Genomic DNA, 55,612 nt, shown 5'->3' on the forward strand with positions numbered 1-55,612 from the left:
TTTGCATGCAAACCGTTTCGTCTTCGTCCGATTCTTCGCCGCTTGCCGACCCGCCGCGCACGTCCGTGCGCTTCGCCAGCCAGGTCGGCTTCATCTACCGCCAATGGCGCAAGGTGCTGAATCGGCGCCTCAAGGCCCACGGCCTCACCGACGCCAGCTGGGCGCCGCTGCTCGCCCTGTCCAAGGCCGGCCGGCCGATGCGGCAGAAGGAACTGGCCGATCACCTGTTCCTCGATACCTCGTCGATGGTCCGCATCCTCAATCAGTTGCGCGAAGCGGCGCTGGTCGACTGGGCGGCCGATCCCGAGGATCGCCGCGCCAAGTTGATTTCGCTGACGGCACGTGGGTGGGAACAGGTCAGGGAGATCGAAGGCGCGTCCCGCAGCCTCGAAGCCGAGGCCTTGCGCGGCATCGCCGCGGAGGACGTCGCCACGACCCGCGCAGTGCTTGCTCGCATCGCCGAGCGCATCGGGGAGATCGAACTCGGCGCACAGTGCGAACGCAGCGGGGAGGGCGCTGGCAAAGCGGGCGACAGCGGCTGAAACGGCCGCCGCGTCCGCTTTCCCTGGCTTCCCTTTCCCGCCTCCGAGGAGCTTCGGCTCAAATGCGCCTTCCTTCCCCTCCTTCGTTCGAGACGCTTGCCGAACGCTACGGCGAGCGCTACAAGTGGATGCTGCTGATCGTGGTTGGCATCGGCACCGTGGCCGGCGTGCTCTCCACTTCCAGCTTCAACGTCGCGATCAACGCGCTTGCACAGGACTTCGGCCTCGGCCAGGAGCGCGTGCAGTGGGCGATGACCGGTTTCATGGCGGCGATGACGCTGTCGATGCTGCCCGCACCCTGGCTACTCGACCGCATCGGCTTCCGCAAGCTCTTCATGTCCGCGCTGATCCTGCTGGTGCTGAGCAGCATCGCCGGCAGCCTGGCCACCAGCTTCCCGACGGTGGTCGCCGCGCGGGTGCTGCAGGGCTGCGCCACCGGCGTGCTCCAGCCCTTGAGCGCGCTGGTGATCCTGCGGTTGTTCCCGCCTCATCTGCAGGGCCAGGCCTCCGGCCTGCTGATGCTGGGGCTCGGGCTCACGCCTGCGGTGGCGCCGGCCTTCGGCGGCGTGCTGATCGACCGTTTCGGCTGGGAGTCGATCTTCTACCTGAACCTGCCCTTCGGCCTGCTGGCGCTGCTGGCCGGTATCTTCCTGCTGCCTTCGCCGCGCGAGATCAGGCGGCATCCGTTCGACTGGCTGGGCGCGGGCCTGCTGTCGGGCGCCACGCTGGCGATGGTCGAAGGCATCGCCAGCCTGCAGCACAGCGGCCTCGTCTCGGTGTGGACGCTGGGCAGCTTCCTGCTCGCCGCGGTGCTCGTCGTTGGCTTCGTGCTGCATGCCCGGCGCGCCCGGCAGCCGATCATCAGCTTGGACATCTTCCGTTCGCGCACTTTTTCGATGGGCACGCTGGTGTCCTTCACCTACGGCTTCGGCCTGTTCGGCTCGACCTACCTGATCCCGGTGTTCCTGCAGCATGCGCTGGGCTACACTGCGACGGCGGCCGGCAGCGTGCTGATTCCGGGCGGCATCGCGCTGATCCTGTCGACGCCGGTCGCCGGCCGGATGGTCGACAAGTTCTCGCCGCAGCAGGTGACGATCTGGGGGCTGGTGCTGTTCGGCCTGTCCTTCTTCATCTTCTTCGCTCTCGGCGGCAAGGTTGATTACACCGAGCTGATCGTCGCCACCGTGCTCGGCCGCATCGGCCTGGGCCTGATCCTGCCGGCACTCAACCTCGCGACGGTCCGCGACCTGGCGGCGCATCAGCATGCGCAATCCTCGGTCGTGGTCAGCTACGCCCGCCAGTTGGGTGGCGTGTTCGGCGTGGCGGTCATCGCGGTGTTTACCGAATGGCGGGTGCAGGCGCTGGCCGCTTTGCCCGACGGCCTGCCGCTCGCCTACGCCCAGGGCTTCCTGTTCATCGGCCTGACGATGCTGGCTGCCGTCTGCGCGGCCTGGCGGATGAAGGGCCAGCCTGCCGCGCAGGCCTGATCACGGCATGTGCCCGCGCTGCGGCCCGGCTCCCAGCTTCATCGCCCACAGCCACCATGCTGCGCCCAGCAGCGCCAGCAGGCCGCCGGCCAGGCCGACATGCTGCAGCCTGGCATGCGAACTCACCTGGCTGCCGATCAGTGCGCCCGCACCGATGCCGACGTTGAACAGGCCCGAGAACATCGCCATCGCCACCATCGCCGCACCCCAGACCGAAACCAGCACATACAGCACCTAGCCGTCGCCGACGGAGGTGGTCAGCAGCATGCCCGGCAGCGACACCAGCGTCACCAGCTAGGCATAGATGGTCAGCATCAGACCGACGTGCTCGACCGGCATGCCGAAGCTGCCGCCGATGTCGCTGAGCAGCCCTGCCGGCACGAATTCGCTGGTATTGAACACGAATGCGCCCAGCGCCAGCGCGGTCACGCTGAGCCAGCGCTGGCGGTCGGTCAAGGCGGACGACGAAGGAGAAGCGGCAACGGCGTCCGCCGGGGCGGGCGGACGCGGGGAAGCGGGTGCAGGGGGCATGATGCGGGGGGGGGGCTCAGGCCTCGCCGTCGGAATCCGCCTTGTCCAGCATGCGGCGGTGCGTCGCCTCGTCGTCCATCAGCTCGAACCACATCGCGTTGAGCACGGCGAAGGCGGCTGCCAGCGGCAGGCCGAGGAGCCAGGAAAAGTACCACATGGTTTGTCCTCCGCTGGGGGTCAGTACGAATGCCCTTCGCCGGTGGCGATGGCGACCGGGTCCACCTTGCCGCGCAGGATGCGATACACCCAGGACGTGTAGGCCAGGATCAGGGGCATGAAGATCAGCACGCACACCAGCATGATGAACAGCGTCATGTGGCTGGACGACGAGTCCCACACTGCCAGGCTCACGCGCGGGTCCAGCGACGAGGGCAGGATGATCGGGAACATCGCGGCGCCGACCGTGAGGATGATGCAGGCGATGGCCGCCCCGCTGGACAGCAGCGCCAGCCACTCCCTGCGGCCGCGCATGCCCAGCAGGCTGAGCAGCGGCAGCAGCACGCCGAGCGCGGGCAGCAGCCACAGCACGGGCCGGGCGCCGAAGTTGGCCAGCCACGCGCCCGCCGTCACGGCGACCGTCTTGGCCGCCGGGTTGGACGGCCCGGCAGGGTCGATGGCGCTGGTGATCGCGTAGCCCGGCACGCCGCCGAGCGCGATCCAGACGCCGGCCAGCACGAACAGCACGCTCGTCAGCACCGCGGCGATGCCGCCCCAGCGCGCGGCGCGCGCCGACACTTCGCCTTCGGTCTTGAACACCAGCCAGGCGGCGCCGTGCATCAGCAGCATGAACAGGGACACCAGGCCGCACAGCAGCGCGAAGGGCGTCAGCAGGCCGAAGAAGCTGCCTTCGTACCAGATGCGCATGTCGTCGCCGAGGCGGAAGGGCACGCCCAGCAGCACGTTGCCCACCGCCACGCCGAACAGCAGCGCCGGTGCCAGCCCGGTCAGGCACAGCACCCAGTCCCAGGCGTTGCGCCAGCCGGGTTCCTCGCGCTTGCTGCGGAATTTGAAGGCGACCGGACGCAGGATCAGCGCGGCGAGAATGGCGAACATCGCCAGGTAGAAGCCCGAGAACGACACCGCATACAGTTGCGGCCAGGCGGCGAAAATCGCGCCGCCGCCCAGGATCAGCCACACCTGGTTGCCTTCCCAGATCGGGCCGACGGTGTTGATGACGACACGGCGCTCGACGTCGGTCCTGGCCGTGGCCCGCAGCAGCCCCATGGCGCCCAGGTCGAAGCCGTCCATCACCGCGAAGCCGACCAGCAGGATGCCCAGCAGCAGCCACCAGATGACGCGCAGCACCTCGTAGGAAATGAGTTCATGCAGGATCATGGCGAATCCCTCCTCGCTCAGCGCGTGCGCGCCAGCTTGTCGATCATCGGCTGGTAGAAGCTCAGATGCGGTTCGCTGACATGCGGCGGCCCCTTGCGGATGGCCTTGAGCATCAGCTTCATCTCGATGACGAACAGCACGGTGTAGATCAGGACGAAGCCGGCGATCGTCAGCAGCAGCGTGCCGGCGCCCAGGTTGGAGACGGCCATCGCGGTCGGCAGCACGCCTTCGATGACCCAGGGCTGGCGGCCCACTTCGGCGACGATCCAGCCGCACTCCACGGCGATCCAGGGCAGCGGAATCGACCATACGGCGACTTTCAGCAGCCACGGATGGGCATCGAGCCGGTGGCGCGCCGACAGGACGAAGAAGGTGGCCGTCAGCAGGACGAAGAACACCCCCAGGCCGACCATGATGCGGAAGGTCCAGAACAGCGGGCCCACCGGCGGCACGCTGTCCATCGCCGCCTGGCGGATCTGCTCATCGGTGGCATGACGCGGATCATCCACGTAGCGCATCAGCAGCAGGGCATAGCCCATGCGTGCGCCCTTGTCCTCGAAGCGCTGGCGTGCCTCGGCGGGGATCTCTGCATCCGTCTTCGCGGCACGAATGGCCTGCAGCGCATCGTAGGCATCGATGCCGTCGCGGATGTAGCCTTCGGCGTCATCCACGAGCTGGTTGATGCCCGGAATCTCCTGTGTCAGCGAGCGCGTGCCGATCAGGCCCATGACCCAGGGGATGTGTACCGCGTAATGGGTTTCGCGCGCCTCGCGGTCGGGGAAGCCGAAGGCGGTGAACGAAGCCGGCGGCGGCTCGGTCTCCCACATCGCCTCGATCGCGGCCAGCTTCATCTTCTGGTGCTCCGAGGACTGGTAGCCGCTCTCGTCGCCGAGCACCACCACCGACAGCGAGGCGGCGAGGCCGAAGGAGGCCGCCACCGTCATCGAGCGCTTGGCCAGCGGCACGTGGCGTCCCTTGAGCAGATACCAGGCCGACACGCCCAGCACGAACAGCGATGCCGTCACGTAGCCGGCCGACACCGTGTGCACGAACTTGGCCTGGGCCACCGGGTTGGTCAGCACGGCGAAGAAGTCGGTCACTTCCATGCGCATGGTCTGCGGATTGAAGGCCGCGCCGACCGGGTTCTGCATCCAGCCGTTGGCGATCAGGATCCATAGCGCCGAGAAGTTCGAGCCCAGCGCCACCAGCCAGGTGGCGCTCAGGTGCTGCACCTTGGTCATGCGGTCCCAGCCGAAGAAGAACAGGCCGACGAAGGTCGCTTCGAGGAAGAAGGCCATCAGGCCCTCGATCGCCAGCGGCGCACCGAAGATGTCGCCGACGTAGTGGCTGTAGTAGCTCCAGTTCATGCCGAACTGGAACTCCATCACCACGCCGGTCGCCACGCCCATGGCGAAGTTGATGCCGAACAGGATGCCCCAGAACTTGGTCATGTCGCGCCAGATGGTCCGGCCGGTCATCACGTACACGGTTTCCATGATCGCGATGAGAACGGCCAGGCCCAGCGTCAGCGGCACGAACAGGAAGTGGTACAGCGCCGTGATGGCGAACTGCAGCCGCGAGAGATCGACGATGTCGAGGTCCATGAAACCTCCTTTGCTGCGGTACTTCAAAGGGGCAATGCAGCGCCTTGGCGCGGGGTGGAACCCCGGCGTCAATCCGCTGCATCGGGTCTGAGCCGGGCCAGGGCCAACTCATATTCGCGGGTGCCGCGTTGCGCCTGCCGGGCAACGCGTCCGTCCGCGAGCCAGATAATCCGGTCGGCCAGCCGTGCCTCGCGCTGCCAGTGCGTGGCCAGCAATAGGGTACGCCCTTGAGCGGCTTGTGCAAGCCGCTGCATGACATCGGCAGCGGTGACGGCGTCGAGACCTTCGGTGGCTTCGTCCAGCAGCCAGCATCGGGACGGATGCAGAAACAGCCGCGCCAGCGCCAGGCGGCGCGCCTGGCCGCCCGACAGGCCCAGGCCGCCTTCGCCCAGCAAGGTGTCCAGCCCCTGCGGCAGGGCCTTGATGTCCCGGGCCAGTCCGGCGGCTTCGAGTGCGTTCCACAATGCGGCGTCTCCGGCATCCGGCGAAGCCAGGCGCAGGTTGTCGTGCAGGCTGTCGCGGAACAGCTCGGTGCGCTGCGTCATCCAGCAGCACGGCAGGGCGGCAGCCCGTCCCGAGGCGGCGGGCAGTTCGCCCGCGATCACTGACAGCAGGCTGCTCTTGCCGGCGCCGCTGCTGCCGATCAGGGCAATGCGCTCGCCCTCGCGGACGTGCAGATCCAGCGGCCCGAGGATTTCCGGCCAGCCCGGATGAGCCACCCGCAGCTGGTCCAGCTGCACAGCCAGGCCGCCAGCGGGCTTTGCCCGCTCGGCCGACGGTGGCCCGTCATCAGCCGCCACCGCGGCGCCGAGGCGGCGGACTGCGAGCCAGCTGCGGCCGGCTTCGGCCGCACCCCGGCGGAGGGCGGCGAACGGCTCCATCGCCGACAGCGCCAGCAGGATGCCCAAGGCCGCGACGGCGACGCCGATCCGTTGCCCTTCCACCAGCCAACCCATTGCCGGCAAGGCGGCGCTCAAGGTCAGGGCGCTCGCCAGGCCATAAGCCTGTGCCGCACACGCCTCGGCGCGGTACAGCCGGTCGTCGGCTTGCGCGGCGCGCGCATCGCAGGCCTGCACCGCCGCGACCTGCGCAGGCAGGCGGCCCGTCATCAGCAGTTCCGCCTGCCCTGCGACGAGGTCCACGCTTTTCAGGCGCAGGGTTTCCAGCGCCATCGCACGGCGGATCGCGGTCTTGCGGGTCCGCAGGCCGTGCCACAGCGCGATGCCCCAACCGGCCAGCAGCAGCCAGGCCAGCGTCAGCAGGCCCAGCCACCCGTGCATGATGCCGAAGGCCAGCGCCGCCAGCAGCGCCGCGCCGAGCGCCGCGATGCCCGGCACCAGCAGACGCAGGTACAGGTTGTCCAGCGCATCGACGTCGGCCGTCAGGCGCTGCAGCAGGCGGGCGGGGCGCAACAGCAGCAGGCGTGCAGCCTGGGGGCGGGACCAGTGGCGGAACAGCTTTTCGCGCAATGCCGCGAGCACGGCCAGCGTCGCGTCGTGCGTGACCAGGCGCTCCGCATAGCGTGCGCCGCTGCGGCCCAGTGCCAGCAGGCGGATGCCGGCCGAAGGCATGAAGACGTCGAACATCAGCGCCGTGGCCGGCACCAGGCCCGCCAGCGCGGTGGCTGCGATGAACCAGCCCGACAGCCCCAGCAGCGCCATGCCCATCAGCACGGTCAAGGCCGCCAGCAGCGCGCCGCCCAGCCATAGCCGGCGCCCGGCCATCACAGCCAGGGTGTGTAGCAGGGGTTTCATGCTGCGGCGCAGGGACGGCTTGCGACCCTTCATGCCGCCTCTCCGTCCGCCGAGGGCGGGAGCGGCCGCCATGGCAGCCGGATCACCCGGTCCATGCGCTGCGCCAGCTGCGCATCATGGGTGGCGACGATCAGCGTGCGGCCGCGGGCGATGCGCAGCAGGCTGTCGATGATCTGCCCTGCGGTCACCGGGTCCAGGTGGGCGGTCGGCTCGTCGACCAGCAGCAGTCCGGCGTCCCGGTTCACCGCCAGGCGCGCCAGCGCCAGCCGCAGCACCTCGCCGCCCGACAAGCCGCTGCCGCCTTCGCCCAGGCTCGAGGCCGCGCGCGCCTGCAGCACGGCGCCCAGCGCCGCCTGCTCGGCGGCGGTCCGGACGTCGTCGGCACCGAGGTGCACACGCCCCAGCGATACGTTGTGCGGCATCGAGCCGGCAAAGACATGGGCGTGCTGCCCCATCCATGCCATGCGGGCGCGCATCGCTGCGGCCGTTTCGGCATTCAAGGGCTGGCCGTCGATGCGTATCTCGCCTCTGGCGACCGGTGCCAGGCCGGCGATCTGTGCCAGCAGCACCGACTTGCCGCTGCCGCTGGGGCTCCACAGCGCCACGTGCTCGCCTGGCTCGACGTGCAGGTTCAGCGCTTCGAGCCGCGTGTCGCTGCCGGGCGCCTGGACTTCGAGAGCCACGATGTCGACCGCTGCTGCTGTGCTTGGAGCAGGGGGCATCCGCTCGGCCTCGATGCTGCCGACGATGGATGTCGCCTGGCGGCGCAGGTCTTCCAGCGCTTCGAGCGCTGCTTCGCCGGCGGCGCGGTCGTGCCAGACGGCGGACAGTTCGCGCAGGGGTTCGAAGAATGCGGGTGCCAGCAGCAGCACGAACAAGGCCTCGCCCAGGCTCAGCTTCTGCCCCCAGGCGCCGAAGGGCAGGGTGCCGAGCAGGTGGAAGCCCACATAGACCGCCACCATCGCCACCCCCAGCGCGGAAAACAGCTCCAGCACGGCCGAGGACAGGAAGGCGATGCGCAGCACGCGCATGGTGCGCTGGCGCAGGGCTTCGGCATGCGCTCGCAGCCGCCGGGCCGAGCTTTCCACCGCGCCCAGTGCCCGCAAGGTGCTCAAGCCCCGCAGGCGATCGAGCAGGAAGGCGTTCATGCCGCCCATTTCCGCCAGTTGCTCCTCGCTGGCGGCGCGGGCGCGCCAGCCGACGATGGCCATGAACAGCGGAATCAGCGGCGCGGCGAGGATCAGGATCAGCGCGGCCAGCCAGCTCTGGCTGGCGACGACGGCCGCAATCGCCAGCGGCACGACGCGCACACGCCACATCGCGCACTGGTAGCGCGCCAGCCACGGCACCACGGCTTCGGCCTGTTCGGCAAGGACGCTGGCTGCCTGGCCCGATGATGGCCGTGCCTTGTCCAGCGGCGACGAATGGGCCAGGGCCTGCAGCGCCCGGGCACGCAACTGGCTCAACACGGTGCGTGCGGCGCGATGGGCCCGCAGCACGCCGGTACCGTCGCACCAGGCGCGCAGCATGCCCAACGCCAGCACGCCTGCGGTGGCTGCCAGCAGCTGCCGCATCGGCTGTCCGTCCGCCATCTGCTGCAGCGCCCAGGCGAGCAGGCCGGCCTGGGGCAGCCACAGCAGCGCAGCGGCCAGTTGCAGCATCGCGCCGCTGCGGGAAGAAGTGGCCATGTCCGGACCTGGGGGCGAATCCATGGGCTGTGCCGCCGGGGTGCGTGCGAGATGCTGCCCGAATCCGAGGGCGCGCGCGGGACATTCCGCGTTCCGGAGTCGGCCATCGTCGCCTTTCGATCGGCCGGCTGCTCCCTGATGCGCTTGGCTACGCAACAACGCTTTACCTCCCCGGGTTTTGACGATCTCGCCGGCATGGTATATGACGTGAATGAATCGCGACGCTGGAGGGGCGGCCGCTGGCCCGCTTTACGGCGGGGCGAATCGCCACGCGCCCGGTATTCACGGGCATCGCCACCGAAGCCGCTGCTGCGGCCCAGGGTGTGTTCAGTTGTAATTTTCGAGGAGCAATCATGAGCAGACTTCGCATCGGCGTGATCGTCGGCAGTGCCAGCCGGACCTCCATCAACCGCAAGCTGGCCCAGGCCCTGGTGAAGCTGGCGCAGGATCGGGCGGATTTCGAGTTCATCGACCTCGACCATCTGCCGATGTACAACCGTGATGACGACGCAGACTATCCGGCCGTCTTCCAGGCCCTGAAGGACAAGGTGCGCACCCAGGACGGCATCCTGTTCGTGACGCCCGAGCAGAATCGTTCGATCCCCGCGCTGCTGAAGAATGCGCTCGATGCGGCCAGCCGGCCCTACGGCAGCAGTGCCTGGGCGGGCATCCCGGCCGCAGTCATCGGCACCGCGGGCGGCGGGCCGGCCACTTCCATGGCCCAGCAGCACCTGCGCAACATCCTGGCCTACCTCGACATGCCGACGATGGGGCAGCCCGAGGGTTTCATCCGCTGGCATGACGAATTGATCGATGCCGAAGGCAATGTGGGTGCCGCCAGCCACGACTTCCTGAAGGGCTACATGGACCGGTTCGTCGCCTGGGTCGAGCGTTTGCGCAAGGCCTGATCCACCGCCCTGTGCAGCATCGGCATAAGGCGGGGGTGGTGGCTGCCTGTTGACCTTCCAAGCGTGGCAAGCCTCATGCTGCCGGACGTGACATTTCCCAAGGAGCTTCCGATGCGATTCCATATCGAAAACATGACCTGCGGCGGCTGCGCCCGCGGTGTGACCAAGGCGATCCAGTCGGTCGACACCGACGCGAAGGTAACGGCCGATCCGCCCAACCGCCTGGTCGAAGTCGAATCGTCCGCGCCTCAGGCGCAGATCGAGGCGGCGCTGCAGGAAGCAGGTTTCCCGCCGAAGGCGGCCTGAGGCTGGTTTTTCAGCCGGGGGCTGAGCCGCGAAAACCTTCGTAGGATGGGTAGAGCGCAAGCGAAACCCATCGGTTGCGACTTGTCGGGGATGATGGGTTTCGCTGCGCTCTACCCATCCTACTTGGCTGTAGAGCTGTAGGGTGGGTCGGGCCGTGCGGGTAGGGGCCGTAGGCGAAACCCACCGCGTCAAAGCGGCTCCATGGCCGATGGGTTTCGGCTCATGCGGCCCGGCCCTTCCCGCAAGCCGGGCTGGCTGCTTTTTCCACCTCGTCCTGCTCCAGATTCGCCAGAATCGGGCAGTCGGGCCGGTCGTCGCCCGCGCAGCAGGCCACCAGCGTCTGCAAGGTGTCGGCCATCTGCCGCAGTTCGTCGATGCGCCGCTGCAGGTCGGCGATGTGCTGTTGCGCGACCCGCTTGACGTCGGCGCTCTTGCGCGAGCGGTCGCGCCACAGCCCGAGCAGGTCGTGGATCTCCGCGACCGCAAAGCCCAGGTCGCGGGCGCGGCGGATGAAGCGCAGCATATGCACGCCGGACTCGGTGTAGGCGCGATAACCCGAGTCGGTGCGCGCCGCCGGCGGTATCAGCCCGACCGACTCGTAGTAGCGGATCATCTTGGCCGAGACGCCCGAGGCCCTGGCCGCTTCACCGATGTTCATCGTCCTTCCTCCTCATGCCCGGGCGTCGGCCGCCAGCGGCGGCTGGAAGCGCCGCAGCCGCAGCGCATTGCCCAGCACGAACACGCTGGACATCGCCATTGCGCCGGCGGCGAAGATCGGCGACAGCAGCACGCCGTACGCGGGGTAGAGCGCACCCGCAGCCAGCGGGATCAGCGCGGTGTTGTAGGCGAAGGCCCAGAACAGGTTCTGGTGGATGTTGCCGATCGTGGCTTTCGACAGCGCGATCGCGTTCGGCACGCCCTGCAGGTTGCCGGACATCAGCACCACGTCGGCCGCTTCCATCGCCACGTCGGTGCCGGTGCCGATGGCCAGGCCGACGTCGGCTTCGGCCAGCGCCGGCGCGTCGTTGATGCCGTCGCCGACGAAAGCCAGCACGCCATGGGCGGCCTTGAGCCGCTGGATCGCCTGGACCTTGCCTTCGGGCAGCACTTCGGCCACCACTTCGTCGATGCCCAGCTGCGCAGCGATGGCGCGCGCCGTGCGTGCGTTGTCGCCGGTGATCATGGCGACCTTCAGGCCCAGCGCGTGCAGCGCCGTGATGGCCGCGGGCGTGCTCGGCTTGATCGGGTCGGCGACGGCGAGGATCGCGGCCAGGCGGCCGTCGATGGCGGCGTACAGCGGCGACTTGCCTTCGCTGCCCAGCCGTTCGGCGCTGACGGCGAATGTATCCACGTCCAGGCCCAGCGAGCGCATGTAGCGGTCTGCGCCGACTTCCACGCGCTGGCCGCCGGCCGTCGCCCGCACGCCCATGCCGGTGACGGACTCGAACGCGTCCAGCGCGGGCAGGGTGATGCCTTCCTGCTCGGCCGCTTCGACGATGGCGCGGGCGATCGGATGCTCGGAGCGCGATTCCACGGCCGCGACCCGCGCCAGTACCCCGGCACGCTCGAAGCCTTCGGCCACTTCCAGGTCGGTCAGTGCCGGACGGCCTTCGGTCAGCGTGCCGGTCTTGTCCACCGCCACCACCCTGGCATCCTTCAGCAACTGCAGCGCTTCGCCCTTGCGGAACAGCACGCCCATCTCCGCGCCGCGGCCGGTGCCGACCATGATCGAGGTCGGCGTCGCCAGGCCCATCGCGCAGGGGCAGGCGATGATCAGCACCGCCACCGCATTGACCAGCGCGAAAGTCAGCGCCGGCGACGGGCCGAAGGCCAGCCAGATCAGGAAGGTGGCCAGCGCGGCGGCCATCACCGCCGGCACGAACCACAGCGTCACCTTGTCCACCACCGCCTGGATCGGCAGCTTGGAGCCCTGGGCCTGCTCGACCAGGCGGATGATCTGCGCCAGCACGGTCTGGCTGCCGACCGCGGTGGCGCGCAGGCTCAGCGCGCCTTTCTGGTTGACCGTGCCGCCGACCGCTGCGCTGCCCGCGGACTTCCAGACCGGAATCGGCTCGCCGGTGATCATGGATTCGTCGACGTAGCTCTGTCCTTCGATGACTTCGCCATCCACCGGCACCCGTTCGCCGGGGCGGACCTCGACGACGTCGCCCAAGGCCACCTCGCCGATCGGAATGTCGACCGTGCGACCGTCGCGCACCATGTGCGCCACCTTGGCCTGCAGGCCGACCAGGCGCTGGATGGCCTGCGAGGTGCGGCCCTTGGCGCGCGCTTCCAGGAAGCGCCCGAGCAGGATCAGCGCCACGATCACCGCTGCCGCCTCGTAGTAGACGTTGACCGTGCCGGCCGGCAGCGCGCCGGGCAGGAAAGTGGCGACCACCGAATACGCATAGGCCGCGCTGGTGCCGACCGCGACCAGCGAGTTCATGTCCGGCGCCAGGCGGAACAGTGCCGGAAAGCCCTTGGCATAGAAGCGCCGGCCGGGGAAGAGCAGCACCAGCGTCGTCAGCACGAACTGGATGATCCAGCTCGTCTGGGTGCCCAGCGTGTGCGACACCCAGTGGTGCATCGCCGGGATCATGTGCGAGCCCATCTCGAGGATGAACACCGGCAGGGCCAGCACTGCGGCGATGCCCAGGTCGCGTTGCAGTTCGGCGCGCTCGGCATCCTTCTTCGCCAGGGCTTCGTCGTCGCCGGCCTGTGCCGCGGCCTCGATGGCGCGGGCGTCGTAGCCGGCCCTGTCCACCGCCGCGATCAACGCATCGACGCCGGCCACGCCGCGCACGGTGGCGCGCTCGGTGGCGAGGTTCACATTGACTTCGGCGACGCCGGGCACGGCCTGCAGCACTTTCTCGACGCGGCCGACGCAGGATGCGCAGGTCATGCCCTCGATCGCCAGCTCGGTGGTGCTGGCCGGCACGTCATAACCGGTCTTCTCGACCGCGGCGATCAGCGTCATGCGATCCACCGGCGCAGCCAGGCGGATGTCCGCCCGTTCGGTGGCCAGATTCACCGAAACCTGCGCGACGCCCTCGACCTTGGCCAGCGCCGCCTCGACGCGGCCGACGCAGCTGGCGCAGGTCATCCCTTCGATCGGCAGGCTGACCGCCGCCGTGACTGGCCGGGCCTGCGCTTTCGCGGATGCGTTCATGATTCCTTTCCTCGCATTGATGCCTTGACAGCATACAGGCTAGACCTTGCCATCATGGGAAGGTCAAACCGCAATGATGCCTGTTCTGAAAATGGCAGCCATCAGCCGGGCAGAGTGGATCGGGTCGCGCAGGTGGAGCGAAGCGAAACCCGATGCTCCCGTGAATGGCACGATCGGCGGGGGCTCCAGCCTGCCAGAAGTGAGCGCTTCGGCTCAGCCAGCAGCACCGTGGAAAGGCCAGAACACCGGGATGAAGATCACCCCCAGCACCCAGAAGATCAGGTTCAGCGGCAGGCCGACCTTGACGAAGTCGCTGAAGCGGTAGCCCCCGGCGCCATAGACCATGGTGTTGGTCTGGTAGCCCACCGGCGTGGCGAAGCTGGTCGATGCCGCGAAGGTCACCGCGATCAGGAAGGGCGTGGCGTCGACGTCCATCATCCGCGCGGTGGACATGCCGATCGGCGTGAGCAGCACCGCCGCCGCGGCATTGCTCATGAATTCGGTCAACAGCAGCGCCATCAGGTACAGCACCGCCAGCACCATCAGCGGCCCCGAGTCGCGCACCAGGCCGATGGTGTTTTCCACCAGGAAGGCGGCGGCGCCGGTTTCGCTCATCGCCACGCCCAGCGGCAGCAGGCCGGCCATCAGGATGATGATGCGCCAGTCGACGGCGTCGTAGACATCATCCGCATCCAGGCAGCCGGCCAAGGTCATCGCCACCGCGCCCATCAGCGAGGTGACCGCGATCGGCGCCCAGCCCAGTGCCGACACGCCGATCACCAGCGCCATCACCGCCAGCGCGAAAGGTGCGCGCCAGCCGCCCGGCTGCTGCGCCTCACGCTCGGACAGCACGATGACGTTCTTGTCCTTGCGCAGCGCCGGCATTTCCGCCTCGGGCGTCAGCATCAGCAGGATGTCGCCCACGCGCAGGCGCACCTCACTCAGCTTGTCGCGCAAGACCTGGCCGCGGCGATGGATGCCCAGCACCGTCGCGTCGTGCTGCCAGCGGGGTGCCAGCGTCGCCAGGGTGCTGCCGATCGCGCGCGAGCGGGGCGCGACCATCACTTCGGTCAGCACCTGGGCCACTGCCGCGAAATCCTGCCGGCCGAGCTTGAACTGCGAATTCACTTCGAGGCCCGCCTTCTTGCGCAACTCGTCCAATTGCGACCAGTCGCCGCGCGCCAGCAGCACGTCGCCTTCCTGCAGCGTCTGCGCCCGGGGCGACCAGACCTTTTCGTCGCCGCGCAGCAGTTCCAGCACGAAAACGCCGAACCCCTCGCCCAGCTTGGCTTCGCCGACCGAGATGCCGATCAGCGACGAGTCGGGCATCACCCGCAGTTCGGTGATGTATTTGCCCAACTGATAGTGCTCGACCAGCTCCGCGCCCCGCGTATCCGGCAGCAGCCAGCGCCCGAGCGTCAGCAGGTAGAAGCAGCCCGCTGCCATGCAGATCAGGCCGAGCGAACTGAACTCGAACATGCCGAAGCCGGGATGGCCCATGTCCCTCGCCATGGCGTTGACCAGCAGGTTGGTGGAGGTGCCCACCAGGGTGCAGACTCCCGCCATCTGCGACACATAGGACAAGGGGATCAGCGCCTTCGAGGCCGACATGCCGACGCTGGCCGTCGCCGCCATCACGATCGGCATGAACACCGCGACCACCGCGGTGTTGTTGACGAAGGGGGCGATCACCGCCAGCACCGCGAACAGGATGATCAGGAATTGCAGCGGGGACCCGGCACGCCCGAGCAGGCTGCCGATGCCGGACAGCGCGCCGCTGTTCTGCAGCCCGGCGGCCAGCACGAACATCGCGGCTACCGTCACCGTGGCCGGATTGCTGAAGCCGCCGAGCGCCTGGCCCGGGGCGACCAGGCCGGTCAGCGCCAGGCTACCGAGCACCAGCAGGGCGACCGTGTCCATGCGCAGCTTTTCCGTCGCGAACAGCACAATGGCGGTCAGCGCGATGAAGAGGACCGTCACGATTTCGATCGTCATGCCGGGTACTCCCTGGGCAGGGTGGCGGCCGGGTTAATCCAGGCTGTGGGCAAAAGATTAGCGGATCGTTGTGGCGGATGGAGCCAGGCGATGCAAGCGATAACAGGAGAAGCCTGGGCAGCAACCCCCGGATCTGGATTTTTTCCGATGAAATACCTGCTCGACACCCATGCCGTCATTGCCATTATGAAAAGCCATGACGGCATGTTGGCCCGTTTGCAGCAGCATCTGCCAGGCGACTTCGCCATGCCTTCCATCGTTGCCCATGAGCTTTGCTACGACGCCAGGCTCAGGGGCGCCCGGCAGCGGCCCGGCCTGGAGTGTCTGCTTTACAATTCCACGCCTTTTCTTTACATTTATCGGTGCCGTACTTTACAAATGAAGGGGTGCCATGGACATCGTCGATACTCTCATCCTGCGCATCATCGACAGCGGCGAGCCGCACGTTGCGAGTACGGCGGCGGCGGAGTTGGGCGTATCGCGGCAGACCATTGCCACCCGCCTCAAGCGCCTGGCCGGTGATGGCATCATCCAGGCCAAGGGAACCGGGCGCGGCCGACGCTATGCCTTGCTGCCGATTCTGTCCGTGCGCAAGACGCATGGCCTGGAAGGGCTGGACGAGCATCGGCTCTGGGTGGCGGACGTGGCGCCGCTCGTTGCCGATCTGCCGCCCAATGTCGTCGATATCTGGCGCTATGGCATCACCGAGATGGTCAATAACGCAATCGACCATTCCGAAGGCGGGCAAGTGACCGTCGCCATCGAACGTGATGCGCTGCGTACCACGATGCACGTTGCTGACGACGGCGAAGGCATTTTCCATCGTATCCAGCGTCTGCTGGGCCTGTACGATCCGCGTGAATCCATCCTGGAACTGGCGAAAGGCAAACTGACGACCGATCCTGCACGCCATAGCGGTGAAGGCGTGTTCTTTTCGTCGCGGATGTTCGATCGCTTTTCCATCGTGTCGCGCAATCTGGTCTTTTCGCACGAAGCGGCAAGTGCCGACTGGTTGATCGGCGGCGACAGCGAGGTGGCCGGCACGCAGGTAAAGATGGTGCTGGCCAATGACAGCCCGCACACGGTGAAGGCCGTGTTCGATGAATTTGCGATGCCCGAGGAATTCACCTTTGCCAAAACCGTCGTTCCCGTCCGGTTGGCGCAGCACGAAGGCGAAAAGCTGGTGTCACGCTCCCAGGCCAAGCGGCTGACGCAGCGCTTCGAGCGTTTCCAGACGGTGGTGCTCGACTTTACGGGCGTTGAAGAAATCGGCCAGGCATTCGCGGATGAAGTGTTCCGTGTTTTCCAGGCCTCGCATCCGACGCTCGAAATGACACCGGTCAACATGAGCGAGGATGTTCGCAGGATGGTGGCGCGGGTGCGGGCGGGGTAGCGTGGCGAGGAGGCAGCGCGTTGGCGGCATTGAGCCAGATGCTGCTGCCGTCGGTCAGGACGATTTCGCGGACTTCGGTGGTGCCGCTGCGGTAGCCGGCCACCCAGGCCTGGGCAATGCCGGGCAGGGTGGTGCGCCAGCCGAGCCGACCCAGGCGCTCATGCGCGATCTGCAGCAGTGATGCAGCGCCCGAACCTACAGGTGGAAATCGCCCGCGGCTTCTGGCTGATAAAGCACTTTCCTGATCCGGATATGGCAGGTTCGATCCGGAATCCGCCAGTCGAAGGCATCGCCCTCCTTGTAGCCCAGGATCGCGGTGCCGATGCCGGAGCAAACCGACAATTTCTCGGCGCTGTCGTCCGCATCCTCCGGGTAAACCAGCGCGACTTCCACCTTCTCGTCGTCCACCTCCAGCAAGGCCCTGGAGTTCATCGTGATGACATCTTCCGCCACTTGCCGCGGATCGACGACGATGGCGCGCTCGATCTCGTGCTCCAGCTCGAAAATGTCCGATTCCATACTGAGCTCGACCAGACTCTTGAGCCGGGCCCTGTCGACTTCGGTGATGTAGATGTCGCTGGCGAGAGCCGCAGGGCTTTCACGCAAGAGCCGGAGATAGCGCGCCGAATTCATGGCGAAAGACTTCATCGTGGGCGTCTCGCTTTCCAGCAGGAAGCCATTGCGCAGGAAAGCTTTCAGCGACCGCGCGTTGTCCGGGTGGATTTTGGCGATGAGCTTCTCCGCCCGCATGTCGAAGAAGGCGAGCTTCATGCCTTCGCGGATCACGCTGGTGCCGAGCTTGCGGCCCCAGTCGTCGCGGTTGCCAATGACCAGGACCATTTCGCAGTCCGGGCCCTTCTTGACGAGACGGACGAAGCCCACTGGCACGTCATGCCGGTCATAGGCCATGAAGAACCGGCCGCCCTGGTTGAACAGATGGGTCAGGATCGGCAACTGGACCCGGCCGATGACCTGCTCGATGAACCGGGAGACATGGCGCGAATCGCTCAGGTAGCGGGTAACGCCCTCGTCCTCCAGCCAGTCCATCAGCGTCAGCGCGTTTGCCCGAGTGATCTCGGGACAAAGAAAAATAAAAGGCTCGTTCATCTTCACCCCCATTGGGTTTCAAGAATGAAAGCCTTCCATGGCCTCGGCCATGACGGTTCTTTCGACAGCGCACTCGTCAAGAATTGACGTCGATCTTGGTCCGGAATGGAGAGGAATTACCCAAGAAATTGATCGCCCAGTGGCCGTCCCTGGCGTGGAGCGGGTGAAGGGAACATCACGCCGCACTCAAATCGTTGATTGATAACGGATTTATTCCGTTGGCGCTACGGAATAAGGCCAGATTATGTACCTGTAGCGAGCCCCCGGCAACTCGGCGTGACCGTTGCTGCCGCATTGGCTCACCCAGAGCCGTCAGACACTGCCCAGTGCCAGATGCACAACAGCCCCCAGCCTATCTATAGGCTCATCCAGCCACCTCACGTCTCACGCGGGGGCAACGCCGTCCGGCAGGAAGCCACCATGTTCATCGTCATGCAGGCTGAGGTACTCAAGTCGCCATTGATCCACACGCCGAAGGTCGGCGAGGGTCATGTGTGTATCTGGGACTGGCTCGCAGGCGTCGAGGGCGATTTCCGTTGCCGCATCGGGAGGGCCGTACGCTTCGATGAAAAGCGCTCGCAATTGTTGCACTACGCTCTCGGCGGACTCACGCGCACCTGGCCCACCTTCGATGGCGTCATAGGCCACCGATATGGACAACGCATAGGGCTCACCATCAGAAGCCTCGATGCCCCGCTGCTCGCCCAGATCGAAGAACAATCCCACCAGATGTCTGGCTTCCGGAGCGAGGATGCGGGCGATCCGGCTCTTGACGTCCCTCTTGCCGACACGCTTCGCAAGCCGGTTCTCGAAGGCGTTGGGGAACGCGGGCCGGCCATAGCGTGCCGCCAGCCATTGCTTCAGGGTGCGCTTCGATTCATCCGAAAGCGACGCTTCAAGAAACCGGGACGCGCCCCGGCCAAACTCGACTCTCGGGATGGACCTTTTCTCCGCATGCCGCAACTCCAGCACCATCGATCCTCCATCCGCCTTGTCATACGCAAGATGCAGCCGCCGGGGGTTCTTGGCATGGGACAGTTGCGGATCCTCACGGGCATCGCCGATCAAGTCCGCCACGATGACCTCAATACAGGGTTCGTGCGGGTGAGGAATGTCACAGTCGTGGGAGATCACGACAGCGAAGCGGCCATCCTCCAGTGACTCGACCAATCCCAGTTGCAGCGATCCATCGCTGGTCAGCAAATCTCCCTGCCGCCATGACGTCTCCCGGTCCAGCATCGCGCGATCCCCGAATCACTGCTCGGGATAGCCAGGAATGGAAGCAGCGGAACGCCAATCATCCGTTGGCGCGGCCTTGCTCTTGGCCAGTCCCGACCTTTCGTATGCCGCATCCATGGCCTGAGCCTCTGAAATCAGGGTTTGGACATGCTCCATGACAGTCTGGTTTGCAGCGATGAGATCCAGGAGAGACCTGCCGTCAAACGCCTTCATCTTCAGCATCATTGGCGCCCGTTTGACGCCTGCTTCGCGAAAGGCGTCGGCCACTTGGCTGAGTGCCTGTATCCGAGCGAAGTTGTCCGCTTCTGGCGTCGACTCCCCCCCCAGCCATTTGTAGATCGCTTGCCGGGAAACACCAAAGGTCCCGGCGAGATCAGCGATTGCTGGATTGAGCACCTCACGGATGTTGGCCAGATGCTCCGAAGCGCTTCGCAGATCGGGACGAACTGCCTCCTCGCCATCCACCTCGATTTCGACGTGAATGGGAGTCCGCGCCTCCACCAGCCTGCGCCATTCCCCCGCCCGGGTCACATCGAACACGCTGCCAGTACCGCCAACCAACTGCGTGATCCCCATCAGGGCGAAGGCAGCCGTGGCCGCGACTCGAACGGGTACGATCGACGGCGAAGTCCTGATTGTCGGGAATGTCTCGGTGTACATGTGGGGGTCTCCAGCGTTACGCCCATGCCCGGCGCGCGTGATCCGTGGTGGTCGCCTTGAACACGGACTTGATTGGGACATGCAGCGAGCGCAGTTGTTCTTCGAGCTTGCCGAGATCGATAGGCATGCGACCTTCGCAGAAATGGTCGGTATCGAGCACACCATGCTCACGTGGCGTGGACATGGCGAAACGCGGATTCAGTGCCAGCCCGTTCGGCAGCATATCGGGAGGGAAACCAAGCTGCGCCGTTGCTCTGTATACCCTTGCAACCAAGGTTCCGACGGGAACGAGTGGACCAACATCGGTTGAAAACACGGACTCACTCATTGCGTGTCGGCGAACCGCGTCGAATCCCACCCCATGGACGCCACCGACAAGGTACTGTTCAACGGACTCTCCGTCTGATGGCACCACCGCATCCAGGTAGCGCAACCCAAGCCGCCCCACGTGGTCAAGGCTGACCGCATCATGCACGGCATCCAACCCACGCAGTAATTCCGGAATGAATGTCTTGTGGGTGTCGTAATGCGTCGTATGAAACGTGATTGTCGAAGGGGACAGGATGAAGCCCGCAGATCGATCACTCCTGGTCAGGAGCCAGGATACCGTTTGCTGGATCTTTGGTTCGGCTTGTTGTGCTTGGCCTGGCCCGGACACGACCAAGTGAGTGACCTGCTGCGGCTCGAACAAGGGATACCCTTCACGACGCAGTCGATCTTGTATTTGGTCGACATACTTGACCATGGCCGCCACCGGATTGAAATGCGCCTGTGCCAGCGCGTAGTACACCGGCGCATTGGACATTCGTTCGCTCACAGGCCGCTCCATCTTCTCGGTTGACACTTCAGTTGCCAGTTTACACCATGGTTGACACCCATGCCAGGGAGCATTGCCCAATGCGGCTGGATCAGGGGGGCGCAGGCTCAGGCTAAGGATACGGCGCCGTCAAAAGCCTTCCAGTACGTCGACACCCCCGTCCGCGTCACCATCGCCGGCTCCCGACGTTCGCCCCGCCGGCTGCCCTTGCCTGCGGGAAGGGCTGCGCACCCGCTGTGGCAACAATTCCCGCACCAGTTCCATGCCAAGGGCGTCCTTCTCCAGGGTCATCGCCCGTGACAGGTCATCGAGCCGGCCCAGCACGTGCAGCGCGCGCAGGAAGGTGTGCAGCGCGGTGCCGGGGTAGCCATCTTCCATGCGCCTGACGGTGCTCAGGGACGTGCCGATGCGCTGAGCAAGGTCTTCCTGGCTCAGGCGGCGCATGCGCCGCGCCGCCGAGATGTCCTGCCCCAGGCGGTGCAGCGCACGCGCGACGGGCTGCGGCATCGCCACCTGCGCACCAGAGCGTTTTTGCTCGGAAGAGGACATCTTTTAGAAGCTCAAATATGAGCTTATTAATCAAATAATCGTCCATATTTGAATGAATAATCGATGCTTGGTCAACCAAGGACAGGATCGGAAGACCATGCAACAAGCCTTTGCCGTCCATTGCGGTTCTTGACGCAGTTCTGGTCACGGCTGCGTCAACGAGCACTGCTTGATCGCTGGATGCCGCCATGGGTTCATCGGTGGTCGGCGAAATCTGACACTTGTGATACGCCCGGTTCTTTCCTGGCCTGGCGGGTCATTGCTCATGAAGCCATGACGTGCGCTGGCTACATGAAGCGAGCCGATGTCTCTCCTGTCAGGCGAAGCGTTTCCGTCCACAGCGCTTCGGCCAGGTCCGGATCTGCGGCGTAGGGGCGGACGCCGAACCGCCCCTCGGCTTCGACCGGAGCGATGTCGCTGTCCTCGCAATACACCCCGCCGATCCCTTCCAGTTCCGGCGCCGTGGCGCACCAGACCATGGTGGCCGCGCCCTGGGGGAAGTTCTTCTTGTCGTTGGCCGGGTCGATCAGGGGCGTGCCATCCGGGTTCAACGCCCCGTAGGCTTCCAGTTCCTCGGGGCTTATGTGCCGGGCCAGGTTCCCGAGGATCGAGCCTGGATGCACCGAGTAGGCACGGATGCCGTGTTGCCTGCCTCGCGCATCCAGCGCCACCGCGAACAGGGCGTTGGCGGTCTTCGATTGGGCATAGGCCGCGATCTTGTCGTAGGGCCGCCGGGTGAAATCCAGATCGGTCAGGTCGAATCCGGGCAACAAATGCCCACGGGAGGACAGCACCACCACCCGTGCCGTGCCGGCCGCCTTGAGCACCGGCCAGAGTGCGGCCGTCAGGCGGAAATGTCCCAGGTGGTTGGTGGCGAACTGTCCTTCGCGCCCTTCGGCATCGCGGAACAACGGCGTCGCCATGATGCCGGCGCTGAGAACCAGCAGGTGCAGCGATCGGCCGCTGGCGAGGAAGCCCTCGGCGAAGGCACGGATCGAGGCGGGGTCGGTCAGTTCCATCCCGGCCACTTCGACCCGGGCGAGCCCGGCCAGCGCCCGGCGCGCGGCGTCCACGTTGCGCGCCGGAACGATGACACGGGCACCGAGGCCCGAGAACACACGAGCGGACTCCAGCCCAAGGCCGGACGCACCGCCAGTGACCACCACGGTCTTGCCGGATAGGTCGATGCCGCGGGCGACTTCTTCGGCGGTAGTGAAGGGTGTGAAAGGGGTGCCGAGCGGCTTTTGCATCGGGTTCATCGTTCATCTCCTGATCTTGACGGAGAGATGATGGCCCGCGCCGGCAGGATCATCTATGCTAGAAATTCTCATTTTCTGTTCAGATCATCCTATGCTGCCAGACGAGCCACTTTCGCAATTGCTGGCGCTGGCCGGGGTACAGGCGGCCGTCTCGACCGGACTCCAGGCGCGGGGGCTGTGGGCGCTGCGGGTCGCTTCGCTTCCGACGCTCAAATGCAACGTGATCCGCCGGGGCGAGTGCGGGCTGGAGGTGGCCGGGCAGCGCTGGGCGCTGAAGACCGGCGACTGCTTTCTGGTCGCGCCAGGCAGACCGTTCACACTCGGCACCGATCTCGACCGGCTGGCGCAACCGGCGCAGGACGTCTTCGCCGGTTGCGAGAACACCCTGATCGCGCAACTCGATGCCGGACCCGGGCCGGAATTCCTTTGCCTCGGCGGGCGCATGGATTTGCCACCGGCCGCCGCGCTGCTGATCGATGCCCTGCAAGCGGTGACGGTGATCCCCGGCAGCAGCCCGGTGGCGCTGCGGATCGGCTGGCTGCTCGACCGGCTGGAGGAAGAGTGCCGCGCGGAGGCGCCGGGATCGGCGGCCATGGCGACTCACATCATGCAGATCGTATTCATCGAGTTGATCCGGGCCTTGCCGGCAACCGCTGCCCGCGGGTGGCTGGCAGCACTGGCCGATCCGCGTATCGGGCCGGCACTTCGCGCCATTCATCGCGAGCCAGGCAGAGCCTGGCGGCTGCAAGAACTGGCCGAGGTCAGCCATCTGTCGCGATCGCAGTTCTCGGCCCGGTTTCGGCAGACGGTGGGGCAGGCACCGATGGACTATCTGCTCCATTGGCGGATGGCGCTGGCGCGCCAGGCGTTGTCACGCCCCGGGGCCACGATCGAGTCGGTGGCGGATGAACTGGGCTATGCCTCACCAAGCGCCTTCGGCGTGGCCTTCCGCCGCGTCACCGGCACCACCCCGCGACGAGTAGCGCGCGAGGTGACGCGCCAGCCGCGCCGGACGACCTGCAGCGACACAACCTGATCGGCCTGAACTACGCGCGCGCTGCCAGCGACGGCCAGGCCCTGCGCCGCCTAGCCGTGGCCGGGCTGGGGCTGGCGCGGCTGGCCACATTCCAGGCGCGCGAAGACATCGCCGCTGAGCGGCGGCTGCCAGTGCTGGAGGACTGGAGTCCCGGCGGCACCGTGGAGGTGCATGCCGTATTCATGGGCCAAAGGCGACTACCCGCCCCTGCGGGGCGTGCCTTCCTAGACTTTCTGGTGCCGCGCGTGCGGTTCTAGCGCAAAAGCAACATGCCTGACGCGACCGCCAGCACGGTCCAAGTCGCCATCATGGCCGGCGCCCTGAGCGCGTACTGCTGAAGCGAGCCCTCGGGCGCCGTCATCCCGAAGGGATGGACGAGCCGGGCGGCGAGCAGCGCGATCAGCAGCGCATGCACCGTCCAGCGCTCGGCCCCGAGCACTTCGTTGAGGCCCACGAGCAGCAGCGCCAGCGGCACATACTCGGCGAAGTTCGCCTGGATCCTGATCCGGCGTCGCAGCGACTCGTGTCCGCCGTCCCCGTGGTGCGCCTTGAATTGCGCCCTTCCAATGGATACCCAGATGGAAAGAACGAGAAAGAGAATGCCGAACCAACCGGCATAGCAAGCAGTCAGAGTGGGCGGGTTCATGTGGGCTCCTGGGTGTCAGGCCGGGGGCGGCGCAGGGATGAAAAATGGCGCTCCCGTCTCGACCGGCGTCTTCAGCCGCGACAGCACTTCGGGCCAGCCGCCGCGCACGGCCTGGCTGGTGGCGGTGGCGCCGCCGAAATCGTCGTGGGTGAGCACGAGCTTGCAGGCGTCGTCACCCGCGGGAAGGATATCCCAGGTCACGCGCGAGGGTCTGTCCGCCGCCACATCGTCCGACCAGCGGGCGCTGAAGCTGTGCACCAGCCGCGGGGGGATCGATCATGCTTTCTCGATCTGGAGGCAGACCTCTCGCGTCTTGCCCGAAACCTCGCCGCACTCCGTCGAGGCGGCATCGCCACACCTGTTTCCGCCCACACTGCGTCTGCTGATAGACCGTCGCTGTCTTGCACGCCGGTAACGCCCAGACTCGAACGCAAGAAGACCGAATCCGTCTTTCGCCGCGATGGCGTCTGTAGCAAAACCTCGTTATCGAGCCATCCCGCCATGGGCAGTCAACCCATTGAAGCATACCGCCACGCAGAGGCTCGGTGCTGGTGGACAAGCGCCATATCGACAGGCGGCTGCTCTGGTGAACATCCGTCATTCCGGCCTTTCCCACAAGCCAAGCCGCCACCGTCTCGCGCCGTGAAGGCGCGTCCCGGCAGCGATTCCAATCAACGAGGGAAACAGATGTCCTGAATCCGGTTACCAGGGAGCAGCCATGCGAAAGCCACCTTCATCCGACGTCCAAGCCAAGGTCTTCTACCGTCCGATCGAGGCGGCCATCCAGTGGGCGGGACTGTCGCGTTTCGAGCGCCGCATCCTCGATGTCACCAAGGGGATGAACCGCTTGCCGGAGCACCCCGAACTGGCACGCTGGCCACAGCTTCGCTTGAACGCGGAACGGATCTACGACGCACTGGTGCATCTCGACCTTCCCTACGGCAAGGACGGCATCACGAGCAACGACCCCGCCTTGCTCGATGACCCCAGCCTCACAATTCGCCACGTCGATCTGAAGGCCTGGATGATCCGTTTCTATCCCGACCAGCGACCGGCCTTCCTGTTCGATGCCTTCGAGCGTCACCTGCATCCGGCCGTCAGTGTCGATGCCGTGCAGGCACTGGTCATGGATCGCGAGGCGTTGAAGCTCCAGCTTGCCGACAGGGTGCAAGCCTGGGATGCGCTCTATGCCCAGTTCCAGGCGCTCAGCCAGGAGCATCAGGCGCGCACGGAGCGCGAGAAGCGTTCCGGGGTGCCGGGCGCCCGCAGTGAGTCCACCTACCTGAACATCGTTGGCGGTCTTCTGACCCTGCTGCTGGGCAAGTCGCCCAATGGCGTTCCCTATTCGTCCTTCGAGACGCTGGAATCGGTCATCAGTGCGCTGGTTGCCCACTACGGCGACAAATCCGGGATCAGCGAGCGAACGCTGTGGGCGAAGTTTTCGGCAGCCAGGCGTCATCTCGCCACCCAGGACCGCTGACTGCAAGTGCAGACGCCGAGCCTGCACTTGCGGTGACTGCGCGGGAACCGCGCTATTGAATACGGGGCACGTCCATCACCGCCGCTACACAGCGCCAAGGAGTGTCCCTCGTGACTGCCCAGACCATCGCCACCGCGATGCCGAACGAACACCGCATCCTGCGCCGCGCGGAAGTCGAGGCCAAGACCGGCTTCAAGCGCGCCCACATCTACAACCTGATCAAGGAGGGCAAGTTTCCCAAGCCCCTGCGCCTCGGGGTACGCGCCATCGGCTGGGATTCGGTGGAGATCGATCAGTGGATCACCGATCGACTCAGGGAACGGGCGTGAGCCCGCGCTCCGTCGGAATCCCTTCCACGAGGAGTCGCGCCATGCAGGTGGTATCCATCATTTCGACCAAGGGTGGCGTCGGCAAGACGACCACCGCGGCGAACCTGGGCGGCTTCATCGCCGATGCAGGACTGCGCGTGCTGCTGCTGGACCTGGACGTACAGCCCACCTTGTCGAGCTACTTCACGCTCGGCACGCATGCGCCTGCCGGTATCTACGAGATGCTGGCCTTCAACGAGCAGCGTATCGAGCAATTGGCTTCGCAGACCGCTGTGGCAGGTCTCGACCTGGTGGTGTCGAACGACCACCGCGGCGAACTGAACACATTGCTGCTGCACGCACCCGACGGCCGGCTGCGCCTGCGTCACCTGCTCCCCGCGCTGTCATCGCACTACGACCTGCTGCTGATCGATACCCAGGGAGCGCGCAGTGTGCTGCTGGAGATGGCGGTACTGGCCTCCAGCCTGGCGCTGTCGCCGGTGACACCGGAAATCCTGGCGGCGCGTGAGCTGAGGCGCGGCACGCTGCAACTGATCGAGGACATCGCTCCGTATCGGCACCTCGGCATCGAGCCACCGCCGCTGCGCTTGCTCATCAACCGCGTGCATCCGGTTTCGTCGAACGCCCGACTGATCCAGAAGGCCCTACGACAAGTCTTCCAGGCGCACGCTGGCATACAGGTCCTGAACACCGACGTCCCGGCCATCGAGGCCTACCCACGTGCCGCCACACGGGGACTGCCGGTGCATCGCGTCGAGTACCGGCAACCAGTGGGCCGTACTGCGCCTGCGGCATTGGAGACGATGCGTGCACTGGCTGGCGAGTTGTTCCCGGCATGGCGGGAGCGCTTCGCGTGCGTTACCGGCAGAGGCCGCGTAGGGGGAGCCAGTCATGGCGAACGCGCATGAACTGGCCCGCGGCCATGCGCGGCTGCGCGCGCTGATCGAGTTCGCGCTGGGCGAAGGCTGGCACGTGAAACGCACGCGCGGCGGGCACCTGATGTTCACCAAGCCCGGCTGCGCCGCGATCTACACCAGTTCGACTGCGAGCGATCACCGTGCCAGCCGCAACGCACGCGCGCAGCTTCGCCGCGCCGATCGACAGGCATCGGCGGCATCTCGGGAGAGCAGCGATGGCTGAGCCGACGCCGCAGGACCTGGCCGCCAAGCTGCTGGCCACCGGCTTCGAGCGCAGCGGTCCTTCGGCTGCGGCCTTGACCGACCCCATCGCCGACACGCCGATGGTGGTGACGCTGGATCAACTGCGCCCCTATGAACATGACCCGCGCGTGACGCGTAACCCGGCCTACGAGGAGATCAAGGCCTCGATCCGCGAGCGCGGGCTGGACGCACCACCCGCGATCACCCGCCGGCCGGGCGAGGCGCACTACATCATCAGGAACGGTGGCAATACGCGGCTCGCCATCCTGCGCGAACTGTGGAGCGAAACCAGGGAAGACCGCTTCTTCCGCATTGCGTGCCTGTTCCGCCCGTGGCCGGCGCGCGGCGAAATCGTGGCGTTGACCGGGCACCTGGCCGAGAACGAACTGCGCGGCGGGCTGACCTTCATCGAGCGCGCCCTGGGCATCGAGAAGGCGCGCGAGTTCTACGAGCAGGAAAGCGGCCAGGCGCTGTCACAGAGCGAACTCGCGCGACGGCTGACGGCCGACGGCTATCCGGTGCCGCAGTCACACATCAGCCGCATGAACGATGCGGTGCGCTATCTGCTGCCGGCGATACCGAACCTGCTCTACGGCGGCCTGGGACGACATCAGGTGGAACGGATCGCGGTACTGCGCAAGGCGTGCGAGCGCACCTGGGAGCGGCGTACGCTGGGCCGCACCGTGGCCGTGGACTTCGCCACCTTGTTTCAGGACGTGCTGACGCAGTTCGACACACAGCCGGACGACTTCTCGCCGCAGCGGGTGCAGGACGAACTGGTGGGCCAGATGGCCGAGTTGCTGGAGGCCGACTACGACACGCTGGCGCTGGAAATCAACGACAGCGAAAGCCGCCAGCGTGCGCTGACCAGCGAACCGGCGGCGCCGATGCCTTCGGCGGCGTCTGTCGTGCCTGCTGCTCCTTCCGCACCGGTCTCCGCACCTCAGCAGCCACCCGTGTCGTCCGTACCGCGCGACACCACGCCGGTCTCGCATGCGTCAGCAGCGACACCGCTTGCATCGCCCGAAGCGCCAGAGGACCAGCGCGGACCACGCGACGAGCGCCTGCAAGGGCACATCGTGACACCGGCACCGACCACCGAGCGCCTGCAGTCCATCCAGCGGATGGTCGCCGACCAGCTTGGCGACAAGCTGCCCGACTTCGAGGCCGATGCGCTGCGTGCGATCCCCGTACAGGTCGGCGGGCTCTATCCCATCTCGGACGTCTGGTACGTCGAGCCGGGGCTGGACGCGCCGGATCGCCTGCGCGTGCACATCGCGCAGTTCGCGCGCGAAATCGGCGAGGAAGCGGCCGTCGCCGACCATATCGAGGCCAGCATCGGTGGCATCGGCTTCGTCTGCGCGGCGCCGTCCGTGGGCCAGGCGAAGGTGCTGCCGGCGTTCGCGCGGGCGGTACTGACCCTGCTGCATGCGCTGAGTGCGGCGCCACCCGCCGCGAACGGATTGGACCGCGCGCGGCTGGCCGACGAACTGGCGGCGCTGCTCCATGGCCACGGCGGCTCGGCTACACGTCTGAGCGATGCTGCGCTGGTGAAGCTGTTCCGTCTGCTGCGCTTGGCGCGCCGGCTACTGGATCTGGAAGCCGGCGTAGCGAGCCAGGATTCCTGAGCGCAGGAGGCTCCCGCATGTCGGCACCGCACCCACTCAACCAGGCCGTGATCGCCCAGGCCCTGCATGACCTGCGCAACGGCCAGTTGCGCCGCTGCAAGGCCATGGGCTTCGGCGAGGAGGAACTGGATGCGCTGAAGCACCCCGAACTCGTGAGCATGCTGGTGAATGCCACGGTGTCGTGGTGTTCGGTGTCGGTGAACCGGGAAGTGTTGAAGCGGCTGCTTAGCCAGGTGCACGACGTGGAGCGGGAGATCGCTACGGTGGACCGCATGCTGCGCCTGGGGGCGAGCACGGAGATGGTCAGCAAGTTCTACGGCCTCACGCATCAGGAAGTGGCGCTGCGCCGCGACATCCTCGGGCTGCCCAAGCGCAAGGGTCGGCATCCGGTGCTCGACGAGGCGCAGGACGTGGCCTTGTGGGAACGCTGGAAGGCCGGCGTCGCCGAGCGCCATGTCGCCCTGACCGACGACATGGCGATGCTGGCACTGACCATGGACCTGGCCGAGGCCATGAGCCTGCCTATGTCGGTGATCTGGTCGGCGATACGGAACTGGATCGACCAGGGGCTGGTGTAGCCATGGCCACGTCCGGCACACCACGGCGCGAAGGTCCCGTTGCGCTGTCGGCGGTGTTCGACGAGGCGCTGCGGCACCTTGGGCCGCAGGAACCGGCACAGGGCACCGCGCTGGCGATCGACGGATTCCTCTACAGCGGCAACCGCCATGAGAGCGTGCCGCGCCGACTGTTCCTCGACCGGCGCCTGACCCCGCTGGAGCGCAACGCCTGGCAGGTGTTCCGCCTGCAGCTCAACGACGACGGCGTGACCGCCTTTCCCACCTACGACCAATTGCGCCCCTACCTGGCCTCGATGCCCTGCGGGGCGCAAGCCTCGCACGAGACCGTGGCGCGCGCCCTGACGCTGCTGCGGCTGACGCGCTGGCTGAGCCTGGTGCGACGACGGCGCGACCCGAAGACCGGCCGCATCCAAGGCAACCTCTACGTGCTGCACGACGAACCGCTGTCTCCCTTCGAGGCGATGCAACTTGATGCCGACTACCTCGGACTGGTCAGCCAGGCGCTCACGCACGCGGCGAAGGCGGTGCAGATCGTGGGCATGAACACGCTCAAGGAGATTGCCGAAGACCCGCTGCTCAGCGGCCGCACGCTGCCGACCCGCCTGCAGGTGCTGGCGCAGCGCATGGCGCTGCATGGATGGACGACGCCAGGTTATCCACAGGAGGGTGCGGACCACGAATCCGAAGAAGGCCAGGAAGCCCTTCTTCGGAATGCTGCGCGCCCGTCTTCGGAATCCGAAGCAGGGCCGAAACCCACGCCGGATAGCTCTCTTCGGATTCCGAAGGAGGACCGTACAGTACGTAATGATCGTATAAATGAAGTACGTACAGTACCGCGCGCGAGGGCCTTGCAGAACCTGCGGCTGCCAGACCGCTTCCAGCGTTTGAAGCACGAGCAGCAGTCCGGCGCGCTGGTGGCCTTGCGGCAGGTGGACGAAGCCCAGCGGCAGGCGGTGCTGGACGAATGGGAGGCGCGCTGCTGCAACAGCTCGGTGCGCAACCCGGCTGGCTACCTGTTCGGCATCATCCAGAAGGCGATCCGTGGGGAGTTCAAGGCCTGGGCGGGCGACAGCGCCACGGTGTCGCCTGCTTCCCGTCCACCCGCGCCGGCACCGGCGCCATCGGCACCGCCGGTATCCCCCGAAGTGGCGCGCGCCCACCTGGCGCGGCTGCGGGCGGCCCTGCGCGACCCGTGACCGGCCGAGCTATCCCCAGGGGATAGCTGGGACAGGGAGCCTTCTGGCGGGCAGTCGGCCCGGGCCTGGCTCTTGCGCGAGTCTCAATTGAGATACAAAATACAGCCTGATGCACAAACAGGAGAGCCGAGATGGCCGCACAGACTTCGATGCTGCACATCCGTGTGGACGATAAGCTCAAGGCCGATGCCGCCGAGAAGCTCGCCGGGGTCGGCCTCACCGTTTCGGACGCCGTGCGCATCCTGCTGACCCGTGTGGTCAAGGAAGGCGCGCTGCCGGCTGGCCTCACGGCCGACCCGGAGGCCTACGATGCCTGGTTCCGGGCGAAGGTTCAGGAGGCGCTGGCCGACACACGGCCGCCGGTGCCGCACCAGCAGGTCATGGACGAGGCGCAGGCCCTGATCGACAGGAAGCGGCGTGCGCGTACTTGAGTGGCGGCAAGCTGCCCGCGCCGACCTGCTGGCGATTGTTGACTACATCTCGGACGACAACCCCGACGCCGCACAGCGCTTGAAGGACGATATCGAGGCCAAGGCGGCGAAGCTGCCGGAGCGCCCGAAGCTCTACCGGCCTGGCCGCGTGGCCGGCACGCGGGAAATGGTCGTGCGTGCGAACTACGTGGTGGTCTACATGGAGGACACCCGCGCGGTGTCCATCCTGCGCGTGTTGCACGCCGCGCAGCAGTGGCCGCCGGCACGGGAGTGAAGGCGGTTTTCCTTACTGGAGATTCACCATGAATGCCAAGGAGCCTGACGCAGCCAAACTCAAGGCGCTGCAGGAAGCAGCTTGCATGGGCTGGGCCGACATCGCCGTCGGCCGCCATGCCGATGTCGCCGACGGCCAACTCGAAGGTTTCATTGCACAGTTGGGACAGCAGGCGGCGCTTGCCGTCGCTACTCGCCGCGAGGCTATCCCCAGGGGATAGCTGGGACAGCCAGCCTTCCCGCCACGGACCAACCGGGCGCAAGCCGATTGCGGTTTGTTGACTGACGGTCTTCCGGTCGGTGCCGATGCTGGCGACTCGTTCCCTTACCGCGAGTCGTCACCCATGGCCTATGAACCCATGCAATTGAATCTCGGGTCGCTGCGCAGCGCGATGTCGCTGACGCTGCACACGCACCACGCCTCCCGCATCTGGCATGGCCGCGCACCGTCAGAAGGACGCGCCGGCATCATCGGCCTCAACGGCTTCATCAGCGCGATGAACAAGATGAAGCGCGGCGCCGAGCAGGACGATCCGTACTCCGATTTCTGGATGCTGCGTATCGAAGACAAGCTGGAGCAGACCAAGAGCACGCTGCAGACCCTGCGCGAACAGGTGGATCAGGCCTTGGCCGACGTGCCACCGGCGCTGTCTCTGGGCGAGAACATGAACGTGCAGCCGGTGAAGCTGCCGCTGTTCGTGAATGCCCAACTCGGCTTCATGGCGGTGTATTTGCTGGCCGACTACGACGACCTGGCACGCAAACTCATCCTGGCGCACCACACGGCGCTGATCGACCGCAGCACCTTAGAGCGCTGGCTCAATGACGGCGCGCACGCGCTGCGCAGCCTGTTCTCGCTGGCCCAGCAGTACCGCTACTCGGGCACGACGCGCGACGACTTCGCGGCGAAGAACGCCGCAGCGCGAGCGGCGCTGGAGAAGTTCGGCGAGTTGCCGCAGGACGTGCTGGAAGGCACGCGCCGCTCGCGCTTCGCGCCACCCATCGCACGGCGGGCGAACCGGCCCGGTGCGCCGGCTGCGGCGCCTGCCGCCGATGCGGTGAAGCTGGCACCGAAAGATGGCGCAGCCGATGGGGCACCAGACGAGGATGCCACGACATGACGGCATTGACCCCTTCCGCGCGCTTCGTTCCGCTGGAACAGACGGACTTCCAGCGGCTGGAACACGCAGGCTACCTAAAAGGCCTTTTACAGCCTTTTAAGGGTAAGGGGAGTCTGGAGACCTGGGCCAGTCAGTGCGCAGCGCTGCGCGACGACGTGATTGGCCTGGCGCAGCGGCGCGTGCTGCCCCAGGCGCGCGCCTACCCCTTCAGCCTGCTCCACGTGCAACTGGCCCAGCAGGCCACTGGCGCAGGGACGACCTTCCTGCGCTGGCGCAACCTCGACCGTTCCTCCATGGGCGTGGCGTTGTGGGAGGCCCTGCTGGCCAACCCCGCGACGCCGGCCTCGCTGATCGACGAGCTGTACGTGATCGAACTGCAGCGCATCGTGCTGAACATGCAGATCAGCCTGACCCACAGCATCGCTCGCCAAGCCCTGGAATGCGCCAACAAGGCCGCGCAGGCCGAAGCGGCTTACCTGCGGCGCGTCCACGGGCATACCGCGTCCGTTCCACCCACCACCAAGGAGTCACCATGAGCACGCACTTCGTCGGCGAGGGCAACATCGGTTCTGCGCCGGACTACCGCGAATTTCCGAACGGCAACGACGAGCCACGCCGGCTGCTTCGCCTGAACGTCTACTTCGACAACCCGATCCCGAAGAAGGACGGCGAGTACGAAGATCGCGGCGGCTTCTGGGCGCCCGTGGAGCTGTGGCACCGCGACGCCGAGCACTGGAAGACGCTGTACCAGAAAGGCATGCGGGTGCTGGTCGAGGGCCGCACCGTGCGCGACGAATGGGAGGACGCCGACGAGAACGAGCGCGTGACGTTCAAGGTCGAGGCGCGGCGCGTGGGCATCCTGCCGTACCGCATCGAGTCGGTGGCGCTGAGCGCCAAGCCCGCCGGCGGACAGTAATTCGCCCATCGCCGTTCCCCCGAGGGCGGCTGTAGCAACCGTCATACGCCCGCGATGCACCAGCGAGCTATCCCCAGGGGATAGCTCCAAGGTCGTCCACAGAGTTCCAGCCGCCCTCCAGAAACGACGCTCTTGCTGTGCCAGCTCCTGCGGTCTATGCGCACCGCTGCGGCAACCGAACGCCTGCCGATCACAAAGCGGTGTCTGCATCAATCGGCTTCCTTGCTGCCGGCATCTCCTGGCCCGCCAAGCTGACGCCCATCCGATGAACCGCACATTTCCAAGGAGGCTTCATGCGCGTGTTCCTGTGCGAGAAGCCGTCCCAGGGCAAGGACATCGCCCGTGTGCTGGGTGCCGGTCAACACGGCAACGGCTGCTACAGCGGCGCGGGTGTCGTCGTGACCTGGTGCATCGGTCATCTGGTGGAGGCGGTTCCTCCCGAAGGCTACGGCGAGCAATACAAGCGCTGGGCCATCGAGCAACTGCCCATTGTTCCTGAGCGTTGGCGTGTCGAGCCCAAGGCGGCGACCGCAGCGCAATTCAAGGTCGTGCAGCAGCTCGTCGCCAAGGCGGGCGAGCTGGTGATTGCGACCGACGCCGACCGCGAGGGCGAGATGATCGCCCGCGAGATCATCGAGCTATGCGGCTACCGCGGGCCGATTCAGCGTCTGTGGCTGTCGGCGCTCAACGATGCGTCGATCCGCAAGGCACTGGGCGCGCTCAAGCCCTCGGCGGAGACGCTGCCGCTGTATTTCTCCGCACTCGCCCGATCGCGCGCCGACTGGCTGATCGGAATGAACCTGAGCCGCTTGTTCACACTGCTGGGGCGCCAGGCCGGCTACAACGGCGTGCTGTCGGTGGGGCGCGTGCAGACGCCGACGCTCAAGCTGGTCGTGGACCGTGATCGCGAGATCGCGCGCTTCGTCTCGGTGCCGTTCTGGGCCATCGAGGTCGCACTGTCGCATGCAGGCCAGACCTTTGTCGCAAGCTGGACACCGCCGCAGGGTAGCACCGACGAAGCCGGCCGTTGCCTGCAGCAGCCGGTGGCGCAGCAGGCCGCCGAACGCCTGCGCGCGGCCGGCACCGCCCAGGTGCTGTCGGTGGAGACCGAGCGCGTGCGCGAAGGCCCGCCGCTGCCGTTCGACCTCGGCACCTTGCAGGAAGTGTGTTCCAAGCAGTTGGGCCTCGACGTGCAGGAGACGCTGGACATTGCCCAGGCGCTGTACGAGACGCACAAGGCGACGACGTATCCGCGCTCGGATTCGGGCTACCTGCCCGAGAGCATGCTGGCCGAGGTGCCGGCCGTGCTCGACAGCCTGGTCAAGACCGATCCCAGCCTGCGGCCGTTGATCGACCGCCTGGACCGCCAGCAGCGTTCGCGAGCGTGGAACGACGGCAAGGTCACGGCGCATCACGGCATCATCCCCACGCTGGAGCCGGCCAATCTCTCGGCGATGAGCGACAAGGAGTTGGCCGTCTACCGGCTGATCCGCGCCCACTACCTCGCGCAGTTCCTGCCGCATCACGAGTTTGACCGGACGGTGGCGCAGCTCACGTGCGGCGGGCAGTCGCTGGTGGCGGTCGGCAAGCAGATCGCGACGGCCGGATGGCGCCAGGTGCTGGCGGCGCCGGCCCTTGACGACACGGACGGAGAGGATGCACGGTGCGGCCAAGTATTGCCAGCGTTGAAGGCTGGCGATGCCTGTCAAGTCGGTCAGGTCGAGCTGAAGGCATTGAAGACGCTGCCGCCCAAGCCCTACACGCAGGGCGAGCTGGTCAAGGCCATGAAGGGCGTCGCCAAGCTCGTGACCGACCCGCGCCTGAAGCAGAAGCTGAAGGACACCACGGGCATCGGCACCGAGGCGACGCGCGCCAACATCATCAGCGGGTTGCTGGCCCGCGGCTATCTCTTAAAGAAAGGCCGTGCCATCCGTGCATCGGATGCGGCCTTCACGTTGATCGACGCGGTGCCGGCAGCCATTGCCGACCCGGGCACGACGGCGGTGTGGGAGCAGGCACTGGACATGATAGAGGCCGGCCAGATGACGCTGGACACCTTCATTGCCAAGCAATCGAGCTGGGTCGCCCAACTCGTGCAGCAGTACCGCGGCGCAACGCTCGCCATCAAGCTGCCGCCCGCGGCGAACTGCCCGCAATGCGGCGCCCCGATGCGCCAGCGTAGCGGTAAGAGCGGCACGTTCTGGTCGTGCAGCCGCTACCCGGACTGCAAAGGCACGCAGCCGGTCGAAGACGCCGCGGCAGGCAAGCACGGCCCGTCCAACCGTACTTCCGGCCGCACATCCGGCCCACCGCGTCGGCGCCCCAAGGCGAACTGACACCCACGTCTCCCTCTGCCACGCTGGCTGCTGCCGACGGCGGGGCAAACCTCCCGCGCCCCGCGGGACTCCCCAGCGCGCGTTCCCTTCTGCAACGGTGTGCGCGTCCTGCACAGGCCAATCACGGCTTGCAGGGCGAGAAGGTCATTGCTCCGTCGAATCGCGCTCGCCGCGGTTCCGTTGATCGAGGTGTTTCCGTCCATCCACGAGCGGTCTCCTGACGCCTTGGCCCGCAAGGCTGCGAGGTGCCAGGAGACCGCTTGCGGTCGACGGTATTCGGTGCCGGTGCCCGCCGGCGGAACAACGGGTTCCCTTTGTGTGTGGATACACGCCAGAGGATGCCGGCCCCAGCCACGAAACGGGCCGGGTGAGATTGCTGACGCAGCGAATGGCTTTGACGACGGCCTGGCCTGCTTGCAGCCCACAGGTGGATTGATTCCTCTCCAGCCGAAGCCTTGCGGGGCTTCGGCGCCTTTGTCGTGGGCGGAAGGATCGTGTACTGCTGCTGCCGGCAGTGCTCGGGCCAAACCGGACGGCGCGCGGTTCCGTTTGATCGGCGACGGCGCGGTGCCGCGCTTGCATCCTTCCCGCGTGTGTCGCTGACGGTCGTCAGCACCATGCCCTGGCAGCCTCGGTCCTCAAGGCTGCAACGCGGTTCGCCGCGTTGACCGATCCAGTCCGCTTCGCACCGCCCCCGCGGACGCGCGTCGCCACGACGCCGGTGTTTTCGATGCTCAACCCTTCGGGACGTATCCGCTCCCGACTGGGCGTGGTGCTCCCGGTCTTCAACCACCAGGAGAAACCCCATGTCCCTTGCGTTCGCATCGGCACCTTTGAGTGCTGAACATGCCCGCGCCGAATCCATCGGCTACCAGGCCCTGGCCTATGTCGGCAAGCGCCTGCCCCTGCAGGTGCTGTGCAGCGCAGCCGGCCACTACATCGGCACCGCCGATGCGGACGGTCCCGTCTCGCGCGAGTCGGTCAGCTACTTCCGCTCGCACCACGCTGCCGAGCACGCCCTGCTAACGGGGCGCTGGCAGCAGCGCCTCAACCCGTGATGTCCAACCACCAGGAGCCCCTGTCATGAACCGTGCTCTGCCTCAAGAGGTACTTGATCAGATCGAGCTGGAACACCAGCACTTCGCCGCCGCGCCCCAAGCCTTCTTCGAGGCGTGGAAGCGCGGCGTCAACATCGCCGGTGCCGAATGGTTCGGCGACGGCACACGCGAAGGCCTGCAGCGTGCCACCACCAAGTGGGATCTGCGCCCGAATCTGCTGATGCTCAACGACGCCCTCGGCGTCCTGAGCAGCGGCCAGCGGATGTTCCTGTCCGCGATGGTCAGCTTCTACAACGCCCGCGAGGGCGGCGCGATGCTCAAGCGTTGCGGCTTCGAGGGGCTGTCCGACCTCGGCGGTCTCGACCTGGAGCGGCGCAAGGTCATCGCCGACCTGACGCTGCACTACAGCGGCTGGTGAGCCACGCCCGGCACACCACCGTCCTTTCCTCCCACCCCATGAGGGACATGCGTCCCCACGCGGGGCCATGTCCCTCCTTCTTCAAAGGAGTGGCCATGTACCGAAACCACACCATCTGCTGATTTTCGCGAGCGCCGGCTGACCGGCTGCCACTTCATTCACTCGCTGGGGTTCAATCCCCAGCAGGGGATTGCCTTGGCCATCCCTTGCTGGAGAGATCCCATGTCCCATTCCAACAATCCCTTCGTCCGTGGCTACGATGGCCTGTCCGTGCGACGGCTGCTCGCCATTTCCTACGACGACGATTGCCCGCTGACCCATCTCCCGCTGCACGCCTCGCAGGCGCACTTGCCTGACAGCCAGATCGAGCGCCACGCTTGCATCTTCGGCGACGACTTCGCGCTGATCACCGAACGCCAGGACGTGCCGCCCGAGTTGGAGGCGCAATGCCGCAGCCACGGCATCGTCCGCACGGTGGTCTATGCCGTGATGGCAAAAGAGGCGGGCCAGCCGCTCCACGTCGGCGACGCCTGCACCGAGGAAGCCGCACGCGAGGTGGTACGGCGCCTGAAATTCGAGACCGGCTTCTACAGTCGGGCCTGGGAAATCAGCAGTGGCCACCTCACCGACGAGGCGAACCGCTACCTGGCCGAGTTGGCGGACATCGCCACGCCGACGCGCTTCCTGTTCATCGCCTTTCGCATCCCGTACTCCCCGGCAATTGGCGTGAAGCTGATCGCCACCCCCTGGACGGATGACAATCTGCAACAGGTTGAAAGCATCACCGCCGCGCGCCTGCGGGAGGAACACCGCAGGAAAGGCATGCCCGAATGTCTCGTCGAAGTGTTGCATCTGGCCGCGCTGGCCGACGTGCGGATGCTGGTGTTCGACGCCGATGCGCCGATCCTCGAAGGATTGACGCTGTACGAAAACGAGTAGCCCCTCTTGAGCCCCTGCGAGGGGCTCTTCTTCTTGGTGGAACGTGGTGTCACGCCGATCACGCGCCTTTGGCCAGCAGATATCCACCCGCTCCGATCATCAACGCGCCCGTCGTCACGCGAACCGGCCGCTTGAAAGGCAAGTCTTTGGACGCGGAAACGACCGCACGCGCAGCCATCGCGTAAGCGACCTTGACGCCCCCCACGGCGACGACGGTGATTGCGGCGATGAGGCTTGCATCAAAAGCCGTCAGAGCGGAAACGTCGACGAACACGGGGAACAGCGCCGCATAGAAGAAGATCGCCTTCACATCCCCGAGCGTCAAGATCATGCCAGCAGCAAAGCTTGCCCAGATGCCGCCGGTCTCATGCGTCCCCCTGGGCTTGAGTGGCGGGTCGCGACGTCGGATCAGTCCCACGCCAACCCAGATGAGATAGGCCGCGGCGACGTAGCGCAGCACGGTGAAGACGCTTCCCAGGACTTCCACCGCGGCCACGAGCCCTGCAATAGCCAGAACGACGAAGAGCAAGTCGCCCACGACAATCCCCAGTGCGGTGGCAACGCCATGGCGTACCCCAAGCGTTGCGGACCGGACAACCACCAGGGCCACACTCGAACTGGGCATCGCAGCGAGCGCGATCATGGCAAGGAACAGAGACAGGGCAGCGAACGCGGTCATTGGACGGCCGAATCCAGAAGGCGCGGGGCGCGTGAACAGACATTATCACCGTGTCGTCGGCAGAGGGCGTACCTGACCACCGTGCAACATCACACCCGGCCACATTCGGTGCCGCACAGCAGGAATGTGGATGGGCGCAAATGCCGATTGCCGCTCGCCCGCACACCACCCTGACGCCACGCTCACGGCCATGTTGCGCTGACTTGCGTCAGCAGCATGCCCAGGCAGCCACGATCTTCAAGGCTGCGACGCGGTTCCGACCGCGTTGATCACACCAGTTCGCACCGGCATCCATGCGCGAACGGCCATCGGTTCTCGATGGCGATGCCACCAAGCTGTTCCATCAACCCACGCGGGGGTTCCACACCTTCCCCGCCTTGGGTCGGGTGTGTCTCCGCCTCATTGTTCCCAGGAGATTCACCATGACCACTTCCAACGAAAAATCCTACTTCGATCTGCACATCACCGGCCTCGGGTATCTCAATCGCATCCGCGAAGTGAAGCCCAAGAAAGGCGATGCGTTCCTGGCCTGCGATATCGCAGCCCTGAACGGTCCCAGCGACGACGTCTCGTATGTGCGTTTCGACACGCGCGTATCGGGTTCGGAAGCGCAGCACCTGGTGCGCCGCTGCATTCAGGCGGTCGACGCCGAGAAGAAGGTGATGATCGGCTTCCGCCTGGGCGACCTGTGGACCGACACCTTCACCTACTCCAAGGGCAAGCGTGCCGGCGAGCAGGGTGTGAGCCTCAAGGCCCGCCTGCTGTTCGTCAGTTGGATCAAGGTCGACGGCAAGCTCGTCTACAAGGCCGAACCCAAGCCGACCGAGACCGACGAGCGGGACCCGGAAGTCCCTGTGACGTCCGACGCGCCCGCCGCGCAGCAAGCCTCGGCACCGGAGCCTTCCAAGCCCGACGCCGATGCTGCCGACGACGCTGCCGATGCCCCCGCATTGGCCGTTGCCGAGTCGTTCTGATCCGCAAGGCCCCATCCCCGGGGCCTTGTCCTCTCTTCGTCCGCAGGAGACCTTCATGATCACCATTCCCGGCCAACTGGCCATCAAGACCATCCACGGCAGGAACGGCGACTTCAACGTCGGCCGCCTGGCGACCTCGATCGGCGAGTTCGTCGTGAAGAACGCCGAGCTCGATCAGTACCGCGAGGGCAAGTACGACGGTGATTTCGTCATCGTCGAGATTCGCCCCTCCACGTACAACGCCAACGGCCGCATGGTCATCGAGATCCGCGCCCATCTGGGCGGGATGACGCTGTCCAACATCGACGCCCTGAGCCGCGACGAGGCCCGCCGGCTGAGTCCGCAGGAAGTCGATCCGATCGACGAGGAAGCGCAGGCGCCCGCTCCGGCAACGCCCCCGGCCAAGCCGAAGGCGAAGCCGCGCAGTCCGCGCGATCCCCTGGTCGATACCACGCCGTTCGGCAGCGAACCGGCTCCCGTGTCCGCTGCGGCCTCGGCCGAGGCAGACGACGCGGCGCTGTTCGGTGCCTTGTGGCCCCTGGGCGAGACCGTGAAGCTCGATGCGACCGTGGATCGTCGTGTGCTGCGTCAGCAGCGCGACCGTCTCGACAAGCTGGGCTACGAGTTCGCTCCGTTGTCCCAGGACTGGCACCTCAAGGCTGCCTGATCCATCCGCCGCCTTGCGCGGCATTCCGCCACCCGCCGGGGCTCTCCCCCGACGGGGAGGGCTCCGGCCTTTTCTTCAAGGAGACCCTCATGGGCTGGACCTTCGTTCGTCAGACGCGCGATCAGTTGATCCGCGAGTTGCTCGCTCCGCAGGCGTCCGAACGCGCTTGCTGCGAAGTCATCGACCACACACTGGACGGCGACGTTCTGTGGACCGTGGTTCGCGTCACCGCCAAGCAGGCGGGCGTCATGGGCCTCGCGGCCGGTGAGTCCGTCTGCTACATCGGCTGCCATCTGTTGGAAAGCGCGGGCTTTGAGTGGGGCTACAAGTCCCTCGATGAGTCCGTGCATCCGTACTACTACTCGTGCCCGCTGCGCTATCTCGACATGGCGCCGGTGCAAAGCCCCGAGTGGCGCGAGCGGGTTCACCGCTTCCACGCGGGGCGCGCTGTTTAGCGGCACGCATCATCCTTCACCCAACCGGGGCGAGCATGGCCCCGCGGGCTGTGGTTGCTCCTTCATTTCCAAGAGGACATCACCATGCCTGCACCTTCTTCCGCGAAACCGCTGTACCGCGTCGACGAATGCCCCGACCTGATGGCCGACGCTTGCGTCGGTGACGAGCAGGGCCATCTCGTCTTTCTCTCGATCTGGGCGCGCGACACCGCCGTTCAGGAGTTCCTCGCCCGCCTGACCCTCGGCCGGGATGAACAGGGACTGGATCAGTTCCACCTCATCACCGAGCAGGGCGCATCGATCCCGGTCTTCGTCGGCAACGTCGAGAACCTGGAAAAGCGCATCACCCGTGCCTATCGGCGAACGCTGTTCGGTTCGCTGACGAATGTGTGGCTGTTCGATCGTCGCTGCGTGAAGCCAGACAAGGCCAACGCCAGCGCGCTGGCGCTTCTGCCCAGGGATTCCGCTCACCGGCTCGACCGGTTGTGGACGCTGGTGCAGGACACCTGCCCGCTGCCACTGCTCGACCACTGGCGCGACACCGTGCTGGAGCTGTTGCAGACACAGCGGATGCTGACCGGTCTTCCCTTGGCCCTCGGGCCGCTGGAAGGCCATCGGCTGGCCCTCGATGTCCCGGCGCTGACGAAGGCGCTGGGCGAGCTGATCCGCAACGGCACCCTCGGCGCCACGCAGTACGAACTGGCCGCGAACGCACCGCTTCGGCGTGTGGCGTGAGCCATCCCCACGGGCATGCGCGCCGCGCGTGCCCGCCTTCCCTCATCCATCACCAGGAGAAATCCATGGCACTCATGTTTCCGCGCCTGGCGCGCAACTTCATTCGTAACGGCTACTTCCCCACCGACGAGCCGACGCTGGAGCGGGCCTTGTCCGCACTGGCGCCGTCTCCCGGCTCCATGTCCATCCTCGATCCCTGCGCCGGCGAAGGCGTGGCGATTGCCGAAGCCGCCCACGCCCTCGGGCGCGAGCAAGTCCAGGCCTTCGCCGTCGAGTACGACGCCGAGCGTGCCCGCCACGCACGGCAACTGGTCGATCGCTGCATCCACGGTGACCTGATGGACTCGCTGATCTCGCGTCAGTCCTTCGGGCTGCTGTGGCTGAACCCGCCGTATGGCGACCTGAGCAAGGACGTGAACGGCAACATCGGCTATCAGGGCCAGGGCCGTGCTCGGCTGGAAAAGCTGTTCTATCAGCGCGCGCTGCCGCTGCTGCAATACGGCGGCGTGCTGATCTTCATCGTGCCGTCCTACGTGCTCGACCCCGAGCTGGTCGGATGGCTGACGCGCCACCTCAAAGACCTGCGCATCTACCGTGCGGTGGAAACGCAGTTCAAGCAGGTGGTGATCTTCGGTCGCCGGGTTCGCCAGCGCGACCAGGCGTCGGAGTCGGCCAAAGCCGTGCGCGGTCTGCTGCTGCAGATCGGACAAGGCGACGCCGAAGCCGAGGAACTGCCGCTCGAATGGCCGTTCCTGCCGTACACCGTCCCTGCCAGCCCGGCCGAGCCGGAGCACTTCTATCGCGTGACGATGGAGCCCGAGCAGTTCGCCGATGAAGTCGGCCGGCTGCAAGGACTCTGGCCGGCGCTCGATACCCACCTGGGCGCCGCGCAGCAATCGCTGCGTCCGCCCGCGCGGGCCTTGTCGCACTGGCATCTCGCCCTGGCTCTGGCCGCAGGCGCGATCTCCGGCGTAGTGAAGTCCAGGACCGGGCGCGTGCTCGTCGTCAAAGGTGATACCCACAAGGAGAAGACCCTCCAGACGGAATACACCGAGCGCGACGACGGCTCCGTGGCCGAGACGCGCATCCTCACCGACAAGTTCGTGCCGGTCATTCGTGCATGGGACTTGACGCTGGGCTCGCCCACGTGGGGCGAAGTGCTGACCATCCGCTGATCGCTGTTCCCTGACGGTTCGCCGTCGCTTTCATCCACCCACCGGGGTCACGTTGCCCCGATGGGGTGCCGTGGCCCGCTTTTCCGAAAGGAGAAACCACCATGGCACTCGCAGTCCTCAACCTCGCGTCACAAGCACGCTTTTCGCCCGGGCAGGTGGTCATGACCGCCGGCGTCGACGAGCTGGTCCGACAGGGCCGGCTCAACCCCACGCCGTACCTGCGCCGCCATCTTCATGGCGAATGGGGCGACCTGAGCGACAGCGATCGGCGGCAGAACGACGCCGCGCTGCAATCCGGCGAGGATCGTCTGTTCTCGTCCTACCAGGTCACGCGCGACCTGAAGCTCTGGATCATCACCGAATGGGATCGCAGCGTCACCACACTGCTGCTGCCCAGCGAATACTGATCCGCATCCAGCGGCACCTAAACGTTTCTTTGCCGCTTCTTTCTTCCCACCCAGGGGCATGTCACCGCCCCGTGGGGGAGGTGCATGCCCCATTGCTTTGGAGCATCACCATGTCCCTCGATCTCGAAACCGTTCCCGAAACCGCTGTGCAGGGCGACCTGCTCGAAGCGGCCGCTTCACCCCTCACGCTCAGCCTGCAGGACTTCGTGTCCGAGTTCGGCGACGAGCTGCTCGACTCGCTCAACCGCGCAAATCCTCCGGTCTACACCGGCCAGGTGCGGGTGCATCGGCAACTGATCCTCGCCGCGCTCAAGCGCAAGCTGTTCCCGGCGCAAGCCGATGTGGTCCACGCTGTCACCGAGCTGTTGGTCGATCGCGGCGAACGCGCCGCGATCGTCAATGGCGAGATGGGCTGCGGTAAGACGACGGTGGGTATTGCCACCGCCGCCGTGCTCAACGCCGAAGGCTACCGCCGCACCCTGGTGCTCTCGCCACCCCACCTGGTCTACAAGTGGCGGCGCGAAATCCAGGAGACGGTGGCCGGGGCCAAGGTCTGGGTGCTCAACGGCCCGGACACGCTGGTCAAGCTGCTGAAACTGCGCGAGCAGTTGGGCGTGCCGGCGCAGGGCCAGGAGTTCTTCGTCCTGGGCCGCGTGAGGATGCGGATGGGGTTCCACTGGAAGCCTGTCTTCGTTCGGCGGCGCACGCCTCACGGCGACGTGGGGGCCTGCCCGGCTTGCGGGCATGTCATCACCGACCTGGACGGCGAGCCTGTCAACACCATCGATCTCGAAGCGGAAGAGTCCCGCCGCAAATGCAGCCACTGCACCTCGCCGCTGTGGACGCTGATCCGTCCCAGAGGCCTGTCCGCCAGCGACCAGTCCTCGACCGTGCTCAAGGCGCTGAAGCGTATTCCAACCATCGGGGAAGTCACCGCGCAGAAGCTGATGCAGAAGTTCGGCGACGCTTTCCTTGCGTCGATGCTCGGGGACAACATCCACGAGTTCATCAACCTGATGGATGGCAACGGCGAGCTGGTCTTCTCGGACCGGCAAGCCCATCGCATGGAACGTGCGATGGCCAACATGGAGTTCGGCTTCGGCGAGGGCGGCTACCAGCCGTCCGAGTTCATCAAGCGGCGGCTTCCCCAAGGCACGTTCGACCTGCTCATCGCCGACGAGGCGCACGAGTACAAGAACGGCGGCTCCGCCCAGGGCCAGGCCATGGGGGTGTTGGCGGCCAAGGCGCGCAAGACGCTGCTGCTCACCGGCACACTGATGGGCGGCTACGGCGACGACCTGTTCCACCTGCTGTTCCGAGCCCTGCCGGGGCGGATGATTGAAGACGGCTACCGGCCGACGAAGAGCGGCAGCATGACGTCGGCCGCGATGGCGTTCATGCACGATCACGGTGTCTTGAAGGACATCTATTCCGAGAGCACCGGCACGGCGCACAAGACGGCCAAGGGCACCAAGGTATCGGTGCGCACGGTCAAGGCGCCGGGTTTCGGTCCGAAGGGCGTGCTGCGTTGCGTCCTGCCGTTCACCGTCTTCCTCAAGTTGAAGGACATCGGCGGCAATGTGCTGCCGCCCTACGACGAGGAGTTCCGCGAAGTCGCGATGGACACGGCGCAAGCCGCGGCCTACCGCGATCTGGCGGGTCGGCTGACCCAGGAGCTGAAGCAGGCCCTGGCGAAGCGCGACACGACGCTGCTCGGTGTGGTGCTCAACGTGCTGCTGGCCTGGCCGGACTGCTGCTTCCGGTCGGAAACGGTGGTGCATCCGCGCACGCGCAACACCTTGGCGTTCGTGCCGGCTCAGTTCAACGAGCTGGAGGTGATGCCCAAGGAACGCGAGCTGATCGAGATCTGCAAGCAGGAGAAAGCAGAAGGTCGCAAGACCCTGGTCTATTCGGTCTACACCGGCACGCGCGATACCACGTCGCGTTTGAAGGTGCTGCTGGAGCAGGAAGGCTTCAAGGTGGCGGTGCTGCGCGCGAGCGTGGATGCCTCCCGCCGCGAGGACTGGATCGCCGAGCAGTTGGACCGCGGCATCGACGTGCTCATCACCAATCCCGAGCTGGTGAAAACCGGCCTGGACCTGCTGGAGTTCCCGACCATCGTGTTCCTCCAGTCCGGCTACAACGTGTATTCGCTGCAGCAGGCCGCCCGGCGCTCATGGCGCATCGGCCAGAAGCAGCCGGTGCGCGTGGTCTACCTCGGCTACGCCAATTCCTCGCAGATGACCTGCCTGGGGTTGATGGCCAGGAAGATCATGGTGTCGCAGAGCACCTCGGGCGACGTACCCGAGTCGGGCTTGGATGTTCTGAACCAGGATGGCGATTCCGTCGAGGTCGCCCTGGCCCGGCAGCTTGTCACGGCCTGATCCATGTACCCATGCCGGTGGCCCCTCGGGGTCGCCGGCTTCTTTCCACGGCCCTTCGGGGCCGTTTTTCTTGGGCGTATGACAGTCCATGGCGCCGCCCGCCATGTATTCGGGCGGGCGTCAGTGCGTTTTGTTTGCTGCCCGCAGGCCAAGCGGCGGCGATGGTGAGCGCTCCGTGTTCCAGGGAAGCGCCCTCCATGCAACCATCCATCCGCGCTGTTCACCGCCTGGCCCTCGCCGCTGGCTTGCTTGCCGGCAGCCTGTTGGCCGCCGGCTGCGCCACGACCGCCGCGCCGTCTGCGCCAGCGGTGCCGGCCGCATCGCCGACCGCCGTCGCGCCGGAGCCGGATTTCGTTCCGGTGGCCCGCTACGGCCGCTACACGCTGGTCGAGCTGGTGCCGGAACCTGTGCAGCGTGATCTCTTGCAGCAGGCGGTGGAGGTCTCTATTCCGCCCATGCTCGATGCCAGCGTGGGCGATGCCATGCGCCATGTGTTGCTGCGCTCCGGCTATCGGCTCTGCGATGCGGCCGAGGCCGCCGCGCTCTACGCGCTGCCGCTGCCCGCCGCACACCTGCGCCTGGGTCCGCTGATGCTGCGCGATGCCTTGCTGGCCCTTGCCGGCCCCGCCTGGGAGCTGTCGGTCGATGACTTGAGCCGCCAAGTCTGCTTCAGCCGGCACGGTGCTCCCACCTTCCTTTCCGCCAACCCGCCCGGCACCACCACGCCCGTGCCGGACGCCGACCGGCCCGAGGAGATGCGGCCATGACCTTTCCCCAAGCGCCATCCGAGCGCCATTCCCGCACGCGCTGGCTCAAGGTCGCCGCGGTCTTCTGGCTGCTGCTCATCAGTGCCGTGGCACTCATCAACAGCGTCGGCCTGTCGCGGCTCGCCGAACAGACCCAGAGCAGCGCACAGGATGCGCAGATCAATGCGTTGGGCCTGCGCGTGGCCGATCTCGAAAGGCAGGCCGATGCGGACAAGCGCTGGCCGGCGCCGATCAGCCAGGCCGAATTCGCCACCGCGCGGCAGGCGTTGGACGAACGGATGACGCGCCTCGAAGAGGCCGACGAGGCGAGGGCCCTGGCCGTCGACCTGCAGACGCTGCAGGCGCGCGTGAACGGGATCGAGACCCGCCTGGAGAAGACCCGGCAGGTGGCATCCGCCGCTCGCCCGCGCGCTCCGGTTGCGACGAAGCCCAAGGTGCCGGAGCCGCCGTTCCGGGTGCTCGGCGTGGAGCTGCGGGGAGGCGAGCGCTTTCTGTCGATCACCTCCACCGCCGCGGCCTCGCTCGCGGGCACCCGGCTGCTGCGCGAGGGCGATGCCGAGGGCGGCTGGCAACTGCAGTCCATCGAGGCGCAGGCGGGCGTGTTCCGGGTGAACGGCCAGACGCAGCGCGTTGCGGTACCGTAGGAGGTCGCCATGAACCTGTGGCCGTTGCTCGCTGCCATCGTCCTGTTCGCCGCTTTCGGCGCATCCGCCCAGCCAGCCCCGGTGACGAACTCGCGCATGGTGCCCGCCCAGGTGCAGCCGGGCGCCGATGCCGCGCTCGACGAGAGGCAGGCGCGGGAGTGGGGGCTTCAGCCCGAGGAGTGGGCACGTTACCGGCAACTGATGCAGGGGCCGCTCGGGGTCTATTCGCCCCAGCTCGATCCGCTCACGGCGCTCGGCATCGAGGCCCGCAGCGAGGAGGAGCGCAGGCGCTACGCGGAGTTGCAGGTGCAGGCCGAGGCCCGGCGCGTCGGCAAGACGCTGGCCTACCAGCGGGCCTACGACGCGGCGTGGCAGCGCCTGTTTCCCGGCCAGCCGCGCGTGAGCCTTCCCGGCGCCAAGGCGCAGGGTGCCGGCAACACCGGCTCCGGGCGCCTGGCCGTCTTCGTCAAGGCCGACTGCGCACCGTGCGCGCAGCGCGTGCAGCAGTTGCAGGCGGCCGGCACGGCCTTCGACCTCTACATGGTCGGCAGCCGTCAGGACGACGCGCGCATCCGGCAGTGGGCCACCCAGGCGGGCATCGACCCGGCCAGGGTGCGCGCCCGCACCATCACGCTCAACCACGATGCGGGGCGCTGGCTGTCGCTCGGCCTGCCCGGCGATCTGCCGGCCGTGGTGCGCGAGGTGAACGGCCAATGGCAGCGGCAATAGGTACTCCGGGCCGGGAGCGTCGGCCATCCCGCGTCACCATCCGCTGCGCCAGCGCCGCGCTGCTGCTCGCCACCGGCGGCTGGACGTTGGCCGCCCTCGCGCGGGAAGTGCCGCCGCCGGCCTATCAACTGGCGGCGCATCGTGCAGACGTGCCGGCGGCGGTGCTGTACGCGGTGGCCTTGCAGGAGAGCGGCGCCATGCTGCGCGGGCGCCTGATCCCCTGGCCGTGGACGCTCAACGTCGCCGGCTCGCCACAGCGCTATGCCACCCGCGCGGAGGCCTGCGCGGGGCTACGCCGGGCACTCGCCAGCACGCCGGCCAATCGCATCGACGCCGGCCTCGGCCAAGTCAATCTCGGCTACCACACGCATCGCTACACGCAGCCTTGCGAGCTGCTGGACCCGTACCGCAACCTCGCCATCGCTGCGGAAATCCTGCGCGAACAGCACACGCCGGGCGAGGACTGGCTGCTTGCCATCGGCCGCTACCACCGGCCCGCCGGCGGGGCACCCGCGGCGCGCTACCGGCGCAGTGTGCATCGGCACCTGACCCGCGTGCTCGACCCCGACGTTCCCGTTCCAACCCTCCAGGCCACCACGCCATGAACCACATCGTCCTCATCGCCGTCATCGGGCTGCTGTCCACGACCACCGTCTTCGCCCAGACCGCCTCCGCGCCGCTGATCGTCGTCGAAGACCACGGCGGCGCCTCCGCGCTGCCGTACTACCGGTCGCTGAATCTTCAGCCGGATCAGGCCACACCGCCGACCCCGATGCCGGCCCCTCGCGTGGGCAACGCGGCCGACGCCGAAGCCGCCATGCTGCCGGTGCGCTCGACGCAACTGTCGCCGGGCGAGGTGCAGCGCCGCGTCATCCGGGCGCCGGGCCTGACGGCGCTGTTCCTGATCGGCGACGACGAGCGTTCGCGCGCCTGGCTGCGGCAGCGGCAGGTGGCGCTGCGCGAGCTGAAGGCCGTGGGCCTGGTGGTCAACGTGGAGTCGATGGCCACGCTGACGGCGCTGCGTAGGCTGGCTCCCGGCCTGACCCTCTCGCCGGCCTCCGGCGACGACCTGGCCCAGCGCCTGGGCCTGCGCCACTACCCGGTGCTCATCACGTCCACCGGCATCGAGCAGTAGGTGCGCAAATGGCCCAACCGCATGCGGTCGAGGTTCTGCTGCGGCCAGCGGTGGAGCTTTACACCGTGGCGGTTTGCACCGGTGCCGCGATTCTGTGCCTGGTGGCACCGTGGTCGCTCGCGCTGAACCCGCTGCTCGGCCTGGGCTCGGCGCTGGCTTTCCTGACCTTCGGCGCGATTCGCCTGCGCGATGCCTGGGCGATCCTGCGCTATCGCCGCAATATCCGCCGCCTTCCGCGCTACGTGATGACCAGCCGCGACGTGCCGGTGAGTCAGCAACGGCTGTTCGTCGGCCGGGGCTTTCGCTGGGAGCAGCGGCACACGCACCGGCTGATGCAGACCTACCGGCCGGAGTTCCGCCGCTACGTCGAGCCGACGGCGATCTACCGGGCCGCCCGGCGGCTGGAGGAGCGGCTTGAGTTCGCGCCGTTTCCCGTCTCGACGCTGGCGCGCGCGTTGGCCTGGGACAGCCGGCTCAACCCGGCGCGGCCGCTGCCACCGCTCGGCGGAATGCCGCGCCTGCATGGCATCGAGCCGCACGAGGTCGATGTCACGCTGCCGCTGGGCGAGCGCGTCGGCCACACCCTGGTGCTGGGCACCACGCGCGTGGGCAAGACGCGGCTGGCCGAGCTGTTCATCACGCAAGACATCCGCCGCAGGGTCCGCGGCGAGCATGAGGTGGTGATCGTCTTCGACCCCAAGGGCGATGCGGACCTGTTGAAGCGCATGTACGTCGAGGCCAAGCGCGCCGGGCGCGAAGGCGAGTTCTACGTGTTCCATCTGGGCTGGCCGGACATCTCGGCGCGCTACAACGCGGTGGGCCGGTTCGGGCGGATCTCCGAGGTGGCCACGCGCATCGCCGGACAGCTCTCGGGCGAAGGCAACAGCGCCGCGTTCCGCGAATTCGCCTGGCGCTTCGTCAACATCATCGCGCGCGCCCTGGTCGAGCTGGGGCAGCGGCCGGACTACCTGCTGATCCAGCGCCACGTCATCAACATCGACGCGCTGTTCATCGAGTACGCCCAGCACTACTTCGCCAAGAACGAGCCGAAGGCCTGGGAGGTCATCGTCCAGCTCGAAGCCAAGCTGAACGACAAGAACATCCCGCGCAACATGATCGGGCGCGAGAAGCGCGTGGTGGCCCTCGAACAGTACCTGTCCCAGGTGCGCGTCTATGACCCGGTGCTCGACGGCCTGCGCAGCGCCGTGCGCTACGACCGGACGTACTTCGACAAGATCGTCGCTTCGCTGCTGCCGCTGCTGGAGAAGCTCACCACCGGCAAGATCGCGCAACTGCTTGCACCGAACTATTCCGACCTGTCCGACCCGCGGCCGATCTTCGACTGGATGCAGGTCATCAGGAAGCGCGCGGTGGTCTACGTGGGGCTGGATGCGCTGTCCGACGCCGAGGTCGCGGCAGCGGTGGGCAACTCGATGTTCAGCGATCTGGTCTCGGTCGCCGGCCACATCTACAAGTTCGGCATCGACGATGGGCTGCCCGGCGCCGCGGCGGGCGCCAAGATTCCGATCAACGTCCACGCCGACGAATTCAATGAACTCATGGGCGACGAGTTCATCCCGATGGTCAACAAGGGCGGCGGTGCCGGCGTGCAGGTGACGGCCTACACGCAGACCTTGAGCGACATCGAGGCGCGCATCGGCAACCGTGCCAAGGCCGGCCAAGTGGTCGGCAACTTCAACAACCTGTTCATGCTGCGCGTGCGCGAGACCGCCACCGCCGAGCTGCTGACGCGACAACTGCCCAAGGTCGAGGTGTATGCCACGGCACTGATGAGCGGCGCCACCGACAGCTCCGACCCGCACGGCAATACCGCCTTCACGTCCAACACCCAGGACCGCATCAGCAGCAACAGCGTGCCGTTGATCGAGCCGGCGCATGTGGTGGCGCTGCCCAAGGGGCAGTGCTTCGCGCTGACCGAGGGCGGCAACCTCTGGAAAGTCCGCATGCCGCTGCCGGCGCCCGACCCCGACGAAGCCATGCCGAAGGATCTGCAGGAGCTGGCCGGCTACATGCGACAGCACTACGTCGAGGCAGGAGACTGGTGGGAGAACCAAGGCATCCCCGGCCTGCAGGACAAGGCGCTGCCCGACGACCTGCTGGACGACTTCAAGCAGATGGCCGCCGCTGAAGAGGCCGAAGCATGAGCGATCCGGCCGTCGCGGCCCAGCGCCAGCAGCAACGACAGCAAGGGCTGATCGCCGGCCTGGTCACGCTGCCGTTCCGCTTCTTCGGCGTGCTGTGCGGCGCGCTGCTGCTGTGCATCCTGATCGAATGCGTCGGCATGCACTTCTTCTGGCCCGATCAGGGCTGGCGCCACGCGCAGGGCATGCTGCATTACGAGCTGGATCAGCTCTCCACGCATTTCACGCGCAGCGCGCTGGTGCAGGAGCCGGGGCGCACCGCGCACCGGATGGTCGAGCAGGGCTACGACTGGCTGTTCGTGAAAAGCGGCCTGCTGGACTGGATACGCGATGCCTCGGCGCAGGCCAGCGCCGGCAGCCACCGCCCGACCAAGGATTTCCGCTATTACATCGGCTTGGTCTACGTGAACGTGGAGAGCTACCTGATCGCGGCGGCCTACACGACGCTGGTCTTCCTCGTGCGGCTGCTGGTGCTGTGCCTGACCCTGCCGCTGTTCCTGATGGCCGCCTTCGTCGGGCTGGTGGACGGCCTGGTGCGCCGGGACATCCGCCGCTTCGGCGCGGGCCGCGAGTCGGGGTTCATCTATCACCGCGCCAGGGCCAGCCTGATCCCGCTGGCCGTGCTGCCGTGGGTGACTTACCTGGCGCTGCCGGTCAGCGTGAACCCGCTGCTGATCCTGTTGCCCAGCGCCGCATTGCTCGGCGTGGCGGTGAATATCGCGGCCGGAAGCTTCAAGAAATATCTGTAGTTACGTACACTCACTACTAAGCTTGGGAGGGCAAAAAAAGGGTTGCCAGCAAGAGCCAGAGACGCCTGACGTAACCCGACACGCCGATAGTCAAGGGGATCAGATGAAGCTGCGGCATGCAAAGATCAAGAACTTCCGTCTACTCACAGACGTGCAGCTTGCGCTGGAGGATTTGACTACGGTTGTAGTGGGGCGAAACAACAGTGGCAAGACCTCATTGTCCGAAATCATACGGCGGCTACTGGCTGAAGGCACCGCAGCATTTCAGCTCGAAGATTTCTCCAGCGCCTGCTACGACAGGTTCTGCGCGGCACTGGAAGCTCATAACAATGACCAAGATGACGATGTAGTCAGGGCTCTGGTTCCGTTTATCGAGTTGCGTTTGACGTTCGAATATGATCCTGCTCAGCCGCAGTTGGGGCCTCTCGGTCCATTCGTTATTGACCTCGACCCCGATTGCAATGAGGCGCTCGTTGTAGTCCGCTACGAGCTGAAGGATGGGCAGCTCGCACAATTGTTCTCGGGGCAACCGGATACCCCCCTGACCGATGAAACGAGGATAGCTTTCTTTCGCTCGCTTCGAGAATGTATCCCAACCAATTTTGCCGTCCGGATATGGGCCGAAGACCCAAATGATGCGGAGAACAAACGCCAGTTACAGCAAGGCGCGCTGAAGGCGTTGATAAAGACTGGCTTCATAAACGCCCAAAGAGGCTTGGACGACATAACATCCCGCGAATCCGACATACTCGCCAAGACTGTTGAACTCCTCTTTGCTACGGCTTCATCGTCATCAGCGGATGAAGCCGACAAACAGATTGCCCAAGCACTGAAAGAGGCTGTTCAGGACATTCAATCTCAGATAGACAGCAGCTTCGGCGGTCAACTGAATAATCTGATCCCGGCGCTGAAAAACTTTGGATATCCTGGGCTGGGGAATCAGGAACTGCATACCGAGACACTGCTCGACGTTCGCAAGTTGCTCTCCAACTTCACTAAGGTTCGCTATACCGGCTACAGCGGAGTGACTCTGCCGGAATCCTACAACGGCCTTGGCGCCAGGAACCTCATCTTCATCCTTTTGCAGCTTGCAGGGTTCTATAAGTCGTTTCTGGCCGAGCCAAGCTCGCCAGGAGTGCATTTGGTCTTCATTGAAGAGCCAGAAGCTCATTTACATCCTCAGATGCAAGAAGTCTTCATACGTCAGCTCGCGAAAACCGCTCAACTGCTGGTTGAAGGAACGGAAAGCAAGACGGCTTGGCCGGTCCAGTTCGTTGTTTCTACGCACTCTTCGCATATAGCCAACGAAGCCGGATTTGAAAGTATTCGCTATTTCCTCAGTGGTGAGGTACCAGGTTCAGCTGCTGGCGTTCGGCAGACGAGAATCAAGGATCTTCGCAAGGGACTGGATGGCGTTTCCGAGCCGGACAAAAAGTTCCTCCATCAGTACCTGACACTAACCCGCTGTGATCTGTTTTTTGCCGACAAGGCGATCCTGGTAGAGGGGCTGAGCGAACGACTTTTGCTCCCCGCCATCATCGAAAAGCTGGAGGTCGCGGAGCCAACCCGGCCGAAGCTATCAAGCCAGTATGTAACCACCATGGAGGTCGGCGGAGCATATGCTCATCTCTTCTTCGGGCTCTTGCGCTTCCTTGAATTGCCAACCCTAATCCTCACCGATCTGGATTCAGTAGAAGAACCCGGCGGGAGCGCGTGCGAGGTCCACAAGGGAACCTATTCCAGCAACGCCTGCCTGAAAGCCTGGTTTTCCGATGATGATCCATTCACCCTCAATGGCCTGGTGACGAAGGATGCCTCCGAAAAGACAAAGCACGGCAACCGCATTGCCTATCAATGTGCGGAGGAAGAAGGTGGCCCCTGTGGCCGCACGTTTGAAGATGCCTTCATTCTCGCAAACCGAACATTGTTCAACTTGAATGACGCTACACGGGAAGAACTTGAAACGGAAGCCAGAAGCAAGGCCAGCAAGATCAAGAAGTCCGAATTTGCGCTCAAGTACGCAATAGAGGACAAATCCTGGACAACGCCCAAGTACATCCTCGACGGAATACGCTGGCTGTCGGCCGACATCGAGCCAGCCGTCCCGGACCCGGCGCTTGCTTTGGTGGTCGCGGCGACAATCGCTGACGATGGGGATGCAGATGACTAATCCGCAGTCACCCGCTGAAATTGCCAGCCAGCGTGCACTTGATGCCATGTTTAGCAGCCTGGCCGCCGGAGAGCACTTCCGCTTGGAAGCAGGAGCAGGCGCTGGAAAGACTTACTCACTCATCAAGGCGCTCCACTATTTGATCGAGCGCCACAAGAATACGTTCCCAAGAAGAAACCAGCAGATTGCGTGCATCACGTTCACCAATGTGGCCCGCGATGAAATTGCCGCCCGCACTGACAGAAGCCCAATGGTGTACTGCGACACCAATCATGCCTTCTGTTGGTCATTGATTAGTGGCTTCCAGAAACAACTCCGTGGTTTGGTTGAGGCGATGCCAACATGGCAAGAGAGAATTGCGGAAGCCGGGGGAAGTCTGGGTGGCCGTGTGGTTGAATACAGTTTCGGGTACCGCTCCATTCGCGAGGATCGTGTGTCTCTGCATCACGATGATGTACTGCCGCTCACCGTTTCATTGATGGAGAACGCCAAGTTCAGGAATATAGTGACGGATCGGTTTCCCATCATTCTCGTGGATGAATATCAGGATACTGACAAGGATTGGATTGCGGCGATTCAGCGGCTGTTTCTGGAGAACCCACCTGCGCCTCTATTCGGCTTCTTCGGCGACCATTGGCAGAAAATATATGGCAATGGATGTGGGAGACTGGAGCATCAGCGAGTCAAGGAGATTGGCAAAGAGGCCAATTTCCGATCAGTCAAAACCATCGTTGACTGCCTCAATCGGATGCGCCCGGAGCTACAGCAGTTTGTCGAAGACCCGACTGCCATTGGGCAGGTCAGCGTATTTCATACGAATGCCTGGACTGGCGAACGACAGACAGGTGCCCATTGGGGAGGAGATTTGCCTTCAGAGGTCGGCCACGAAACCCTTGAGCAAGTGAAGACTTTATTGGCACAAGAGGGATGGGATTTCTCCCCCGAAAGCACAAAGGTTCTCATGCTGACGCATAGGCTTCTTGCCGGCGAGCAAGGCTATGCGAGCTTGCCAGCGGTTTTTCGCTATAACGAGTCGTTTGCCAAGAAGGAACATCCGCATATCGCCTTCTTCGTGGACCAGTTGGAGCCTGCTTGTGATGCCTTCTCCGGCAGTAGGTTCGGCGCCATGTTCGACGCACTGGGTGGCAACACGCCGCTATTGCGGGGGCGAGCCGACAAGACAGCTTGGCATGATGCGATGAGCCAGCTGATGGTGATTCGCGAAAATGGCACGGTTGGAGAGGTCATCGACCACCTTCTCAACCTGCGGAAGCCAAGACTCCCGGAAGCCATCGAGAGGCGTGAGCGAGAGCTGCGCGAATTTGATCGAACTAGTGGCGAAGAGATGCCGGCCGCGCTGACGGAGATAGAGAAGCTTCGCGCAGTCAGATACGCAGAAATCAAGGCGCTGCGGAGCTACTTGGATGGTCACTCCCCCTTCGAAACCAAGCACGGAGTGAAGGGCGCGGAGTTCGAGAATGTTCTTGTCGTCATCGGTCGCGGGTGGAATCAGTACAACTTTGGAGAGATGCTCGAACTGGCAGGAAAAACAGCCATCCCGCCGGGAAAGCAAGCGAGCTTCGAGCGCAATCGAAACCTGTTCTATGTTGCCTGCTCAAGACCGAAGCGCCGTCTTGCACTGCTGTTCACACAGCAGCTTTCATCAGATGCCCTCGCAACACTTGATAGGTGGTTCTTGACAGAAAGCATCCGCGCTATTGCGTTCTCATAAACGCCGACGTGACAACCACCGCTTTGAGGTGAGGCGCGAGCATTGCGCGGATGAATTCTGTACTCGGCCACGCCCTCATGCCGTCTTTTTCTCAAACCGCATGTAGTCAGAAAGTCGCTTCGATTCTGTAATCTCGTCATGGGGTATCAGCAGGTACTTC

At 65.7% G+C, this 55,612-nt stretch carries 59 protein-coding genes (1 of these 59 cut by a window edge); 39 read left to right on the forward strand and 20 right to left on the reverse strand.

Features of this window, described 5'->3' with window-relative positions:
• Both TBU01S_RS11440 and TBU01S_RS11445 read left to right on the forward strand, forming a co-directional pair.
• Positions 1–542: MarR family winged helix-turn-helix transcriptional regulator (locus TBU01S_RS11440; protein WP_217999604.1), on the forward strand; the 542-nt coding region annotated here is incomplete at its 5' end.
• Positions 543–604: 62 nt separating this feature from the next.
• On the forward strand, positions 605–2,029 hold the full coding sequence (locus TBU01S_RS11445) for a DHA2 family efflux MFS transporter permease subunit (RefSeq protein WP_068636783.1): 1,425 nt from the start codon (positions 605–607) through the stop codon (positions 2,027–2,029).
• Here the strand turns inward: TBU01S_RS11445 and TBU01S_RS11450 are convergent, their stop codons facing one another.
• From TBU01S_RS11450 to cydD, 7 genes are all read right to left on the reverse strand, one after another.
• Entirely contained in the window at positions 2,030–2,263 is a 234-nt protein-coding gene (locus TBU01S_RS11450; protein WP_068636784.1) for a hypothetical protein, read from the reverse strand.
• 60 nt (positions 2,264–2,323) lie between these two features.
• Positions 2,324–2,560 carry a hypothetical protein gene (locus TBU01S_RS23870; protein WP_217999605.1) on the reverse strand — a complete coding sequence of 79 codons (237 nt, stop codon included), beginning with the start codon at positions 2,558–2,560 and terminating at the stop codon, positions 2,324–2,326.
• Between the two features lie 16 nt (positions 2,561–2,576).
• Positions 2,577–2,717, reverse strand: coding sequence for a cytochrome bd-I oxidase subunit CydX (cydX, locus tag TBU01S_RS11455; protein WP_068636785.1), 141 nt, complete (start codon positions 2,715–2,717; stop codon positions 2,577–2,579).
• Between the two features lie 20 nt (positions 2,718–2,737).
• The gene (gene cydB, locus TBU01S_RS11460) at positions 2,738–3,895 is read right to left on the reverse strand and encodes a cytochrome d ubiquinol oxidase subunit II (protein WP_068636786.1); all 1,158 of its coding nucleotides are present in this window, start codon (positions 3,893–3,895) and stop codon (positions 2,738–2,740) included.
• Between the two features lie 17 nt (positions 3,896–3,912).
• Positions 3,913–5,499 (reverse strand): cytochrome ubiquinol oxidase subunit I, encoded by a 1,587-nt coding sequence (locus tag TBU01S_RS11465; protein WP_068636787.1) that lies wholly within the window; start codon positions 5,497–5,499, stop codon positions 3,913–3,915.
• A 68-nt stretch (positions 5,500–5,567) separates the two neighbouring features.
• A complete protein-coding gene (locus TBU01S_RS11470; RefSeq protein WP_068636788.1) occupies positions 5,568–7,286 on the reverse strand; it encodes an amino acid ABC transporter ATP-binding/permease protein in 1,719 nt (572 codons plus the stop codon).
• Entirely contained in the window at positions 7,283–8,941 is a 1,659-nt protein-coding gene (cydD, locus tag TBU01S_RS11475) for a thiol reductant ABC exporter subunit CydD (protein ID WP_083953582.1), read from the reverse strand. The genes TBU01S_RS11470 and cydD overlap by 4 nt, the downstream gene beginning before the upstream one ends.
• Before the next feature lie 353 nt (positions 8,942–9,294).
• On the opposite strand from cydD, the gene TBU01S_RS11480 reads away from it, so the two are divergent.
• Both TBU01S_RS11480 and TBU01S_RS11485 read left to right on the forward strand, forming a co-directional pair.
• The gene (locus TBU01S_RS11480) at positions 9,295–9,849 is read left to right on the forward strand and encodes an NADPH-dependent FMN reductase (RefSeq protein ID WP_068636789.1); all 555 of its coding nucleotides are present in this window, start codon (positions 9,295–9,297) and stop codon (positions 9,847–9,849) included.
• Positions 9,850–9,924: 75 nt separating this feature from the next.
• Positions 9,925–10,155 carry a heavy-metal-associated domain-containing protein gene (locus tag TBU01S_RS11485; protein ID WP_281178438.1) on the forward strand — a complete coding sequence of 77 codons (231 nt, stop codon included), beginning with the start codon at positions 9,925–9,927 and terminating at the stop codon, positions 10,153–10,155.
• Between the two features lie 220 nt (positions 10,156–10,375).
• Here the strand turns inward: TBU01S_RS11485 and cueR are convergent, their stop codons facing one another.
• From cueR to TBU01S_RS11500, 3 genes are all read right to left on the reverse strand, one after another.
• Positions 10,376–10,813, reverse strand: coding sequence for a Cu(I)-responsive transcriptional regulator (cueR, locus tag TBU01S_RS11490; RefSeq protein ID WP_068636791.1), 438 nt, complete (start codon positions 10,811–10,813; stop codon positions 10,376–10,378).
• 12 nt (positions 10,814–10,825) lie between these two features.
• A complete protein-coding gene (locus TBU01S_RS11495) occupies positions 10,826–13,324 on the reverse strand; it encodes a heavy metal translocating P-type ATPase (protein ID WP_068636792.1) in 2,499 nt (832 codons plus the stop codon).
• Between the two features lie 213 nt (positions 13,325–13,537).
• Positions 13,538–15,319, reverse strand: a complete 1,782-nt coding sequence (locus TBU01S_RS11500; RefSeq protein WP_068636793.1) for an SLC13 family permease — start codon at positions 15,317–15,319, stop codon at positions 13,538–13,540.
• A gap of 391 nt (positions 15,320–15,710) precedes the next feature.
• Here TBU01S_RS11500 and TBU01S_RS11505 point away from each other — a divergent pair, with 391 nt between their 5' ends.
• Positions 15,711–16,712, forward strand: coding sequence for an STAS-like domain-containing protein (locus TBU01S_RS11505; protein WP_068636794.1), 1,002 nt, complete (start codon positions 15,711–15,713; stop codon positions 16,710–16,712).
• Positions 16,713–16,907: 195 nt separating this feature from the next.
• Here the strand turns inward: TBU01S_RS11505 and TBU01S_RS11515 are convergent, their stop codons facing one another.
• The 6 genes from TBU01S_RS11515 to TBU01S_RS11540 form a co-directional block, all read right to left on the reverse strand.
• Positions 16,908–17,831, reverse strand: coding sequence for a bifunctional GNAT family N-acetyltransferase/nucleoside diphosphate kinase regulator (locus TBU01S_RS11515; protein WP_245650905.1), 924 nt, complete (start codon positions 17,829–17,831; stop codon positions 16,908–16,910).
• A gap of 372 nt (positions 17,832–18,203) precedes the next feature.
• Positions 18,204–19,058, reverse strand: a complete 855-nt coding sequence (locus TBU01S_RS11520; RefSeq protein WP_068636796.1) for a hypothetical protein — start codon at positions 19,056–19,058, stop codon at positions 18,204–18,206.
• A 15-nt stretch (positions 19,059–19,073) separates the two neighbouring features.
• Entirely contained in the window at positions 19,074–19,718 is a 645-nt protein-coding gene (locus TBU01S_RS11525) for a transcriptional regulator (protein WP_068636797.1), read from the reverse strand.
• A gap of 16 nt (positions 19,719–19,734) precedes the next feature.
• On the reverse strand, positions 19,735–20,535 hold the full coding sequence (locus TBU01S_RS11530) for a TIGR04255 family protein (protein WP_217999606.1): 801 nt from the start codon (positions 20,533–20,535) through the stop codon (positions 19,735–19,737).
• A gap of 129 nt (positions 20,536–20,664) precedes the next feature.
• The gene (locus TBU01S_RS11535; protein WP_217999607.1) at positions 20,665–21,042 is read right to left on the reverse strand and encodes a helix-turn-helix domain-containing protein; all 378 of its coding nucleotides are present in this window, start codon (positions 21,040–21,042) and stop codon (positions 20,665–20,667) included.
• A 329-nt stretch (positions 21,043–21,371) separates the two neighbouring features.
• Positions 21,372–22,343: an SDR family NAD(P)-dependent oxidoreductase gene (locus TBU01S_RS11540; RefSeq protein WP_068636800.1), complete on the reverse strand. Its 972-nt coding sequence runs from the start codon at positions 22,341–22,343 to the stop codon at positions 21,372–21,374.
• A 55-nt stretch (positions 22,344–22,398) separates the two neighbouring features.
• Here TBU01S_RS11540 and TBU01S_RS11545 point away from each other — a divergent pair, with 55 nt between their 5' ends.
• Positions 22,399–23,379: an AraC family transcriptional regulator gene (locus TBU01S_RS11545; protein WP_083953584.1), complete on the forward strand. Its 981-nt coding sequence runs from the start codon at positions 22,399–22,401 to the stop codon at positions 23,377–23,379.
• Positions 23,380–23,632: 253 nt separating this feature from the next.
• Here TBU01S_RS11545 and TBU01S_RS11555 read toward each other — a convergent pair whose 3' ends face one another.
• Positions 23,633–24,025: an MAPEG family protein gene (locus tag TBU01S_RS11555; RefSeq protein WP_068636803.1), complete on the reverse strand. Its 393-nt coding sequence runs from the start codon at positions 24,023–24,025 to the stop codon at positions 23,633–23,635.
• 15 nt (positions 24,026–24,040) lie between these two features.
• On the reverse strand, positions 24,041–24,283 hold the full coding sequence (locus TBU01S_RS11560) for an SRPBCC domain-containing protein (protein WP_068636804.1): 243 nt from the start codon (positions 24,281–24,283) through the stop codon (positions 24,041–24,043).
• A 460-nt stretch (positions 24,284–24,743) separates the two neighbouring features.
• On the opposite strand from TBU01S_RS11560, the gene TBU01S_RS11565 reads away from it, so the two are divergent.
• From TBU01S_RS11565 to TBU01S_RS11645, 17 genes are all read left to right on the forward strand, one after another.
• Positions 24,744–25,505 (forward strand): hypothetical protein, encoded by a 762-nt coding sequence (locus TBU01S_RS11565; RefSeq protein ID WP_068636805.1) that lies wholly within the window; start codon positions 24,744–24,746, stop codon positions 25,503–25,505.
• Between the two features lie 110 nt (positions 25,506–25,615).
• Positions 25,616–25,834 carry an AlpA family transcriptional regulator gene (locus tag TBU01S_RS11570; RefSeq protein ID WP_060833059.1) on the forward strand — a complete coding sequence of 73 codons (219 nt, stop codon included), beginning with the start codon at positions 25,616–25,618 and terminating at the stop codon, positions 25,832–25,834.
• Positions 25,835–25,875: 41 nt separating this feature from the next.
• Positions 25,876–26,742, forward strand: a complete 867-nt coding sequence (locus TBU01S_RS11575; protein WP_068636806.1) for a ParA family protein — start codon at positions 25,876–25,878, stop codon at positions 26,740–26,742.
• On the forward strand, positions 26,726–26,974 hold the full coding sequence (locus tag TBU01S_RS11580) for a hypothetical protein (RefSeq protein ID WP_068636807.1): 249 nt from the start codon (positions 26,726–26,728) through the stop codon (positions 26,972–26,974). The genes TBU01S_RS11575 and TBU01S_RS11580 overlap by 17 nt, the downstream gene beginning before the upstream one ends.
• Complete coding sequence (locus TBU01S_RS11585; protein WP_068636808.1) at positions 26,967–28,622, forward strand: ParB family protein; 1,656 nt, start codon at positions 26,967–26,969, stop codon at positions 28,620–28,622. The genes TBU01S_RS11580 and TBU01S_RS11585 overlap by 8 nt, the downstream gene beginning before the upstream one ends.
• A gap of 17 nt (positions 28,623–28,639) precedes the next feature.
• Positions 28,640–29,200 carry a DUF2857 domain-containing protein gene (locus TBU01S_RS11590; protein ID WP_020651215.1) on the forward strand — a complete coding sequence of 187 codons (561 nt, stop codon included), beginning with the start codon at positions 28,640–28,642 and terminating at the stop codon, positions 29,198–29,200.
• 2 nt (positions 29,201–29,202) lie between these two features.
• Positions 29,203–30,396, forward strand: a complete 1,194-nt coding sequence (locus TBU01S_RS11595) for an STY4528 family pathogenicity island replication protein (protein WP_068636809.1) — start codon at positions 29,203–29,205, stop codon at positions 30,394–30,396.
• 131 nt (positions 30,397–30,527) lie between these two features.
• Complete coding sequence (gene relB / locus TBU01S_RS11600) at positions 30,528–30,827, forward strand: type II toxin-antitoxin system RelB family antitoxin (RefSeq protein ID WP_009618210.1); 300 nt, start codon at positions 30,528–30,530, stop codon at positions 30,825–30,827.
• On the forward strand, positions 30,814–31,101 hold the full coding sequence (locus TBU01S_RS11605; protein WP_020651212.1) for a type II toxin-antitoxin system RelE/ParE family toxin: 288 nt from the start codon (positions 30,814–30,816) through the stop codon (positions 31,099–31,101). Before relB ends, TBU01S_RS11605 begins: the two co-directional genes overlap by 14 nt.
• A 28-nt stretch (positions 31,102–31,129) precedes the next feature.
• Entirely contained in the window at positions 31,130–31,321 is a 192-nt protein-coding gene (locus tag TBU01S_RS11610) for a hypothetical protein (protein WP_068636810.1), read from the forward strand.
• 123 nt (positions 31,322–31,444) lie between these two features.
• Positions 31,445–32,221 carry a PFL_4669 family integrating conjugative element protein gene (locus TBU01S_RS11615; protein WP_068636811.1) on the forward strand — a complete coding sequence of 259 codons (777 nt, stop codon included), beginning with the start codon at positions 31,445–31,447 and terminating at the stop codon, positions 32,219–32,221.
• A complete protein-coding gene (locus tag TBU01S_RS11620) occupies positions 32,218–32,757 on the forward strand; it encodes a DUF3158 family protein (RefSeq protein ID WP_068636812.1) in 540 nt (179 codons plus the stop codon). The genes TBU01S_RS11615 and TBU01S_RS11620 overlap by 4 nt, the downstream gene beginning before the upstream one ends.
• Positions 32,754–33,137 carry a single-stranded DNA-binding protein gene (locus TBU01S_RS11625; RefSeq protein WP_004362284.1) on the forward strand — a complete coding sequence of 128 codons (384 nt, stop codon included), beginning with the start codon at positions 32,754–32,756 and terminating at the stop codon, positions 33,135–33,137. The genes TBU01S_RS11620 and TBU01S_RS11625 overlap by 4 nt, the downstream gene beginning before the upstream one ends.
• 293 nt (positions 33,138–33,430) lie before the next feature.
• Positions 33,431–35,473 carry a DNA topoisomerase III gene (locus TBU01S_RS11630; RefSeq protein ID WP_068636813.1) on the forward strand — a complete coding sequence of 681 codons (2,043 nt, stop codon included), beginning with the start codon at positions 33,431–33,433 and terminating at the stop codon, positions 35,471–35,473.
• Between the two features lie 806 nt (positions 35,474–36,279).
• A complete protein-coding gene (locus TBU01S_RS11635) occupies positions 36,280–36,531 on the forward strand; it encodes a hypothetical protein (protein WP_068636814.1) in 252 nt (83 codons plus the stop codon).
• 25 nt (positions 36,532–36,556) lie between these two features.
• Positions 36,557–36,949 (forward strand): hypothetical protein, encoded by a 393-nt coding sequence (locus tag TBU01S_RS11640; RefSeq protein WP_009461168.1) that lies wholly within the window; start codon positions 36,557–36,559, stop codon positions 36,947–36,949.
• A gap of 222 nt (positions 36,950–37,171) precedes the next feature.
• On the forward strand, positions 37,172–37,888 hold the full coding sequence (locus TBU01S_RS11645) for a DUF5983 family protein (RefSeq protein WP_068636815.1): 717 nt from the start codon (positions 37,172–37,174) through the stop codon (positions 37,886–37,888).
• A gap of 58 nt (positions 37,889–37,946) precedes the next feature.
• Here the strand turns inward: TBU01S_RS11645 and TBU01S_RS11650 are convergent, their stop codons facing one another.
• Complete coding sequence (locus TBU01S_RS11650; RefSeq protein WP_068636816.1) at positions 37,947–38,567, reverse strand: LysE family translocator; 621 nt, start codon at positions 38,565–38,567, stop codon at positions 37,947–37,949.
• Positions 38,568–38,989: 422 nt separating this feature from the next.
• On the opposite strand from TBU01S_RS11650, the gene TBU01S_RS11655 reads away from it, so the two are divergent.
• From TBU01S_RS11655 to TBU01S_RS11730, 16 genes are all read left to right on the forward strand, one after another.
• Entirely contained in the window at positions 38,990–39,541 is a 552-nt protein-coding gene (locus TBU01S_RS11655) for an STY4534 family ICE replication protein (RefSeq protein WP_068636817.1), read from the forward strand.
• 55 nt (positions 39,542–39,596) lie between these two features.
• Positions 39,597–40,208 (forward strand): DUF3275 family protein, encoded by a 612-nt coding sequence (locus TBU01S_RS11660; RefSeq protein WP_023083176.1) that lies wholly within the window; start codon positions 39,597–39,599, stop codon positions 40,206–40,208.
• A gap of 89 nt (positions 40,209–40,297) precedes the next feature.
• Positions 40,298–40,663 (forward strand): hypothetical protein, encoded by a 366-nt coding sequence (locus TBU01S_RS11665; protein ID WP_068636818.1) that lies wholly within the window; start codon positions 40,298–40,300, stop codon positions 40,661–40,663.
• A gap of 84 nt (positions 40,664–40,747) precedes the next feature.
• The gene (locus TBU01S_RS11670) at positions 40,748–41,398 is read left to right on the forward strand and encodes a hypothetical protein (protein ID WP_068636819.1); all 651 of its coding nucleotides are present in this window, start codon (positions 40,748–40,750) and stop codon (positions 41,396–41,398) included.
• 65 nt (positions 41,399–41,463) lie between these two features.
• Entirely contained in the window at positions 41,464–42,573 is a 1,110-nt protein-coding gene (locus tag TBU01S_RS11675; protein WP_068636820.1) for a DUF6094 domain-containing protein, read from the forward strand.
• 101 nt (positions 42,574–42,674) lie between these two features.
• Complete coding sequence (locus TBU01S_RS11680; protein WP_009401115.1) at positions 42,675–42,980, forward strand: hypothetical protein; 306 nt, start codon at positions 42,675–42,677, stop codon at positions 42,978–42,980.
• A 110-nt stretch (positions 42,981–43,090) separates the two neighbouring features.
• On the forward strand, positions 43,091–45,364 hold the full coding sequence (locus tag TBU01S_RS11685; RefSeq protein WP_068636821.1) for a helicase-related protein: 2,274 nt from the start codon (positions 43,091–43,093) through the stop codon (positions 45,362–45,364).
• Between the two features lie 197 nt (positions 45,365–45,561).
• Positions 45,562–46,131 (forward strand): PFGI-1 class ICE element type IV pilus protein PilL2, encoded by a 570-nt coding sequence (gene pilL2 / locus TBU01S_RS11690; RefSeq protein WP_068636822.1) that lies wholly within the window; start codon positions 45,562–45,564, stop codon positions 46,129–46,131.
• The gene (locus TBU01S_RS11695; RefSeq protein ID WP_068636823.1) at positions 46,128–46,775 is read left to right on the forward strand and encodes a hypothetical protein; all 648 of its coding nucleotides are present in this window, start codon (positions 46,128–46,130) and stop codon (positions 46,773–46,775) included. Before pilL2 ends, TBU01S_RS11695 begins: the two co-directional genes overlap by 4 nt.
• A 9-nt stretch (positions 46,776–46,784) precedes the next feature.
• Positions 46,785–47,504, forward strand: coding sequence for a TIGR03759 family integrating conjugative element protein (locus TBU01S_RS11700; protein WP_050157982.1), 720 nt, complete (start codon positions 46,785–46,787; stop codon positions 47,502–47,504).
• Positions 47,489–48,109: a lysozyme family protein gene (locus TBU01S_RS11705; RefSeq protein ID WP_029578143.1), complete on the forward strand. Its 621-nt coding sequence runs from the start codon at positions 47,489–47,491 to the stop codon at positions 48,107–48,109. Before TBU01S_RS11700 ends, TBU01S_RS11705 begins: the two co-directional genes overlap by 16 nt.
• Positions 48,106–48,639, forward strand: a complete 534-nt coding sequence (locus TBU01S_RS11710; protein WP_068636824.1) for an integrating conjugative element protein — start codon at positions 48,106–48,108, stop codon at positions 48,637–48,639. The genes TBU01S_RS11705 and TBU01S_RS11710 overlap by 4 nt, the downstream gene beginning before the upstream one ends.
• An 8-nt stretch (positions 48,640–48,647) precedes the next feature.
• Positions 48,648–50,804 (forward strand): type IV conjugative transfer system coupling protein TraD, encoded by a 2,157-nt coding sequence (gene traD, locus TBU01S_RS11715; RefSeq protein WP_068636825.1) that lies wholly within the window; start codon positions 48,648–48,650, stop codon positions 50,802–50,804.
• Entirely contained in the window at positions 50,801–51,550 is a 750-nt protein-coding gene (locus tag TBU01S_RS11720) for a TIGR03747 family integrating conjugative element membrane protein (protein ID WP_068636826.1), read from the forward strand. Before traD ends, TBU01S_RS11720 begins: the two co-directional genes overlap by 4 nt.
• 103 nt (positions 51,551–51,653) lie before the next feature.
• A complete protein-coding gene (locus TBU01S_RS11725; RefSeq protein WP_068636827.1) occupies positions 51,654–53,720 on the forward strand; it encodes an ATP-dependent nuclease in 2,067 nt (688 codons plus the stop codon).
• Positions 53,713–55,452, forward strand: a complete 1,740-nt coding sequence (locus TBU01S_RS11730) for a UvrD-helicase domain-containing protein (protein ID WP_068636831.1) — start codon at positions 53,713–53,715, stop codon at positions 55,450–55,452. Before TBU01S_RS11725 ends, TBU01S_RS11730 begins: the two co-directional genes overlap by 8 nt.
• Positions 55,453–55,527: 75 nt before the next feature.
• On the opposite strand, the gene TBU01S_RS11735 is transcribed toward TBU01S_RS11730, so the two are convergent.
• Positions 55,528–55,612, reverse strand: partial view of a DEAD/DEAH box helicase gene (locus TBU01S_RS11735; RefSeq protein ID WP_068636828.1) — the end only. 2,654 nt of this gene lie beyond the right edge of the window; 85 of the gene's 2,739 nt are visible here — the last part of the coding sequence; its start codon lies beyond the right edge, outside the window; the stop codon is at positions 55,528–55,530.

This window comes from Thauera butanivorans NBRC 103042, assembly GCF_001591165.1.
GTDB lineage: Bacteria > Pseudomonadota > Gammaproteobacteria > Burkholderiales > Rhodocyclaceae > Thauera > Thauera butanivorans.

Coding starts and splice junctions, on each gene's coding strand:
- TBU01S_RS11445 (WP_068636783.1), top strand. CDS start 605: ATGCGCCTTCCTTCCCCTCCTTCGTTCGAGACGCTTGCCGAACGCTAC.
- TBU01S_RS23870 (WP_217999605.1), bottom strand. CDS start 2,560: ATGCCCCCTGCACCCGCTTCCCCGCGTCCGCCCGCCCCGGCGGACGCC.
- cydX (WP_068636785.1), bottom strand. CDS start 2,717: ATGTGGTACTTTTCCTGGCTCCTCGGCCTGCCGCTGGCAGCCGCCTTC.
- cydB (WP_068636786.1), bottom strand. CDS start 3,895: ATGATCCTGCATGAACTCATTTCCTACGAGGTGCTGCGCGTCATCTGG.
- TBU01S_RS11465 (WP_068636787.1), bottom strand. CDS start 5,499: ATGGACCTCGACATCGTCGATCTCTCGCGGCTGCAGTTCGCCATCACG.
- TBU01S_RS11470 (WP_068636788.1), bottom strand. CDS start 7,286: ATGAAGGGTCGCAAGCCGTCCCTGCGCCGCAGCATGAAACCCCTGCTA.
- cydD (WP_083953582.1), bottom strand. CDS start 8,941: ATGGCCACTTCTTCCCGCAGCGGCGCGATGCTGCAACTGGCCGCTGCG.
- TBU01S_RS11480 (WP_068636789.1), top strand. CDS start 9,295: ATGAGCAGACTTCGCATCGGCGTGATCGTCGGCAGTGCCAGCCGGACC.
- TBU01S_RS11485 (WP_281178438.1), top strand. CDS start 9,925: ATGCTGCCGGACGTGACATTTCCCAAGGAGCTTCCGATGCGATTCCAT.
- cueR (WP_068636791.1), bottom strand. CDS start 10,813: ATGAACATCGGTGAAGCGGCCAGGGCCTCGGGCGTCTCGGCCAAGATG.
- TBU01S_RS11495 (WP_068636792.1), bottom strand. CDS start 13,324: ATGAACGCATCCGCGAAAGCGCAGGCCCGGCCAGTCACGGCGGCGGTC.
- TBU01S_RS11500 (WP_068636793.1), bottom strand. CDS start 15,319: ATGACGATCGAAATCGTGACGGTCCTCTTCATCGCGCTGACCGCCATT.
- TBU01S_RS11505 (WP_068636794.1), top strand. CDS start 15,711: ATGGACATCGTCGATACTCTCATCCTGCGCATCATCGACAGCGGCGAG.
- TBU01S_RS11515 (WP_245650905.1), bottom strand. CDS start 17,831: ATGGGGGTGAAGATGAACGAGCCTTTTATTTTTCTTTGTCCCGAGATC.
- TBU01S_RS11520 (WP_068636796.1), bottom strand. CDS start 19,058: ATGCTGGACCGGGAGACGTCATGGCGGCAGGGAGATTTGCTGACCAGC.
- TBU01S_RS11525 (WP_068636797.1), bottom strand. CDS start 19,718: ATGTACACCGAGACATTCCCGACAATCAGGACTTCGCCGTCGATCGTA.
- TBU01S_RS11535 (WP_217999607.1), bottom strand. CDS start 21,042: ATGCCGCAGCCCGTCGCGCGTGCGCTGCACCGCCTGGGGCAGGACATC.
- TBU01S_RS11540 (WP_068636800.1), bottom strand. CDS start 22,343: ATGAACCCGATGCAAAAGCCGCTCGGCACCCCTTTCACACCCTTCACT.
- TBU01S_RS11545 (WP_083953584.1), top strand. CDS start 22,399: ATGCTAGAAATTCTCATTTTCTGTTCAGATCATCCTATGCTGCCAGAC.
- TBU01S_RS11555 (WP_068636803.1), bottom strand. CDS start 24,025: ATGAACCCGCCCACTCTGACTGCTTGCTATGCCGGTTGGTTCGGCATT.
- TBU01S_RS11565 (WP_068636805.1), top strand. CDS start 24,744: ATGCGAAAGCCACCTTCATCCGACGTCCAAGCCAAGGTCTTCTACCGT.
- TBU01S_RS11575 (WP_068636806.1), top strand. CDS start 25,876: ATGCAGGTGGTATCCATCATTTCGACCAAGGGTGGCGTCGGCAAGACG.
- TBU01S_RS11580 (WP_068636807.1), top strand. CDS start 26,726: ATGGCGAACGCGCATGAACTGGCCCGCGGCCATGCGCGGCTGCGCGCG.
- TBU01S_RS11585 (WP_068636808.1), top strand. CDS start 26,967: ATGGCTGAGCCGACGCCGCAGGACCTGGCCGCCAAGCTGCTGGCCACC.
- TBU01S_RS11590 (WP_020651215.1), top strand. CDS start 28,640: ATGTCGGCACCGCACCCACTCAACCAGGCCGTGATCGCCCAGGCCCTG.
- TBU01S_RS11595 (WP_068636809.1), top strand. CDS start 29,203: ATGGCCACGTCCGGCACACCACGGCGCGAAGGTCCCGTTGCGCTGTCG.
- relB (WP_009618210.1), top strand. CDS start 30,528: ATGGCCGCACAGACTTCGATGCTGCACATCCGTGTGGACGATAAGCTC.
- TBU01S_RS11610 (WP_068636810.1), top strand. CDS start 31,130: ATGAATGCCAAGGAGCCTGACGCAGCCAAACTCAAGGCGCTGCAGGAA.
- TBU01S_RS11615 (WP_068636811.1), top strand. CDS start 31,445: ATGGCCTATGAACCCATGCAATTGAATCTCGGGTCGCTGCGCAGCGCG.
- TBU01S_RS11620 (WP_068636812.1), top strand. CDS start 32,218: ATGACGGCATTGACCCCTTCCGCGCGCTTCGTTCCGCTGGAACAGACG.
- TBU01S_RS11625 (WP_004362284.1), top strand. CDS start 32,754: ATGAGCACGCACTTCGTCGGCGAGGGCAACATCGGTTCTGCGCCGGAC.
- TBU01S_RS11630 (WP_068636813.1), top strand. CDS start 33,431: ATGCGCGTGTTCCTGTGCGAGAAGCCGTCCCAGGGCAAGGACATCGCC.
- TBU01S_RS11635 (WP_068636814.1), top strand. CDS start 36,280: ATGTCCCTTGCGTTCGCATCGGCACCTTTGAGTGCTGAACATGCCCGC.
- TBU01S_RS11640 (WP_009461168.1), top strand. CDS start 36,557: ATGAACCGTGCTCTGCCTCAAGAGGTACTTGATCAGATCGAGCTGGAA.
- TBU01S_RS11645 (WP_068636815.1), top strand. CDS start 37,172: ATGTCCCATTCCAACAATCCCTTCGTCCGTGGCTACGATGGCCTGTCC.
- TBU01S_RS11650 (WP_068636816.1), bottom strand. CDS start 38,567: ATGACCGCGTTCGCTGCCCTGTCTCTGTTCCTTGCCATGATCGCGCTC.
- TBU01S_RS11655 (WP_068636817.1), top strand. CDS start 38,990: ATGACCACTTCCAACGAAAAATCCTACTTCGATCTGCACATCACCGGC.
- TBU01S_RS11660 (WP_023083176.1), top strand. CDS start 39,597: ATGATCACCATTCCCGGCCAACTGGCCATCAAGACCATCCACGGCAGG.
- TBU01S_RS11665 (WP_068636818.1), top strand. CDS start 40,298: ATGGGCTGGACCTTCGTTCGTCAGACGCGCGATCAGTTGATCCGCGAG.
- TBU01S_RS11670 (WP_068636819.1), top strand. CDS start 40,748: ATGCCTGCACCTTCTTCCGCGAAACCGCTGTACCGCGTCGACGAATGC.
- TBU01S_RS11675 (WP_068636820.1), top strand. CDS start 41,464: ATGGCACTCATGTTTCCGCGCCTGGCGCGCAACTTCATTCGTAACGGC.
- TBU01S_RS11680 (WP_009401115.1), top strand. CDS start 42,675: ATGGCACTCGCAGTCCTCAACCTCGCGTCACAAGCACGCTTTTCGCCC.
- TBU01S_RS11685 (WP_068636821.1), top strand. CDS start 43,091: ATGTCCCTCGATCTCGAAACCGTTCCCGAAACCGCTGTGCAGGGCGAC.
- pilL2 (WP_068636822.1), top strand. CDS start 45,562: ATGCAACCATCCATCCGCGCTGTTCACCGCCTGGCCCTCGCCGCTGGC.
- TBU01S_RS11695 (WP_068636823.1), top strand. CDS start 46,128: ATGACCTTTCCCCAAGCGCCATCCGAGCGCCATTCCCGCACGCGCTGG.
- TBU01S_RS11700 (WP_050157982.1), top strand. CDS start 46,785: ATGAACCTGTGGCCGTTGCTCGCTGCCATCGTCCTGTTCGCCGCTTTC.
- TBU01S_RS11705 (WP_029578143.1), top strand. CDS start 47,489: ATGGCAGCGGCAATAGGTACTCCGGGCCGGGAGCGTCGGCCATCCCGC.
- TBU01S_RS11710 (WP_068636824.1), top strand. CDS start 48,106: ATGAACCACATCGTCCTCATCGCCGTCATCGGGCTGCTGTCCACGACC.
- traD (WP_068636825.1), top strand. CDS start 48,648: ATGGCCCAACCGCATGCGGTCGAGGTTCTGCTGCGGCCAGCGGTGGAG.
- TBU01S_RS11720 (WP_068636826.1), top strand. CDS start 50,801: ATGAGCGATCCGGCCGTCGCGGCCCAGCGCCAGCAGCAACGACAGCAA.
- TBU01S_RS11725 (WP_068636827.1), top strand. CDS start 51,654: ATGAAGCTGCGGCATGCAAAGATCAAGAACTTCCGTCTACTCACAGAC.
- TBU01S_RS11730 (WP_068636831.1), top strand. CDS start 53,713: ATGACTAATCCGCAGTCACCCGCTGAAATTGCCAGCCAGCGTGCACTT.